The organism is Streptomyces sp. NPDC002602, from assembly GCF_042889445.1.
Classification (GTDB): Bacteria; Actinomycetota; Actinomycetes; order Streptomycetales; family Streptomycetaceae; genus Streptomyces.
The window spans coordinates 55,536-111,553 of sequence record NZ_JBIAQX010000008.1 but is presented as its reverse complement, the minus strand read 5'-3'; the positions used below and the strand labels follow the sequence as shown (position 1 = coordinate 111,553).

General features: G+C 72.5%; 57 protein-coding genes and 1 pseudogene (2 of these 58 cut by a window edge). 39 read left to right on the top strand and 19 right to left on the bottom strand.

What is annotated here, in order from left to right:
* Positions 1-212, bottom strand: partial view of a GMC oxidoreductase gene (locus tag ACFYW3_RS22375; protein ID WP_351758485.1) — the 5' end (the start) only. The gene continues 1,354 nt to the left of window position 1, outside the view; only the first 212 of its 1,566 coding nucleotides appear in the window; the start codon lies at positions 210-212; its stop codon lies off the left edge, out of view.
* A gap of 14 nt (positions 213-226) precedes the next feature.
* A complete protein-coding gene (locus tag ACFYW3_RS22370; protein ID WP_351758482.1) occupies positions 227-1,711 on the bottom strand; it encodes an aldehyde dehydrogenase family protein in 1,485 nt (494 codons plus the stop codon).
* Positions 1,712-1,928: 217 nt separating this feature from the next.
* Between ACFYW3_RS22370 and ACFYW3_RS22365 the strand changes: the two genes are divergently transcribed.
* Together ACFYW3_RS22365 and ACFYW3_RS22360 are read left to right on the top strand one after the other, a co-directional pair.
* A complete protein-coding gene (locus ACFYW3_RS22365) occupies positions 1,929-3,419 on the top strand; it encodes a glutamate synthase subunit beta (RefSeq protein ID WP_351758480.1) in 1,491 nt (496 codons plus the stop codon).
* Between the two features lie 112 nt (positions 3,420-3,531).
* Positions 3,532-3,888, top strand: a complete 357-nt coding sequence (locus tag ACFYW3_RS22360; RefSeq protein WP_351758477.1) for a hypothetical protein — start codon at positions 3,532-3,534, stop codon at positions 3,886-3,888.
* Between the two features lie 29 nt (positions 3,889-3,917).
* On the opposite strand, the gene ACFYW3_RS22355 is transcribed toward ACFYW3_RS22360, so the two are convergent.
* Positions 3,918-4,061 carry a hypothetical protein gene (locus ACFYW3_RS22355; RefSeq protein ID WP_266952998.1) on the bottom strand — a complete coding sequence of 48 codons (144 nt, stop codon included), beginning with the start codon at positions 4,059-4,061 and terminating at the stop codon, positions 3,918-3,920.
* 262 nt (positions 4,062-4,323) lie between these two features.
* Between ACFYW3_RS22355 and ACFYW3_RS22350 the strand changes: the two genes are divergently transcribed.
* The 17 genes from ACFYW3_RS22350 (at position 4,324) to ACFYW3_RS22270 (ending at position 20,639) form a co-directional block, all read left to right on the top strand.
* On the top strand, positions 4,324-6,096 hold the full coding sequence (locus tag ACFYW3_RS22350) for an enoyl-CoA hydratase-related protein (RefSeq protein ID WP_389387072.1): 1,773 nt from the start codon (positions 4,324-4,326) through the stop codon (positions 6,094-6,096).
* Positions 6,097-6,161: 65 nt separating this feature from the next.
* Positions 6,162-7,217: a hydrogenase expression protein HypE gene (locus ACFYW3_RS22345; protein WP_266953002.1), complete on the top strand. Its 1,056-nt coding sequence runs from the start codon at positions 6,162-6,164 to the stop codon at positions 7,215-7,217.
* 110 nt (positions 7,218-7,327) lie between these two features.
* A complete protein-coding gene (locus ACFYW3_RS22340) occupies positions 7,328-9,112 on the top strand; it encodes a nickel-dependent hydrogenase large subunit (RefSeq protein ID WP_351758472.1) in 1,785 nt (594 codons plus the stop codon).
* The gene (locus ACFYW3_RS22335; protein ID WP_389387071.1) at positions 9,109-9,630 is read left to right on the top strand and encodes a hypothetical protein; all 522 of its coding nucleotides are present in this window, start codon (positions 9,109-9,111) and stop codon (positions 9,628-9,630) included. Before ACFYW3_RS22340 ends, ACFYW3_RS22335 begins: the two co-directional genes overlap by 4 nt.
* Complete coding sequence (locus tag ACFYW3_RS22330; RefSeq protein ID WP_351758466.1) at positions 9,627-10,295, top strand: DUF5947 family protein; 669 nt, start codon at positions 9,627-9,629, stop codon at positions 10,293-10,295. The genes ACFYW3_RS22335 and ACFYW3_RS22330 overlap by 4 nt, the downstream gene beginning before the upstream one ends.
* Entirely contained in the window at positions 10,292-11,014 is a 723-nt protein-coding gene (locus tag ACFYW3_RS22325; RefSeq protein WP_351758463.1) for a DUF6084 family protein, read from the top strand. The genes ACFYW3_RS22330 and ACFYW3_RS22325 overlap by 4 nt, the downstream gene beginning before the upstream one ends.
* Positions 11,011-12,510, top strand: coding sequence for a hypothetical protein (locus ACFYW3_RS22320; RefSeq protein WP_389387070.1), 1,500 nt, complete (start codon positions 11,011-11,013; stop codon positions 12,508-12,510). The genes ACFYW3_RS22325 and ACFYW3_RS22320 overlap by 4 nt, the downstream gene beginning before the upstream one ends.
* A complete protein-coding gene (locus ACFYW3_RS22315; RefSeq protein WP_389387069.1) occupies positions 12,507-13,016 on the top strand; it encodes a hydrogenase maturation protease in 510 nt (169 codons plus the stop codon). Before ACFYW3_RS22320 ends, ACFYW3_RS22315 begins: the two co-directional genes overlap by 4 nt.
* The gene (locus ACFYW3_RS22310; protein WP_371591520.1) at positions 13,013-13,117 is read left to right on the top strand and encodes a DUF6893 family small protein; all 105 of its coding nucleotides are present in this window, start codon (positions 13,013-13,015) and stop codon (positions 13,115-13,117) included. The genes ACFYW3_RS22315 and ACFYW3_RS22310 overlap by 4 nt, the downstream gene beginning before the upstream one ends.
* 126 nt (positions 13,118-13,243) lie before the next feature.
* The gene (gene hypA / locus ACFYW3_RS22305) at positions 13,244-13,657 is read left to right on the top strand and encodes a hydrogenase maturation nickel metallochaperone HypA (RefSeq protein ID WP_389387068.1); all 414 of its coding nucleotides are present in this window, start codon (positions 13,244-13,246) and stop codon (positions 13,655-13,657) included.
* A gap of 2 nt (positions 13,658-13,659) precedes the next feature.
* Positions 13,660-14,496: a hydrogenase nickel incorporation protein HypB gene (gene hypB, locus ACFYW3_RS22300; protein WP_389387067.1), complete on the top strand. Its 837-nt coding sequence runs from the start codon at positions 13,660-13,662 to the stop codon at positions 14,494-14,496.
* Positions 14,496-16,931, top strand: a complete 2,436-nt coding sequence (gene hypF / locus ACFYW3_RS22295; protein ID WP_389387066.1) for a carbamoyltransferase HypF — start codon at positions 14,496-14,498, stop codon at positions 16,929-16,931. The genes hypB and hypF overlap by 1 nt, the downstream gene beginning before the upstream one ends.
* The gene (locus ACFYW3_RS22290; protein ID WP_351758447.1) at positions 16,900-17,277 is read left to right on the top strand and encodes a HypC/HybG/HupF family hydrogenase formation chaperone; all 378 of its coding nucleotides are present in this window, start codon (positions 16,900-16,902) and stop codon (positions 17,275-17,277) included. The genes hypF and ACFYW3_RS22290 overlap by 32 nt, the downstream gene beginning before the upstream one ends.
* On the top strand, positions 17,274-18,428 hold the full coding sequence (hypD, locus tag ACFYW3_RS22285; protein WP_351758444.1) for a hydrogenase formation protein HypD: 1,155 nt from the start codon (positions 17,274-17,276) through the stop codon (positions 18,426-18,428). The genes ACFYW3_RS22290 and hypD overlap by 4 nt, the downstream gene beginning before the upstream one ends.
* Positions 18,429-18,495: 67 nt before the next feature.
* Positions 18,496-19,485, top strand: a complete 990-nt coding sequence (gene hypE, locus ACFYW3_RS22280) for a hydrogenase expression/formation protein HypE (protein ID WP_351758504.1) — start codon at positions 18,496-18,498, stop codon at positions 19,483-19,485.
* Between the two features lie 52 nt (positions 19,486-19,537).
* Entirely contained in the window at positions 19,538-19,909 is a 372-nt protein-coding gene (locus tag ACFYW3_RS22275) for a low affinity iron permease family protein (RefSeq protein WP_351758441.1), read from the top strand.
* Between the two features lies 1 nt (position 19,910).
* On the top strand, positions 19,911-20,639 hold the full coding sequence (locus ACFYW3_RS22270; protein WP_389387065.1) for a hypothetical protein: 729 nt from the start codon (positions 19,911-19,913) through the stop codon (positions 20,637-20,639).
* A gap of 135 nt (positions 20,640-20,774) precedes the next feature.
* Here the strand turns inward: ACFYW3_RS22270 and ACFYW3_RS22265 are convergent, their stop codons facing one another.
* From ACFYW3_RS22265 to ACFYW3_RS22255, 3 genes are all read right to left on the bottom strand, one after another.
* Positions 20,775-21,203 carry a VOC family protein gene (locus ACFYW3_RS22265; RefSeq protein WP_351371092.1) on the bottom strand — a complete coding sequence of 143 codons (429 nt, stop codon included), beginning with the start codon at positions 21,201-21,203 and terminating at the stop codon, positions 20,775-20,777.
* A 54-nt stretch (positions 21,204-21,257) separates the two neighbouring features.
* Complete coding sequence (locus ACFYW3_RS22260) at positions 21,258-21,821, bottom strand: DoxX family protein (RefSeq protein WP_389387064.1); 564 nt, start codon at positions 21,819-21,821, stop codon at positions 21,258-21,260.
* 137 nt (positions 21,822-21,958) lie between these two features.
* Positions 21,959-23,095: an AI-2E family transporter gene (locus tag ACFYW3_RS22255; RefSeq protein WP_351758433.1), complete on the bottom strand. Its 1,137-nt coding sequence runs from the start codon at positions 23,093-23,095 to the stop codon at positions 21,959-21,961.
* 156 nt (positions 23,096-23,251) lie between these two features.
* On the opposite strand from ACFYW3_RS22255, the gene ACFYW3_RS22250 reads away from it, so the two are divergent.
* Both ACFYW3_RS22250 and ACFYW3_RS22245 read left to right on the top strand, forming a co-directional pair.
* Positions 23,252-24,778: an MFS transporter gene (locus ACFYW3_RS22250; RefSeq protein WP_389387063.1), complete on the top strand. Its 1,527-nt coding sequence runs from the start codon at positions 23,252-23,254 to the stop codon at positions 24,776-24,778.
* Positions 24,779-24,965: 187 nt separating this feature from the next.
* A complete protein-coding gene (locus tag ACFYW3_RS22245) occupies positions 24,966-25,157 on the top strand; it encodes an acyl-CoA carboxylase epsilon subunit (protein WP_389387062.1) in 192 nt (63 codons plus the stop codon).
* Positions 25,158-25,181: 24 nt separating this feature from the next.
* Here the strand turns inward: ACFYW3_RS22245 and ACFYW3_RS22240 are convergent, their stop codons facing one another.
* On the bottom strand, positions 25,182-26,813 hold the full coding sequence (locus ACFYW3_RS22240) for an FAD-dependent monooxygenase (RefSeq protein WP_351758502.1): 1,632 nt from the start codon (positions 26,811-26,813) through the stop codon (positions 25,182-25,184).
* 295 nt (positions 26,814-27,108) lie between these two features.
* Between ACFYW3_RS22240 and ACFYW3_RS22235 the strand changes: the two genes are divergently transcribed.
* From ACFYW3_RS22235 to ACFYW3_RS22205, 7 genes are all read left to right on the top strand, one after another.
* Positions 27,109-28,209 carry a SchA/CurD-like domain-containing protein gene (locus tag ACFYW3_RS22235; RefSeq protein WP_351758426.1) on the top strand — a complete coding sequence of 367 codons (1,101 nt, stop codon included), beginning with the start codon at positions 27,109-27,111 and terminating at the stop codon, positions 28,207-28,209.
* A 134-nt stretch (positions 28,210-28,343) separates the two neighbouring features.
* Positions 28,344-28,790, top strand: a complete 447-nt coding sequence (locus ACFYW3_RS22230; protein ID WP_266953040.1) for a cupin domain-containing protein — start codon at positions 28,344-28,346, stop codon at positions 28,788-28,790.
* Positions 28,787-30,058: a beta-ketoacyl-[acyl-carrier-protein] synthase family protein gene (locus ACFYW3_RS22225; protein WP_351758423.1), complete on the top strand. Its 1,272-nt coding sequence runs from the start codon at positions 28,787-28,789 to the stop codon at positions 30,056-30,058. The genes ACFYW3_RS22230 and ACFYW3_RS22225 overlap by 4 nt, the downstream gene beginning before the upstream one ends.
* Positions 30,055-31,305, top strand: a complete 1,251-nt coding sequence (locus tag ACFYW3_RS22220; protein ID WP_351758420.1) for a ketosynthase chain-length factor — start codon at positions 30,055-30,057, stop codon at positions 31,303-31,305. Before ACFYW3_RS22225 ends, ACFYW3_RS22220 begins: the two co-directional genes overlap by 4 nt.
* Positions 31,306-31,362: 57 nt before the next feature.
* Entirely contained in the window at positions 31,363-31,617 is a 255-nt protein-coding gene (locus ACFYW3_RS22215) for an acyl carrier protein (RefSeq protein ID WP_266953508.1), read from the top strand.
* Between the two features lies 1 nt (position 31,618).
* A complete protein-coding gene (locus ACFYW3_RS22210) occupies positions 31,619-32,101 on the top strand; it encodes an SRPBCC family protein (protein ID WP_351758417.1) in 483 nt (160 codons plus the stop codon).
* Between the two features lie 20 nt (positions 32,102-32,121).
* The gene (locus ACFYW3_RS22205; protein WP_266953504.1) at positions 32,122-32,454 is read left to right on the top strand and encodes a TcmI family type II polyketide cyclase; all 333 of its coding nucleotides are present in this window, start codon (positions 32,122-32,124) and stop codon (positions 32,452-32,454) included.
* A 97-nt stretch (positions 32,455-32,551) separates the two neighbouring features.
* Here the strand turns inward: ACFYW3_RS22205 and ACFYW3_RS22200 are convergent, their stop codons facing one another.
* On the bottom strand, positions 32,552-33,955 hold the full coding sequence (locus tag ACFYW3_RS22200; protein ID WP_389387061.1) for an amidohydrolase family protein: 1,404 nt from the start codon (positions 33,953-33,955) through the stop codon (positions 32,552-32,554).
* A gap of 232 nt (positions 33,956-34,187) precedes the next feature.
* Here ACFYW3_RS22200 and bla point away from each other — a divergent pair, with 232 nt between their 5' ends.
* Positions 34,188-35,120: a class A beta-lactamase gene (gene bla / locus ACFYW3_RS22195; protein WP_389387060.1), complete on the top strand. Its 933-nt coding sequence runs from the start codon at positions 34,188-34,190 to the stop codon at positions 35,118-35,120.
* 126 nt (positions 35,121-35,246) lie between these two features.
* On the top strand, positions 35,247-35,900 hold the full coding sequence (locus ACFYW3_RS22190) for a class I SAM-dependent methyltransferase (RefSeq protein WP_389387059.1): 654 nt from the start codon (positions 35,247-35,249) through the stop codon (positions 35,898-35,900).
* Between the two features lie 50 nt (positions 35,901-35,950).
* Here ACFYW3_RS22190 and ACFYW3_RS22185 read toward each other — a convergent pair.
* Positions 35,951-37,203: pseudogene (locus ACFYW3_RS22185) on the bottom strand (NAD(P)/FAD-dependent oxidoreductase).
* 295 nt (positions 37,204-37,498) lie between these two features.
* Between ACFYW3_RS22185 and ACFYW3_RS22180 the strand changes: the two are divergent.
* Both ACFYW3_RS22180 and ACFYW3_RS22175 read left to right on the top strand, forming a co-directional pair.
* Entirely contained in the window at positions 37,499-38,380 is an 882-nt protein-coding gene (locus ACFYW3_RS22180) for an oxygenase MpaB family protein (protein ID WP_351758407.1), read from the top strand.
* 88 nt (positions 38,381-38,468) lie between these two features.
* Positions 38,469-38,786 (top strand): UBP-type zinc finger domain-containing protein, encoded by a 318-nt coding sequence (locus ACFYW3_RS22175; RefSeq protein WP_389387058.1) that lies wholly within the window; start codon positions 38,469-38,471, stop codon positions 38,784-38,786.
* A gap of 55 nt (positions 38,787-38,841) precedes the next feature.
* Here ACFYW3_RS22175 and ACFYW3_RS22170 read toward each other — a convergent pair whose 3' ends face one another.
* Positions 38,842-40,314, bottom strand: coding sequence for an Ig-like domain-containing protein (locus ACFYW3_RS22170; protein ID WP_389387057.1), 1,473 nt, complete (start codon positions 40,312-40,314; stop codon positions 38,842-38,844).
* A gap of 412 nt (positions 40,315-40,726) precedes the next feature.
* Between ACFYW3_RS22170 and ACFYW3_RS22165 the strand changes: the two genes are divergently transcribed.
* Positions 40,727-41,971, top strand: a complete 1,245-nt coding sequence (locus tag ACFYW3_RS22165) for a serine hydrolase domain-containing protein (RefSeq protein ID WP_389387182.1) — start codon at positions 40,727-40,729, stop codon at positions 41,969-41,971.
* Positions 41,972-42,095: 124 nt separating this feature from the next.
* Here the strand turns inward: ACFYW3_RS22165 and ACFYW3_RS22160 are convergent, their stop codons facing one another.
* Positions 42,096-42,824, bottom strand: coding sequence for a GAF domain-containing protein (locus ACFYW3_RS22160; protein WP_389387056.1), 729 nt, complete (start codon positions 42,822-42,824; stop codon positions 42,096-42,098).
* A 424-nt stretch (positions 42,825-43,248) separates the two neighbouring features.
* Between ACFYW3_RS22160 and ACFYW3_RS22155 the strand changes: the two genes are divergently transcribed.
* The 3 genes from ACFYW3_RS22155 to ACFYW3_RS22145 all read left to right on the top strand — a co-directional run bounded on the left by ACFYW3_RS22155 (position 43,249) and on the right by ACFYW3_RS22145 (position 44,435).
* A complete protein-coding gene (locus ACFYW3_RS22155; protein WP_266953442.1) occupies positions 43,249-43,548 on the top strand; it encodes a DUF6247 family protein in 300 nt (99 codons plus the stop codon).
* Positions 43,545-43,805, top strand: a complete 261-nt coding sequence (locus ACFYW3_RS22150; RefSeq protein ID WP_266953444.1) for a hypothetical protein — start codon at positions 43,545-43,547, stop codon at positions 43,803-43,805. The genes ACFYW3_RS22155 and ACFYW3_RS22150 overlap by 4 nt, the downstream gene beginning before the upstream one ends.
* Positions 43,806-44,153: 348 nt before the next feature.
* The gene (locus ACFYW3_RS22145; protein WP_351758396.1) at positions 44,154-44,435 is read left to right on the top strand and encodes a hypothetical protein; all 282 of its coding nucleotides are present in this window, start codon (positions 44,154-44,156) and stop codon (positions 44,433-44,435) included.
* Between the two features lie 223 nt (positions 44,436-44,658).
* Here the strand turns inward: ACFYW3_RS22145 and ACFYW3_RS22140 are convergent, their stop codons facing one another.
* Positions 44,659-44,820, bottom strand: coding sequence for a hypothetical protein (locus tag ACFYW3_RS22140; RefSeq protein ID WP_389387055.1), 162 nt, complete (start codon positions 44,818-44,820; stop codon positions 44,659-44,661).
* Entirely contained in the window at positions 44,817-45,281 is a 465-nt protein-coding gene (locus ACFYW3_RS22135; protein WP_389387054.1) for an STAS domain-containing protein, read from the bottom strand. The genes ACFYW3_RS22140 and ACFYW3_RS22135 overlap by 4 nt, the downstream gene beginning before the upstream one ends.
* A gap of 338 nt (positions 45,282-45,619) precedes the next feature.
* Between ACFYW3_RS22135 and ACFYW3_RS22130 the strand changes: the two genes are divergently transcribed.
* Complete coding sequence (locus tag ACFYW3_RS22130; protein WP_351758494.1) at positions 45,620-46,267, top strand: lysophospholipid acyltransferase family protein; 648 nt, start codon at positions 45,620-45,622, stop codon at positions 46,265-46,267.
* 241 nt (positions 46,268-46,508) lie between these two features.
* Here the strand turns inward: ACFYW3_RS22130 and ACFYW3_RS22125 are convergent, their stop codons facing one another.
* The 3 genes from ACFYW3_RS22125 to ACFYW3_RS22115 all read right to left on the bottom strand — a co-directional run bounded on the left by ACFYW3_RS22125 (position 46,509) and on the right by ACFYW3_RS22115 (position 48,793).
* A complete protein-coding gene (locus tag ACFYW3_RS22125; RefSeq protein ID WP_351758389.1) occupies positions 46,509-46,994 on the bottom strand; it encodes a peroxiredoxin in 486 nt (161 codons plus the stop codon).
* A 408-nt stretch (positions 46,995-47,402) separates the two neighbouring features.
* Entirely contained in the window at positions 47,403-48,170 is a 768-nt protein-coding gene (locus tag ACFYW3_RS22120) for an LmeA family phospholipid-binding protein (RefSeq protein ID WP_389387053.1), read from the bottom strand.
* Positions 48,167-48,793 (bottom strand): helix-turn-helix domain-containing protein, encoded by a 627-nt coding sequence (locus ACFYW3_RS22115; protein WP_351758383.1) that lies wholly within the window; start codon positions 48,791-48,793, stop codon positions 48,167-48,169. The genes ACFYW3_RS22120 and ACFYW3_RS22115 overlap by 4 nt, the downstream gene beginning before the upstream one ends.
* A 102-nt stretch (positions 48,794-48,895) precedes the next feature.
* Here ACFYW3_RS22115 and ACFYW3_RS22110 point away from each other — a divergent pair, with 102 nt between their 5' ends.
* On the top strand, positions 48,896-51,130 hold the full coding sequence (locus tag ACFYW3_RS22110; protein ID WP_389387052.1) for an MMPL family transporter: 2,235 nt from the start codon (positions 48,896-48,898) through the stop codon (positions 51,128-51,130).
* Between the two features lie 117 nt (positions 51,131-51,247).
* Here ACFYW3_RS22110 and ACFYW3_RS22105 read toward each other — a convergent pair whose 3' ends face one another.
* From ACFYW3_RS22105 to ACFYW3_RS22095, 3 genes are all read right to left on the bottom strand, one after another.
* On the bottom strand, positions 51,248-52,576 hold the full coding sequence (locus ACFYW3_RS22105) for a chloride channel protein (protein ID WP_351759290.1): 1,329 nt from the start codon (positions 52,574-52,576) through the stop codon (positions 51,248-51,250).
* Positions 52,577-52,738: 162 nt separating this feature from the next.
* Positions 52,739-54,082 carry a hypothetical protein gene (locus ACFYW3_RS22100; RefSeq protein ID WP_389387051.1) on the bottom strand — a complete coding sequence of 448 codons (1,344 nt, stop codon included), beginning with the start codon at positions 54,080-54,082 and terminating at the stop codon, positions 52,739-52,741.
* The gene (locus ACFYW3_RS22095; RefSeq protein ID WP_351759284.1) at positions 54,079-54,918 is read right to left on the bottom strand and encodes a YhjD/YihY/BrkB family envelope integrity protein; all 840 of its coding nucleotides are present in this window, start codon (positions 54,916-54,918) and stop codon (positions 54,079-54,081) included. Before ACFYW3_RS22095 ends, ACFYW3_RS22100 begins: the two co-directional genes overlap by 4 nt.
* A gap of 295 nt (positions 54,919-55,213) precedes the next feature.
* On the opposite strand from ACFYW3_RS22095, the gene ACFYW3_RS22090 reads away from it, so the two are divergent.
* Positions 55,214-56,018 carry the 5' portion of an amidohydrolase family protein gene (locus ACFYW3_RS22090; protein WP_389387050.1) on the top strand. The gene runs 683 nt beyond the window's last position, so 805 of the gene's 1,488 nt are visible here — the first part of the coding sequence; its start codon is at positions 55,214-55,216; the stop codon falls past the right edge of the window.

The following is a 56,018-nucleotide window of genomic DNA, read 5'->3' as shown; positions in this document are numbered from 1 at the left end:
CCGAGCAGGCCCATCCAGCGGCGCAGGGTGAGGACGTCCGGACGGTCGACGTCGCTCGGCCCGCCCTCGATGACGGCGACCGTGACGTTCGGGTCCTGCGTCAGCCGGGCGGCGATCACCGAGCCGGCGGTGCCGCCGCCGACGATGACGTAGTCGTACTCCTGAATGGTTTCCTCGGCGACGTTCTGGCCGAGGTCCGTGTGCGTCGTCATGAAGATGCTCCCTTTCAGCCCGCGAACCAGCGCACGGGGCGCGGCGCCAGGTTCTGGTAGACGTGCTTCGTCTCGCGGTACTCGGCGAGACCCGACGGTCCGAGCTCGCGCCCGACACCGGACTTCCCGAAACCGCCCCACTCCGCCTGCGGGAGGTAGGGGTGGAAGTCGTTGATCCATACGGTGCCGTGGCGCAGTCGGCCCGCCACCCGGCGGGCGCGGCCCTGGTCGGAGGTCCACACGGCGCCCGCGAGCCCGTACTCGGTGTCGTTGGCCAGGGCCACGGCCTCGTCCTCGGTGCGGAACGTCTCCACGGTCAGGACCGGACCGAAGACCTCCTCGCGCACGACGCGCATCCCGCGGTCGCAGTGGTCCAGCACGGTCGGACGGTAGAAGTTGCCCGGACCCTCGGGGCGTTCGCCGCCGGCGCGCAGCACGGCGCCCTCGGCGAGGGCGGAGGCGACGAACGACTCGGTCCGTTCCCGCTGCGCGGCGGAGACCATCGGGCCGCACTCGACGCCCGCGTCGGTGCCGCGACCGAGGCGGATCTTCTCGGCGCGACGGGCGAGTTCGGCGACGAAGCGGTCCCGCACCGACTCCTCGATGATCAGCCGCGATCCGGCCGAACAGACCTGGCCACTGTGGATGAAGGCGGCGTTCAGGGCCTGGTCGACGGCGGTGTCGAAGCCGTCGGTGGTGGCGCAGGCGTCCGCGAAGACGACGTTGGGGTTCTTGCCACCGAGTTCGAGGGCGACCTTCTTGACGGTGTCGGCCGCGGCGTGCGCGACCTTCGTGCCGCTGGCGAGTCCGCCGGTGAACGACACGAGGTCGACGTCGGGGTGGGCCGAGAGGCGGGCGCCGACGGGGTCCCCGGCGCCGGTCACCAGGTTGGCGACGCCTGCCGGCAGCCCGGCCTCGACCAGCAGTTCGACGAGGACGACGGTGCTCAGCGGGGTGAGCTCGCTGGGCTTGATCACGAAGGTGTTGCCCGCGGCCAGCGCCGGGGCCACCTTCCAGCTCGCCTGGAGCAGCGGATAGTTCCACGGCGTGATCAGGGCGCACACCCCGACCGGCTCGTGCACGACCACGCTGTGGATGTCGGCGGAGCCGGCGTCCACGACCCGGCCGCCGCCCTCTCCGATGACGAGGTCGGCGAAGTAGCGGAAGGCGGCGCTGACGCAGTCCACGTCCACGCGACCCTCTTCCAGGGTCTTGCCGGCGTCCAGGCTCTCCAGGAGCGCGATCCGCTCCCGGTCGCGCTGGAGGAGGTCGGCGGTGCGGCGCAGCACCTCGGCGCGCTCGGCCACCGGGGTCTGCGGCCACTCGCCGCCGTCGAAGGCGGCGCGGGCGGCGCTGACGGCCGCGTCGGCGTCGGCGGCGCTGCCCTCGGCGACCACCGCGAGCACGGTGCCGTCGGCGGGATCCAGGATCTCCCTCGTGGCGCCCGTCGACGCGGACCGCCACTTTCCGGCTGTGTGAATGCTCAGTTGCTCCGACACGACGCGCTGTACCTCCGATTTCCGCACCGCGGCGGACCCGCGGTGATGGTGCAGTGGGGCCCGCCTTCCCCCGGGAGGCGAGGTCATGTCCCCTGCGTCACGGGAAGTGACCGGTGTCACGTCGGGAGCACCCGTTTCCGGCTCCCGGGAAACACCGACAAAGGCGGCGTAACCTGGTCGAACCGCCGTATCCGCGCGTGAATCCTGGAGGCGGCGCATGACCGATCCGTTCGGCTTCCTCAGGACGCCCCGCAGCCCCGTCCCGGCGCGCCCCGCGGACGAACGGCTCGGCGACTGGCGCGAGGTCCACTCCGGGCAGGCGCTGCTGCCCCTGGTGTCCGAGCAGGCGAACCGGTGCATGGACTGCGGGATCCCGTTCTGCCACGCCGGCTGCCCGCTCGGGAACCTGATCCCCGAGTGGAACGCGTACGCCGCCCACGGCGCCTGGAGGGCCGCCTCCGACCGGTTGCACGCGACGAACAACTTCCCCGAGTTCACCGGCCGGCTCTGCCCGGCCCCCTGCGAGGACGCCTGCGTCCTGACGATCAACGCCGACGCGGTGACCATCAAGAACGTCGAGCAGACCATCGCCGACCAGGCGTGGGCGCACGCCTACACCGTCCCGGCGCCGCCCGGCCGGCTCAGCGGCAAGACCGTCGCGGTCATAGGGTCCGGCCCCGCCGGCCTCGCCGCCGCCCAGCAGCTCACCCGCGCCGGACACACCGTCGTCGTCCACGAGCGGGCCGACCGGATCGGCGGACTCCTCCGCTACGGCATCCCGGCGTTCAAGATGGAGAAATCGCACCTGGACCGCCGCGTCGAACAGATGCGGGCCGAGGGCACCGTCTTCCGTACGGACAGCGACATCGGCGGTCGGGTCGACGGGGCCGACCTCCGCAGGCGGTACGACGCCGTCGTCGTCGCGGTCGGCGCCATGGAGCGCAGGGAGCTGACCGTACCGGGTCGGGAGCTGCGCGGCATCCACCAGGCCATGGACTACCTGACCGGCGCGAACAGGGTCGTCGAGGGCGACATCGCGGAACCCGAGGTCACCGCCGCGGGACGGCACGTGGTGATCGTCGGGGGCGGGGACACCGGCTCCGACTGCCTCGGCACGGCCCTGCGCCAGCGCGCCCTGTCGGTGGTCCAGCTCGACATCAACCCCGAGCCCGGCCCCACCCGGCCCGACACCCAGCCCTGGCCCGTGTACCCGAAGGTCTACCGGATCTCCCACGCCCACGAGGAGGCACGCGGACGCCACGGCGCCGATCCCCGGGCCTTCTCCTGCGCCACCCTGCACTTCGAAGGCGACGCGACCGGCCGGGTACGGGCCCTGCGCCTGACCGGGGTGGAACCCGCGCGACGCGGCGCCCTGCCCGGCACCGAGCGGGTGATCGAGGCCGGGCTGGTGCTGCTGGCGCTCGGCTTCTCGGGGCCCGAGAAGGCCTGTGGTCTGGGCGAGCAGCTCGGTCTCCTCCGGGACGAGCGGGGAAACTTCGCGCGGGACGACGACTTCGCGGCGCTCGGCGGCCCCTCCCGGCCGACGGACGGGGTGTTCGTGGCGGGCGACGCCGGGCGCGGGCAGTCCCTCGTGGTGTGGGCGATCGCGGAGGGCCGCTCGGTCGCCGCCGCGGTCGACCGCTACCTGACGGGCGGCACCGCCCTCCAGGCCCCGGTCCGCGCGCGGGACCGGCCGCTGCTGACATGAGCCGGGGCGCGCCGCGCACGCGTGTGGCGCGCCGCGCACGCATGGGGTGTGCACGCATGTGTGCTGTGCACGCATGCACATCAATGCCCGTCCGACGGACAGACATAGTGGTATGACCACGCAGCGAACAGATCAGTTCGATTCGGACCGTATCGGGACCCGACCCCGCGCCGAGGTCGAGGAGCGCCACGACGCGCTGGAGGCCGACAGCCTCGGACCGCACGGGGCGACCCAGCTCTCCAAGGGCGCCCTGACCGGCTACCAGTGGGCCCTGGGCCGGGGCGACGGCGCCCCGGTCACGGGCGCCGTGGCCGAGAGCACGCCCGACATGGACCTGCTGACGGCCGAGGTGGACGCCGCCACGGTGCAACTGGAGGCGGGCCCGCTGAGGACCCTCCCGCTCGACTACACCCAGGGGGTGCACGACGCCCTGGCGTGGGTGTGCGGCCACACCGAGGTCTCTCCCTGACGGACCGGACCGGTTGAAGACCGACACGATCAGTGCTCCGAGGCCCCGAACTCGGCGTGCTGCGTCCTGAGCGCGAAGTCCGGTTCCCCGGTCGGTTCGGCAGGCGGCAGACACACCCGCCGCGCCTCCGCGCGCGCCTCGATCAGGAGTTCCTCGAACGCCTCGTCCGTCATGGTCCTCACCGTCCCGGTCCGGCCTCCGGCCTCGTGGTCGGTACGCCGTACCCACTGATGATTCGTCGCCGGTCGCGGCCGGGTTTGGCGCCGCGCGGAACGACGCGCTGTGGGCCGGCCACCAGGTGGCGGCGCGCTCCGCCCGCTTTCGAGTGACGTCGGCGCTTCGTGCCGCGTCATCGGCTCCGGCGTGCCCGACGATCGCAGGCGGCCGGGATGCCCGGCCACGGTCCGCCGAGGCGGCTGGTCGCGGGGAGACGGTGTGCACATCCTGCTGGTGGCGAGCGCGTTCAACAGCCTGACCCAGCGCGTCCACGCGGAGCTGCGGGACCACGGTCACCGTGTCGCCGTCGAGCTGGCCGCGCCCGGCGTCCCCCTCGCCGACGCGGTGCGCCGCCACCGACCCGACCTGATCGTCGCGCCGATGCTGACGACGGCCCTGCCCCGGGAGGTCTGGGCGGCCCACACCTGCCTGATCGTGCACCCGGGACCCGTCGGGGACCGGGGCCCCTCCTCGCTGGACCGGGCGATCCTCGACCGGGCCGACCGGTGGGGCGTCACCGTCCTCCAGGCCACCGGCGAGATGGACGCCGGCGACGTCTGGGCGTTCGCCGACTGCCCCCTGCCCGAGGTGGCCAAGAGCGACCTCTACCGGGGCGAGATCGCGGACGCCGCCCTGCGGGCGGTGCTGACCGCGGTGGAACGCTTCGCCTCCGGTACGTACGCCCCGCGGCCCCAGACCACCCACCACACCCGGCCCTACCTGGGCCAGGAGGACCGCCGGATCGACTGGGAGACGGATCCGACCGAGCGGGTCCTGCGCACGCTCCGCGCGGCCGACTCCCGGCCCGGCGTACTCGACGACCTGCTCGGCGGCGCCTGGTACCTGCACGGCGGCCGCCCCGAGCACGAGCTGCGCGGCCGACCCGGCGAACTGCTGGCCACCCGTGACGGTGCCGTCTGCCGGGCGACGACCGACGGCGCCGTCTGGATCCCCGAACTCCGGGCCCGACGCCGGCCCGGGCAGCCCGCTCCGGTCAAACTGCCCGCCACCCTGGCCCTCGCCGACCGACTGCCGCCCCTGCCCGAACTGCCCGCCGCACCCGCGTCCGACCTGCCGGACGGATCGCACGGCGCCGGCGCCCCGGGCGGCATCGGATACCGCGAGGAGGGCCGGGTCGGCTTCCTGTCGTTCTCCTTCCCCGGCGGCGCCATGGCCACCGACCACTGCCGCCGCCTGCTGCACGCCTACCGCGCCGCGTGCTCGCGCCCCACGTCCGTGCTGGTGCTCGGCGGCGGACGGGACTTCTTCTCCAACGGGATCCACCTCGGCGTCATCGAGGCGGCCGACGACCCCGCCGCCGAGTCCTGGGCGAACATCCAGGCCATGGACGACCTCGTGGAGGCCGTCCTGACCACCACCGACCGCCTCGTCGTGGCCGCACTCGGCGGGAACGCCGCCGCCGGAGGGGCCATGCTGGCCCTCGCCGCCGACGAGGTCTGGTGCCGCACCGGAGTCGTGCTGAACCCGCACTACCGGCTGATGGGCCTGTACGGATCCGAGTACTGGACGTACACCCTGCCCCGCCGTGTGGGCGCCGCCGTCGCGCAGCGGCTCACCACCGACGCCCTGCCGCTGAGCGCAGCCGCCGCCGAGGGCCTCGGCCTGATCGACCGCACGGTGCCCTGCGCCCCCGACGCGTTCGCCGCCGAGACGGCCCGCCTCGCGGGACTGTTGGCGGACTCGCCCGCCACCTCGTCCCGGATCGCGGAGAAGAAGGCGGCCCGCGACCGCGACGAGGCCGTCAGACCGCTCGCCGCCCACCGGGAGGCGGAACTGACCCGGATGCGGGCCACGTTCCTCGACCCGGACGCCCCCCACCACGCACTGCGCAGGGCCTTCGTACGCAAGGAACCCGCGATCGGGACCCCGCCGCACCTCGCCCACCCGGCGTCAAGCCGGCGCGGCGACGTCACCGCAATGGCCGCGCATGACAGCCCACCCGCATCGGAGCCCTGTTACCAAGAAGGGTGAGGGCGTCGGCCCACCCGCGGACGCCACCCCCACCTCCCCGCATACCTCCCCAAGGAGGCATCCTCATGGATGCAGCAACGCCGACCACGGTAGAGGACCCCCCGATCCACATCCTCTGGATCAACGCGGGGCTGAGCTGCGACGGCGACTCGGTGTCCCTGACGGCAGCGATGCAGCCCAGCATCGAAGAGATCGTGATGGGCGTGCTGCCCGGTCTGCCGAAGATCGCCGTGCACTGGCCCCTCATCGACTTCGAGTGCGGACCCGTCGGCGGCGCCGACACCTTCATCGAGTGGTTCTTCAAGGGCGAGCGCGGTGAGATCGACCCCTTCGTGCTGGTCGTCGAGGGGTCCATCCCGAACGAGAAGATCAAGCCCGAGGGCTACTGGTGCGGCTTCGGCGACGATCCGCTGACCGGCCAGCCCATCACCACCAGCGAGTGGCTGGACCGGCTGGCCCCCAAGGCCCTCGCCGTGGTGGCCATCGGCACGTGCGCCACGTACGGCGGCATCCACGCGATGGAGGGCAACCCGACCGGCGCCATGGGCGTGCCCGACTACCTCGGCTGGGACTGGAAGTCCAAGGCGGGGATCCCCATCGTGTGCGTCCCGGGCTGCCCCATCCAGCCGGACAACTTCTCCGAGACCCTCACCTACCTGCTGTACCAGGCGGCCGGCTCGGCCCCGATGATCCCGCTCGACGACAAGCTACGCCCCACCTGGCTGTTCGGCGCCACCGTCCACGAGGGCTGCGACCGGGCCGGCTACTACGAGCAGGGCCAGTTCGCGGAGACCTACGACTCCCCGAAGTGCCTGGTCAAGCTGGGGTGTTGGGGTCCCGTGGTCAAGTGCAACGTGCCCAAGCGCGGCTGGATGAACGGCATCGGCGGCTGCCCCAACGTCGGTGGCATCTGCATCGCCTGCACCATGCCGGGCTTCCCGGACAAGTTCATGCCCTTCATGGACGAGCCCCCCGGCGGCAAGGTGTCCGCCACCGCCAGCGGGATCTACGGCGCGGTGATCCGAAAGCTCCGCGCGGTGACGGCGCACACCGTCGACCAGGAACCGAAGTGGCGCAACCCGGGGGAGCGGCTGACCACCGGCTACCGGCCGCCGTGGTGACCCCTCCCCGCGCACTCCACCCGTAAGCCGCGGGTCCGAACCCCGCGAGAGCACTCGGCATCCGCGAGAACCTTCAACACCCCCACCGAAGAAGGGTCACGGCAGACACGATGGCACCGAAGACGAAGGCGGCCGGAGACGGCAGCGGCCTGGTGGAGATGTCCTGGGATCCGATCACCCGGATCGTGGGCAGTCTCGGCATCCACACGAAGATCGACTTCAAGCAGAAGCGCGTGGCGGAGTGCTACAGCACCTCGTCGGTCTTCCGCGGCTACAGCGTCTTCATGCGCGGCAAGGACCCCCGCGACGCGCACTTCATCACCAGCCGCATCTGCGGGATCTGCGGCGACAACCACGCCACGTGTTCGGTGTACGCGCAGAACATGGCCTACGGGGTGAAGCCGCCCCACCTCGCCGAGTGGATCATCAACCTGGGCGAGGCCGCGGAGTACATGTTCGACCACAACATCTTCCAGGAGAACCTGGTCGGGGTCGACTACTGCGAGAAGATGGTCCGCGAGACCAACCCCGGCGTCCTGGAGCTGGCCGAGCGCACGCCCGCCCCGCACGCCGGAGAACACGGCTTCAAGACCATCGCCGACATCATGCGCTCCCTCAACCCCCTGGAGGGCGAGTTCTACCGCGAGGCCCTCCAGGTCAGCCGGTACACGCGTGAGATGTTCTGCCTGATGGAAGGGCGCCACGTGCATCCCTCCACCCTCTACCCGGGTGGCGTCGGCACCATCGCCTCCGTCCAGCTCTTCACGGACTACATGAGCCGCCTCATGCGGTACTGCGAGTTCATGAAGCGCGTCGTCCCGCTCCACGACGACCTGTTCGACTTCTTCTACGAGGCGCTGCCCGGCTACGAGGAAGTAGGCCGCCGACGCGTGCTGTTGGGCTGCTGGGGCGCGCTCAACGACCCGGAGTACTGTGACTTCACGTACGCCAACATGACCGACTGGGGACGGAAGATGTTCGTCACCCCGGGCGTCGTCGTCGACGGCAAGCTGGTCACCAACGACCTCACCGAGATCAATCTCGGCATCCGGATCCTGCTCGGCAGCTCGTACTACGACGACTGGCAGGGCCAGGAGAAGTTCGTCACCCACGACCCGCTCGGGAACCCGGTCGACGCCCGCCACCCCTGGAACCAGCACACCATCCCCGCGCCGCAGAAGCGCGACTTCGACGACAAGTACAGCTGGGTGATGTCCCCCCGCTGGTTCGACGGCAAGGACCACCTCCCCCTCGACACCGGCGGCGGCCCCCTGGCCCGCCTGTGGTCCACGGCCCTGTCCGGCCTGGTGAACACCGACTACGTCCAGGCCACCGGCCACAGCGTGGTCATCACCCTGCCGCGCACGATGACCAAGCCCGAGACCCGCTTCGAGTGGAAGATCCCGAAGTGGAGCAACGCGCTGGAGCGCAACCGCGCCCGCACGTACTTCCAGGCTTACGCGGCGGCCATCGCGCTGCACTGCGCCGAGAAGGGCCTCGCCGAGGTACGCGCCGGACGCACCCAGACCTGGGAGAAGTTCGAGGTTCCCGACGAGGGCCTGGGGGTCGGTTTCACCGAGGCGGTGCGCGGCGTCCTCTCGCACCACATGGTGATCCGCGACGGCAAGATCGCCAACTACCACCCCTACCCGCCGACCCCGTGGAACGCCAGCACCCGCGACACCTACGGCACCCCCGGACCGTACGAGGACGCCGTGCAGAACACGCCCATCTTCGAGGAGAACACCCCGGAGAACTTCAAGGGCATCGACATCATGCGCGCCGTGCGCAGCTTCGACCCCTGTCTGCCGTGCGGAGTCCACATGTACGTCGGCGGCGGCAAGACGATCAAGCAGATGCACGTTCCCACCGGACTGAGCGGACTGGGCGGATGAGCGCCCCCACCGACGCCCGCCGGGCGGGCCTGCGGGTCGAGGAGGTCCTGGACCGGCTGGCGGCCACCGGCGACCGCGAGGTGTGCGCGGCGGCCGAGGAACTGGTGCGCGTGCTCATGGACCTCTACGGCGCCGGGCTGGCGAGCATCACCACCCGCCTCGACGACCAGGCCCTCGCCACGCTCCTCGACGACGAGCTGGTCTCCGGGCTGCTGGCCCTGCACGACCTGCACCCCGAGGACGCCCACACCCGGATCGCGCGCGCCCTGGCGGCCGTACGGGAACCCGTGGAACTGGTCGGCTTCGACGAGGGCACGGGCGTGCTGCGCCTGCGCTCCGCCCCGAGTTCCGGCTGCGGCTGCGGAGGTGGCGACGACGGCGGCCGGCAGGCCGTCGAGGACGCGTTGGCGTCCTTCGCACCCGAGGTGACCGAGGTCCGGATGGAAGAGGCCGCACCGCAGCAGCCGCTGCTGCAGATCGGCGTCCGCCCGAACACCAGCCCGGCGCGGGTTTCGTGAGCGCGTCACAGGGCTGGGCACCGCCCGCCGCACGGACCGGCGGACCGCGCGGCCTGCGCCGGTTCGCCGGGCCGCGCGCCCCCCGCCCCGAGACCTGTGAACTGTGCGGGGTCGCGGTCGCCGAGGACGGGCACCGCCACCTGGTCGAGATCGAGAAGCGCGCCCTGGTGTGCGCCTGCACGGCCTGCGCCCTGCTGTTCGACCGACCCGGCGCGGCGACCGGACGCTACCGCGCCGTCCCGAACCGGTACCTCACCGACCCCGACCACCCGCTCGACGACGGGGTGTGGGAACAACTCCAGATCCCGGTCAGCGTCGCGTTCTTCTTCCGCAACGCCGCACTCGACCGACTCGTCGCGCTGTACCCCAGCCCCGCCGGCGCCACCGAGAGCGAACTCGACCCCGCCACCTGGCAGACCGCGCTCGGCGGCAACCCGCTGTCCGCGCTGCTCGAACCGGACGTCGAGGCGCTCCTGCTGCGGCGCGCCGAGGGGCGGACCGACTGCCACCTGGTACCCATCGACATCTGCTACGAACTCGTCGGCCGCATGCGCCTGTTGTGGCATGGCTTCGACGGCGGGTCCGAGGCGCGCGCCGCCCTCGCGGCCTTCTTCGAACAGGTCGAGCGCCGCGCCAAGACCCCGGTGAAGGAGGCGCGGCCGTGACGGAGTTCGGCTTCACCTGCACCGGCGTACGGGCCGACCCGTACGCCGCCGGCCCCACCCTCGTCTTCCGGCTGGCCATCACCGCCACCGAGCAGACCCGGATCCACGCCCTCGCCCTGCGCTGCCAGATCCGCATCGAACCGGCCCGACGCGGCTACGGACCGACCGAGGCCGAGGGCCTCGCCGACCTGTTCGGGGAACGCTCCCGGTGGGGCAACACCCTCCTGCCCGTCCAGTTCGCGCAGGTCACCCTCATGGTGCCCAGCTTCACCGGGTCCACCGAGATCGACCTGGTGGTGCCCTGCACCTACGACATGGACATCGCGGCGAGCCGCTACCTCGGCGCCCTGGAGGACGGCGAGGCACCCCTGCTCATGCTGTTCTCCGGCACCGCGTTCACCGGCGCCGGCGGCTTCCACGTCGAGCCCGTCCCCTGGGACCGCGAAGCCTCGTACCGCATGCCGGTCGCGGTCTGGCAGGAGATGATCGAGCAGCACTTCCCCGGCTGCGGATGGCTCAGACTGCCCCGCGACACCATGGACGAACTGCTCGCCTACCGTTCCCGACACGCCCTGGCGTCCTGGGAGGCCACCGTACGGGCCCTCCTGGACGCGGCGGCGGTTTCGGCCGTCGTCCCGGACGCGAAACCCTCACCGCAGGAACGCTTCCGGGCGGGCGCCCTGCCGCCGCGCCCCGCCGAGAGGACGGCCGCGCCGTGACGACGACCACCGGAACGACCGTCACCACCACGACGGCCGGCGCGGCGGGAACGTCCGCCCTCGAAGCCCGCTTCGCGATCGCCCGGCAGGTGGCCGACGCCGTGCTCTTCGAGGGGTACGTGCTCTACCCCTACCGGGCCTCGGCGGCCAAGAACCGCCTGCGGTGGCAGTTCGGCGTCCTCGTACCGCCCGCCTGGGCTCCCGCGCACGAGGAGCACTGCCTCCAACAGACCGAGATCCTGATGGAGCCGAAGGGCAACGCGACGCTCGCCGTCGAACTCCGCTTCCTGCACGCCCAACGGCGGACCGTCCAACAGGCCCGACCGGACGGATCGTTCACCGACGTGACGGAGCTGCACCTCGAGGACCGGGTCCTCGTCCCCTGGGACGAGGGAACCGAGGAACGCGTGGAGATGACCGTGGACGTGGCCGACCTCGCCGGGGAGGGCGTACTGGTCCCCGTCACCCGGCCCGCACGCGAGGAGACCGAGGACGTCCACGACGCGGACGGCCGGACCGTCGGCCGGCTGCTGCGCCGCACCGAGAACATCGAAGCGGTCGTCCGACTGCGCGCGAGCGAACTCGACTGCGCCTACCGCGCCTGGAAGCTGACCGCGGTGGTGGAGAACACCAGCGCGTGGACACCGGACGAGAACGGCGCCGATCGCGACGCCGCGCTGCCCCGCTCACTCGTCGCCGCGCACCTCCTGCTCGGCCTCGACAAGGGCTCCTTCCTGTCGATGACCGACCCGCCCGAATGGGCCAAGGGCGCCGTCGCCGCCTGCGTCAACCGACAGACCTGGCCCGTGCTCGCCGGCGAGCCCGGCCGCGCCGACGTGGTGCTCTCCTCCCCGATCATCCTGGAGGACCACCCCGGAATCGCCCCCGAGAGCATCGGCGCCATGTACGACGCCACCGAGATCGACGAGATCCTCGCGCTGCGCACCGCCGCCCTGACGGACCGGGAGAAGCGCGAGGCACGCGGCACCGACCCGAGGGCCGCAGCCGTGATCGACCTCGCCGAATCCATGCCGCCCGAGGTCCTCGAACGGCTGCACGGCGCGGTGCGGGGCCTGCGGGAGATCACCGACCCCGACATCCCGGTGGACACCCCGACCGGCCTCGAACCCTTCGAGGACCAGGCCGTGTTCCGCCCCGACACCCCCTGGTGGGACCCCGCCCACGCGGACCCCGTCGACCACGCCCGGGAGCCCGTCCTCGTGGACGGCGTACCGGTGGACGTCGGCAGCCGCGTGCTGCTGCGGCCGGGCCTGCGGCGCACCGACGCGCAGGACGTGTTCCTCCACGGCCGCCGCGCCCGCGTCGAGGCCGTGCTGCACGACGTGGACGGGGGAGTGCACCTCGCCGTCACGGTGGAGGACGATCCCGGCGCCGACATCAGGCGCGAGCAGGGCCGCTTCCTCTACTTCCAACCCGACGAGGTGACCGCCCCGGAGGGGCCCTCGGGCGACGTGAGCCCCCTGGAGGACACGTGAGCGGCGCGACCCTGATCGCGGGGATCGGAAACGTCTTCCTCGGCGACGACGGATTCGGTGTCGAGGTGGTGCGCGCCCTGTCCGCGCACCACCTGCCGGAGCATGTGGAGGTGGTGGACTTCGGTGTGCGCGGAGTACACCTCGCCTACCAACTGCTCGACGGCTACGACACCCTCGTGCTGGTGGACGCCACCGCGCGCGGCGGCGAGCCCGGCACGCTGTACCTCATCGAGGTCGACGAGCACGCCGGCGCCCCGATCGGCGGCGCCGTGCTCGACGGCCACCACATGTCGCCCGACGCGGTCCTCGCACTGCTGGGCACCCTCTGCGAGGGAACGGGCGGCACCCCGCCCCGACGCACGCTGGTGCTCGGCTGCGAACCCGCCTCCGTGGAGGAGGGCATGGGCCTCAGCGGCCCCGTGGCCGCCGCGGTCCCGGAGGCCGTGCGGACGCTCGTGGGACTGGCCCGGGAAGACCTGGTGACAACGGAGGAGAGAACCAAATGAAGAAGGAAGTCCTCTGCGGCGTGGCCCTGGCCGCCCTGTTCACGGTGGCCGTACTGGTCGCCCCCGACATCAAGCGTTACCTGCGGATGCGCAGGATGTGACGCCTCCCGCACCCCCTCGCACGCCCCGGCGCCCGAATGGCGTACGGGGCGTGCGGCGCGTCGGCGTGCCCGCCCGTACCGTCCCCCGCCTGCCGGTCTAATGAGCCCCGGCAGGACGGAGCCCCGATGCACGAGATGTCGATCGCCATGGCCGTGGTGAGCCAGGTGGAAGAAGCAGCCCAGGCCGGCGGGGCGCGCGTGGTGACCTCGGTCCGCCTCGAAGTCGGCGAGCTGGCCGGCGTGGTACCCGACGCACTCGCCTTCTGTTTCGAACTGGCCTGTGCCGGAACGGTTCTGGAGGGCGCCGCACTCGTCACCGAGCCCGTGGCGGCCCGCGCGCGCTGCCACTCCTGTACGGACGACTGGGCGGTCGGCATGCCGCCCGAACTCTGTTGCCCCGGATGCGGCAAGGCCACCGACGTGGAACTCACCGCCGGCCGTGAGCTGCGGATCCTCTCCGTGAACTGGGAGGACTGCCCCGCCCCCGACCCCGACCCCGCCCCCGCGCGCCACCGCCAACCGATCCCCGAGGAGCGCTGAACATGTGCCGAGTCGTCGACCTCAAGCAGGCGGTGCTGGCCAAGAACGACGAAGCCGCCCGGACCCTGCGCGCCGAACTCGCCGCCCGCGGCACCACGGTCGTCAACCTGCTCTCCAGCCCGGGCAGCGGCAAGACGGCGTTGCTGGAGCGCGAGCTGCTGCTCGCCCGTGAGCGGGGAGTGGCCGTCGCCGCCCTCACCGCCGACCTCGCCACCGAGAACGACGCGGTACGGCTGGCCCGTTCCGGCGTTCCCGTCAAGCAGGTGCTCACCGACGGGCTGTGCCACCTGGAAGCCGGGATGCTGAGCCGGCACCTGGACGGCTGGATGCCCGACGACACCCGGCTGCTCTTCGTGGAGAACGTCGGCAATCTGGTCTGCCCTGCCTCCTACGACCTCGGGGAGTCCCTGAGGGTCGTCCTCGCCTCCGTGACCGAGGGCGAGGACAAGCCGCTCAAGTACCCCACCGCCTTCGGGCTCGCCCACCTCGTGATCGTCACCAAGACCGACATCGCCAAGGCCGTCGAGTTCGACGAGGACGCCTTCCGCGCCCACGTACAGCAGGTCAACCCGGGCGTCGAGGTGGTCCTCACGTCCGCCCGCGCGGACGAGGGCGTCGGCCTCCTGCTGGACCGCGCCTTGGCCGTCGGGGCGGGCGCGACGGTCCACGCACCGGTCATGGCGGGGCGGGTCGACGGACACCTCGACCACCACCACGGGGCGCACGACCACGGTCACGACCACGACCACGACCACGGGGCCGATCACAGCCACGACCACGACCACGGTCACGTGCGTCCGCATCGGCGTGCCGACGCGGCAGCGACGCAGACCCGCTGATGGAGGCGGTGCAACGGCGCCGGGTCACCGTCCGGGGCGTGGTCCAGGGCGTCGGATTCCGCCCGTACGTCTACACCCGGGCCATCGCCCTCGGCCTGGCCGGGCACGTCACCAACACCCCCGAAGGCGTCGTCGCCGAGGTCGAGGGCGCCTCGGCGGCGGTCTCGGAGTTCTGTGAGCGGCTCGCCGCCTGCGCCCCGCCGTTGGCCGTCGTGGACGCCGTCGACCACTGCGAGGTACCCGTCGCGGGCGGCACCGGCTTCACCATCGTCGCCTCCAGGGGCGGCGGTCCCGCCCGCACGCTGGTCTCGCCCGACGTGGCGACCTGCGCGGACTGCCTCGCGGAGCTGGTCGATCCGGCCGACCGACGACACCGCCACCCCTTCATCACCTGCACGCACTGCGGGCCCCGGTTCACCATCGTCACCGGCCTGCCGTACGACCGTGCCCACACCACGATGGCCCGCTTCCCGATGTGCCCGGACTGCGCCCGGGAGTACACCGACCCCGCCGACCGCCGCTTCCACGCCCAGCCGGTCGCCTGCCCGGCCTGCGGCCCCCGGTTGAGGCTCCTCGTCGGCTCACCGCCCCGGGAGCAGGCGGCAGGCGAACCCGCGGCCGGGGATCCGGTGGCCGCGGCGCGCCGGCTCCTGGCCGGCGGGGCGATCCTCGCGGTCAAGGGCCTCGGCGGATACCACCTCGCCTGCGACGCGGCGCGACCCGCGGCGGTGGCGGAACTGCGCCGCCGCAAGGGCCGGGGCGACAAGCCCTTCGCCCTGATGGCCCGCGACCTCGCCGACGTCGAACCCCACGTCCACATCGGTCCACGGGAACGGAGCCTGCTCACCGGGGCCGTACGCCCCATCGTGTTGCTGCGCCGTCGCGCCGCCGCCGCCGAACTGGTGGGGGTCGCCCCGGGCAATCCGGACCTCGGCGTGATGCTCCCGTACACACCGCTGCACCACCTTCTGCTCGGGCTGCCCGGCGACCCTCCCGGGCCCCGCCTGCTCGTCATGACCAGCGGCAACCTGGCCGGCGAACCGATCGTGACCGACGACGCCGAGGCCCTGGAACGGCTCGGCCGGTTGGCCGACGCCTGGCTCACGCACGACCGTCCCATCCACGTCCCCTGCGACGACTCGGTGATCCGGGTCCTGGACGGGGAGCCGCTGATCGTGCGGCGCTCGCGCGGCCACGCACCCCTGCCCCTGGACCTCCCGTTCCCGGTGCCCGCGACGCTGGCCGTCGGGGGAGACCTGAAGAACACCTTCTGCCTCGGCGAGGGCCGGCGGGCCTGGCTGTCCGCCCACATCGGCGACATGGACGACCTCGCCACGCAGAACGCCTTCGCCGGCGCGGTGCGCCAACTGGAAGGCATCACCGGCGTCGCCCCCGCCCTGCTCGCGGCCGACCGGCACCCCGGCTACCGCTCGGCGCTCTGGGCCGTCCGCAACGCCGCGGACCGGCCCGTGATCGGCGTCCAGCACCACCACGCGCACGTCGCCGCCGCCATGGCCGAGCACGGTCTGGGCGCGGACCGCCGGGTGATCGGCGTCGCGTTCGACGGTACGGGCCACGGCGACGACGGGGCCGTGTGGGGCGGGGAGTTCCTCCTCGCCGGCTACGCGGGTCACACCCGGTTCGCGCACCTCGCGTACGTCCCGCTGCCCGGTGGTGACGCCGCCGTGCGACGCCCGTACCGCATGGCGCTGTCCCATCTTCGGGCGGCGGGACTCGACAGGTCGCCGGACCTGCCGTGCGTGGCGGTCTGCCCTCCGGATGAACTGCGCGTACTGGAAGCCCAGTTGCGTGCCGACCTCAACTGCGTGCCGACCTCTTCCATGGGTCGGCTCTTCGACGCCGTCTCCTCGCTGGCGGGCATCTGCCACCACGCGGGCTACGAGGCCCAGGCGGCGATCGAGCTGGAGGCCGCGGCGCGCACGGCCCGGGAAGCCGGCGGCGCACCCGGAAAGGCGCACGAGGGGTACTCCTTCGTCCTGCGGCCCGCCGTGGCCGGGACCGGGACCGTTCCCGATGCCGCCGTCCACCCCGATCCTCCGATGACCGTCGACCCGGGGCCCGTGCTCGCGGCCGTGGTGGCCGACGTGCGTGCGGGGACGTCGGCGTCGCTGATCGGCGCGCGCTTCCACCGCGCCGTCACGGACCTGGTGACCGAGGTCTGCGTCGCCGCCCGGGAGCGGCACGGCCTGGACACCGTCGCCCTCACGGGCGGGGTGTTCGCCAACACCCTCCTCTCCTCGGCCTGCGCCGAGGCCCTGAGGGGGCGCGGCTTCACGGTACTGCGTCACCACCGAGTGCCCCCGAACGACGGGGGACTGGCGCTCGGGCAACTCATGGTGGCGGCGGCCCGCACCACCGAACACCCACAGCGAGGAGAAGCCCATGTGCCTGGCGGTACCCGGCAGAGTGGTTGAGATCGCGGAGGAGAACGGCACCCGCATGGCCACCGTCGACTTCGGCGGAGTGGTCAAGGAAGTGTGCCTGGAGTACCTGCCGGACCTCCAGGTGGGCGAGTACGCCATCGTCCACGTCGGCTTCGCGCTCCAGCGCCTGGACGAGGAGTCGGCCAGGCAGACCCTGGAACTCTTCGCCCAACTCGGCATGCTGCAAGAGGAGTTCGGGGACCCCTGGGAGCAGGCGGCGGAGGCGGGCGGAGCGCCCTGGCCGTTCGAGGACGACGAGTCGGACGCCGTCGCCGACCCGGCGGTCGTGGGACCGGTCGACGGCGGGCACGTATCACAGGAGGCGCGGCAGCAGTGAAGTACATCGAGGAGTTCCAGGACCCCGAGCTCGCCCGCCGGCTCCTGGACGACATCCACGCCACCGTCACCCGCCCCTGGGCGCTGATGGAGGTGTGCGGAGGGCAGACCCACACCATCATCAGGCATGGCATCGATCAACTCCTCCCCGAACAGGTCGAGTTGATCCACGGCCCCGGCTGTCCGGTGTGCGTCACCCCACTGGAGGTCATCGACAAGGCCCTGGAGATCGCCTCCCGGCCCGACGTGATCTTCTGCTCGTTCGGGGACATGCTCCGCGTCCCCGGGACCGGCCGCGACCTCTTCCAGGTCCGCAGCGAGGGCGGCGACGTACGCGTCGTCTACTCCCCGCTCGACGCCCTGAAGATCGCCCGGCAGAACCCGGCCAAGGAGGTCGTCTTCTTCGGGATCGGCTTCGAGACCACCGCCCCGCCCAACGCCATGACGGTCCACCAGGCCCGGAAGCTCGGCATCCGCAACTTCAGCCTGCTCGTCTCCCACGTGCGCGTCCCCCCGGCCATCGAGGCGATCATGCAGTCGCCGAGCTGCCGCGTCCAGGCCTTCCTGGCCGCCGGGCACGTGTGCAGCGTCATGGGCATGGGGGAGTACCCGGAGCTGGCCGCCCGGCACCGGGTCCCGATCGTGGTGACGGGCTTCGAGCCGCTGGACATCCTCGAAGGCGTACGGCGTGCCGTGCGCCAGCTCGAACGCGGCGAGCACACCGTGGACAACGCCTACGCGCGCGCCGTCCGCCCCGAGGGCAACCCGGCGGCCATCGCCATGCTGGAGGACGTCTTCGAGGTCACCGACCGCGCCTGGCGCGGCATCGGCGTCATCCCCGACAGCGGCTGGCGGCTCTCCGAACGCTACCGGGACCACGACGCCGAACACCGCTTCTCCGTCACCGGCATCACCACCCGCGAGCCCGCGGAATGCCGCAGCGGCGAGGTCCTCCAAGGCCTCATCAAGCCGAACCAGTGCGAGGCCTTCGGCACCACCTGTACGCCGCGCAACCCCCTCGGCGCCACCATGGTGTCCAGCGAGGGCGCCTGCGCCGCGTACTACCTCTACCGCAGGCTCGACCTCACCCCGGTCCGCGCCGCCGACCCCATCGCACGGACCACACCGCTGGAGGCGAGCCCCGTTGCCTGAGACCACCACCCTCGACGTCACCGGCTGGACCTGCCCGGCCCCCCTGCGGGACCGCCCCCGCGTGGTGATGGGCCACGGCGGAGGCGGCGCGCTCTCCGCCGAACTGGTGCGACACCTCTTCGCCCCGGCGTTCGGCGGCGAGGTGCTGGCCCAGATGGGCGACGCCGCCGCGGTCACCCTCGGCGGCGCCCGACTGGCCTTCTCCACCGACTCGTACGTGGTCCGGCCGCTGTTCTTCCCCGGCGGCGACATCGGCGACCTCGCCGTCAACGGCACCGTCAACGACCTGGCGATGGCCGGTGCCCGCGCCGCGTACCTGTCCTGCGGGTTCATCCTCGAAGAAGGCGTCGAGATGTCCGTGGTGGCCCGGGTGGCGCGCTCCATGGGCGTGGCCGCCCGCGCCGCCGGCGTGGAGATCGCGACGGGTGACACCAAGGTCGTCGAGTCGGGCCGCGGCGACGGCGTCTACGTGAACACGGCCGGCATCGGCCTCGTCCCGGACGGCGTGGACCTGCGCGCACAGCGCGTCGTGCCCGGCGACGTGGTCATCGTCAGCGGTGAGATCGGACTGCACGGCGTGGCCGTCATGAGCGTGCGCGAGGGCCTGGAATTCGGGGTGGACATCGAGAGCGACTGCGCGGCGCTCGGCGGCCTCGTCGAGGCCATGCTCGCGGTCACCCCCGACCTGCACGTGCTCCGCGACCCCACCCGGGGCGGGGTCGCGGCCGCCCTCAACGAGATCGCGGCAGCCTCCGGGACCGGTGTGGTCATCCAGGAGGGCAAGGTCCCGATCCCGGACCCCGTCGCGAACGCCTGCGCGATCCTCGGCCTCGACCCCCTGTACGTGGCGAACGAGGGGAAGCTGGTGGCGTTCGTACCGCGCGAGCACGCCGACGCGGTCCTCGACGCGATGCGCGCCCACCCGCTGGGACGCCACGCCGCGGTGATCGGGGAGGCGGTGGAGGCCCACCCCGGTCTCGTCGTCGCCCGCACGGGTCTGGGCGGGACGCGCGTGGTGGACCTGCCGCTCGGGGAGCAACTGCCACGGATCTGCTGATCCGCGGGGCGCCCGGTCTCCCGTAGCGCCGGAAGAAGGGATGATGTTCGACATGACTTTCGAACATCCCGCCGAGAAGAACGAGGACGGCCACGTCGGTCCTTTCGAGAAGCTGGCCGAGCTTGCCTCCAACTTCACGAGCTCGGCGGCCTTCTTCGTGGTGTGCGTGGCCCTGGTGGTCAACGTCGTGGTCGTGCACGCCCTCCACCTGTCCACGAGCTGGCAGCACCTCGCGGGCGACGCCGTGGCCTCCGTCGCCCTGCTCCTGCTGGCCCTGCTGAAGAACTCCGAACGGCGGGCCGAGCACGCCATCCAGCGCAAGCTCGACGCCATCGCCGCCGCGCTGCTGGAACAGCACTCGGGCAAGGCCGGCTCGGCGCACGAGGAGCTGGAGAAGGCGATCGGGATCGAGGAGCGTCAGTGACATGTCGGCGGACATACCCGTGCGGGAACTGTGGGACAGGACCCATCTGGCGCTGTTGCCCTGGACCCGCGTACCGGTGGGTGACCTGCACGCACGGTGCGGGGAGGCGGTGACCTCGGCGCTCGCAGCGCCGTGGGACGGCTGCGACGACGAACTCCTCGACGCGCCGGCCACCGACGGGCAGATCCACGCGATCGTCGCCGCCCGCAGGACGTACGGGCTCGGATGGCGTGACGCGGTCCTCGGCGATGTCGCGGCAGACGCCCGGGCCGCGGGGCTGGGCAACGGCCCCGGCGGCCTGTGGACACCCGCCGAGCACTGGAACCACGGCCGAGGACGAGCGTTCCGGCCCACGCTTCGCCAGAACCTGGAGTTCTTCTCGACACATCCGTGGGCCGCGGAGTTGGAACACCTGCGGACCGTGCGGCACGCCGTCGAGGCCTCCTCGGCGCAGCCGCGCGCCACGCTCGCACTGCTCTTCCGCACGGCCTGGACGAACAACGCCACCGAACGCCGGGGATGGGATGACGCCGAGTGGTGGCAGTACCTGGAGATCGAAGCCCTGACGTCCTGGGCGGTGGTCGCCCTGGGCCTGCCCCACGATCCGGCGGGCGCGGGAACGGCTGTGGAGGAAGCCGCCGAGGCGGTGAGCCCACCCGGCTGGACCTGGTCCGGGGCGGGTCTGCCGGACGGATTCCTGGACACGGCCTTCGCCGCACTGGGCCTGTGACACCCGGCGGGCCCGGCGGTGCGCCCCGGCGGCGGTGAGGCGCATCCGCCGGCCGGGAGGAGTCCGGAGCCGAAGCCGCCGTCGAAGACACCACGATCGTCCCCGACGGCGGCCACCCCCAGACTCGGGGAACGCTCAGTCGATACAGAACTCGTTGTCCTCGATGTCCAGCATCGGGATGCACGAATCAGTGCCGTCGTACAGCGTCCGCACGTGTACCGCGCCGAGCGGGACCAATCGTGCGCGCTCGGCTTCGAGCGCGGCGAGGCGCTCTTCACCCACCAGTCCGGTACCGACCCGTACATCGAGGTGCAGCCGGTTCTTGGCGGCCTTCCCTTCGGGTACCCGCTGGAAGTACAACCGCGGGCCCACGCCCGAGGGATCAACGCAGGCGAACCACGCGTCCCGCTGCTCGGGCGGCTGCGAGCCCTTGTACTCGTCCCAGGTGGCGAACCCCTCCGGGGGCGCCGGGATGACGTACCCCAGTACCTCGCACCAGAAGCGAGCGAGGCGCTCTGGTTCCGCACAGTCGAAGGTGACTTGGAACTTCTTGATCGCTGACATCGGCGCACCGTAGCAGGGGCCACTCTCGACCCCGAGATCGGTTGCGGCAGAGCCTCAGGCGTCGACGCCCGAGAGGGGATCACCGCCCGAGGTGGAGTCGGGGGCCGCCGCCGCTGCCAGGGCGGCGTTGCGGCGACCGACGACGACGGTCGCCGCGGCCGCGCTGAGCGCGAACGCCACGACCAGCACGGCGGGTCGGTCCAGCCGGTGCCGGGTGAAGTGGTCGACGGAGTAGCGGCCCGGCCCGGCGAGTCCCAGTCCGGCCGCCACGTAGCCGAGGAAGGCCGGGTACTCGAAGCCCCCGCCCTGCGCGAAGAACCCCGCCGGCGCGTGCACCGACACGGCGCCCGCCATCGCGCCCGCCGCGGCGGCGCCCGCCGCCGGGGTCGCGAGCCCGAGCGCCAACAGGGCCCCACCGCCCGCCTCGCCGAGTCCCGCCGCGAGCGCGCTCGGCCGGCCGGGGGCGAAGCCCATGTGCTCCATCGCCTTCGCGGTGCCGTCGAGGCCGCCACCGCCGAACCAGCCGAAGAGCTTCTGCGTGCCGTGTGCCATCAGCACGCCGCCCGCCCCCAGTCTCAGGGCGAGCAGTCCGAGGTCCTTGCGCCGGTGGATGTCCATGAGGCCGGGCCCTTTCCGTGGGCGTGACGGTGAGCGGGGGAGCGTTCGGGGGTCGGTCGTGCCGGGTCCCAGCTTGACGGGGGCGCGCGGCCCGCGCATCCGATGCGTACGCCGGAAGGGGCCCCCGGCCCCGCGCGTCACACGGGGGCGGATGGACGCAGCGACTGCCTGACGGCCCAGGCCACCGACACCAGCGGCACCGCGACCACGGCGCCGACGACGCCCGCGGCGATGGCGCCGGCCACCACCGACAGGGCCACGACCACAGGATGCAGCCGCACCGCCCAACTCATCACGAGCGGATGCAGCAGATGGCCCTCGATCTGCCCGATGACCACGATCAGCACGACCACCAGGCACGCCACCAGCGGCCCCTTCGCGGCCAGGGCGATGACGGCGGCCACCGCGAGGGCGACGGGGGATCCGATCAGCGGGATGAACGCGGCGAAGAACTCCAACAACGCGAGCGGTACGGCGAGCGGCACCCCCAACGCGAACAGCGCGACACCGACGAGGATCGCGTTCGTCCCGGCGACGAGCAGGATGCCGTGCGTGTATCCGGTGAACGTCCGCCACGCCGCCCGGCCGGCGGTCGCCACCCGGTCCGCGGCGGTCGGCGGGAGCTGGGTGCAGAACCAGGCCCACTGCCGATCGCCCGAGTGGATGAAGAAGACCGAGCAGAACAGCGCCAGGGCGATCACGGTGAAGATCTCCACGAGCCGGCCGGCGCCACTGACCGCGGTACTGAGCAGGGTCGACCGGTGGCTCGACAGGTAGGAGGTGATGCGTGCCTGCAAGTCGTCCAGCGCGTGGGGGTCCAGCCGCAGCGGCGGCTGCTCCAGCCAACGCTGGATCCGACCCAGGCCGTCCTTGAACTCCGCGAGCAGGTTGGTCCACTCGGAGGCGATCGTCTCGCCGACGAACGCGAAAGCGCCGAGCAGCAGCAGGATGCTGCCGATCAGGGCGCACGCGACGGCGAGCGGGCGGGGCATCCACCGGGCCAGGAGACCCGTCAGGGGACGGAGGACCGCGGTGACCACGAGCCCGAGGAAGACGGCCACGCCGACCTCGTGGAACCGGCCCAGGACCACGAACACCGCGTACGTCACGGCCCCCACGGCCAGCAGCCGCCAGGAGTACGCGGCGACCGTGCGCAGCAGCGGGGAGACGTGGGGCGTGCCCGCCGTGAGCGGAGGTCGCGGACGGCGGGGGCGGCCGGTCGCGCGCGGGCGGGCCGGCCGGGGTGCCGACCGCGCCGCGGATCGCCTGGTCATGGCAGTGCCCCACCTCCGGAAGTGTTCCTCGACTCGTTCCACGGCACGCCGCGGCCCCCGCGGGCTCGCCGCCACATTCGCCCGAACGAACCGCCGGATACCCCCGTTTCACCCGCCCGCGTTTGTCCGGGAGGGAGGTCGGGCAGACGGTGCGTCATGGCTGAGCTCACGGGTGGGAACCAGGGGACGATCACGACGAGCGTCCCCGCGCGATTGGACCGGCTGCCGTGGTCGCGGTGGCACTGGATGATCGTGATCGGGCTGGGAACCGTGTGGATCCTCGACGGCCTGGAAGTCACGATCGTCGGCAACATCGCCGGTCGGCTCTCCGAGGACGGCAGCGGGCTCAGCATCACGGACGCCCAGGTCACCGGTGTCGCGGCGGCCCTGTACGTGGCCGGGGCCTGTGCCGGGGCGCTGTTCTTCGGACGCCTCACCGACCTGTTCGGCCGCAAGAAGCTCTTCCTGATCACCCTCGGCGTCTACCTGGCGGCGACCGCGCTCACCGCCGTGTCCTTCTCGCCCTGGTGGTTCTTCGTCTTCCGGTTCCTCACCGGTTTCGGCATCGGAGGCGAGTACGCGGCCATCAACTCCGCGATCGACGAGCTGATCCCCAGCAAGTACCGCGGCCGCGTCGACCTCATCATCAACGGCAGCTTCTGGCTCGGCGCGGTCGCCGGCGCACTGCTGTCCGTCCTCGCGCTCGACACCGACGTCTTCCCGGCCTGGCTCGGCTGGCGGCTCACGTTCGCGCTCGGCGTCGTCCTCGGCCTGGTGATCCTGCTCGTCCGCCGGCACGTGCCCGAAAGCCCCCGGTGGATGTTCATCCACGGTCAGGGCGAGGAGGCGGAGAAACTCGTCGCCGACGTCGAACGCCGGGTGGAGCGAGAGAAGGGCGCCCCGCTCCCCGAACCGGGGGAGGCCATCACGATCGAGCAGCGCGGCAGCATCGGATTCGGGGAGATCGCGAGGACCGTCTTCCGGTCCTACCCGCGGCGGGCCGTGCTCGGCCTGTCCCTCTTCGTCGGGCAGGCGTTCCTCTACAACGCGATCACGTTCGGCTTCGGCACCATCCTGGCCCGGTTCTTCGACGTCTCCACCTCGGTCACCGGCTACTACTTCGCCGTCATCGCCTTCGGCAACTTCCTCGGACCGCTGTTCCTGGGCCGGTTCTTCGACACGATCGGCCGCCGGCCGATGATCGCGGGCACCTACGTCCTGTCCGGCCTGTTGCTCTTCGGCACCGCCTGGCTCTTCGGGGCCGGCATGCTCACGGCCTTCACGATGACCGCCTGCTGGTGCGTGGTGCTGTTCTTCGCCTCCGCCGGGGCGAGTTCGGCGTACCTGACCGTCAGCGAGATCTTCCCGATGGAGACGCGGGCGATGGCGATCGCCTTCTTCTACGCGGTGGGCACCGCCGCCGGAGGGATCTCCGGTCCGCTGGTCTTCGCGGACCTCACCTCCAGCGGCGTGGTCGCCGACGCCGTGCTCGCGTTCTGCATCGGGGCCTCGCTGATGGTGGCGGCCGGCCTGGTCGCGGTCTTCTTCGCGGTGGCGGCCGAGGGCAAGTCCCTCGAATCGATCGCCACCCCCCTGTCCGCCCGTACCACCGGGGCACAGGACGCCGCCGACGGCGGGCCGCGGGCGACGGACCGTGCGGAGAGCCGCACCCCGCTCGGGTGACGCCGTCCCCGGCCGGGAGCCCACGCCCCGGCGCACGGCCCGGGCGTGACCCGGACGGCTGTGGACAAGTCCTTCGAACACGACAGGTCCGCGCCGTGCTCGTAGCGTCGTCGGCATCAGGGGGCCTGGTGCCCCGAAGGGCGAACTCTCCTGACGGGAGGGCATGCCGATGCCGGAAGAAACTTCCGTGTCCAGTCTGCTGCGCGTCCACCGAGGCTCCGCCGAACCCGAGGAACTGGCCGCGATAGCCGTCGTGGTCGCCTGCCTCGCCGGGCGCCTGTCCCTGGCGACGAACCGCCCCCAGGAGAACAGACGCCACCGCCCGCATCCGCGCCCCGCAGGCCATGGATGCTGGGCGGGGTGCTGGGCCTGCCGGTGACGAACCCGGCAGGCCGCACGAACCTCAGTCCCGCCTGAGGACGGCCATCATGGCCGCCAGGAGGGCCTCCTGGGGGTCGGTCACCGCGTCCTCGCAGCGCCAGGCCACGAACCCGTCCGGCCGCACGAGCACCGCGCCCCCGGCGCCGATCTCGTGGACCTCCGTCCAGTCGGCGTCACCCGGCTGGACCAGGTCGGCGTCGGACGCGGAGCCGATCGTGAACCCGTCCAGACGCGCCGACAACTGCTCGGCCACCTGCGCCGCCGCCGCCCGCCACGGGGTTCCCGCCGCGCTCAGCAGCACGAAGGACCGCTCGTACAGGTCGAGCAGCGAGATGCGCTCCCCGGACCTGGTCACCCACATGTGCGGCGCCCTGGTGCCCACATCACCCTTCAGGCGCAATGCCTCGGGGATGATCGGCCGGTCCGGGTCACCGCCGACGACCGCGCCCTGCGGGTAGCAGTACCCCATGGCCGTGGTGAGGACCCCGCTGCCGGGACCCCCGCCCATGGTCGGCGGCGGGGTGTACCCCGGGTGACTGTGCTCCGCGGAACGCGCCGAGGCCCGCAGGCTCGTGGCCCGGGCCACGGGCAGCCGCTCGGCCTCGTACGTGTCGAGCAGCTCCTGGCCGGCCGCCCCCTGGAGCACCGCCGCGATCTTCCAGGCGAGGTTGTGCGCGTCCTGGATGCCGGTGTTCGAACCGAACGCCCCGGTCGGGGACATCTCGTGGGCCGCGTCGCCGACCAGGAAGGCCCGGCCCGACGAGTACCACTCCGCCACCCGTTCGGCCGCGTGCCAGGGCGCCCGGCCGCCGATCTCCACGTCCAGGTCGGGCACGCCGACCGCCGCGCGGATCTGCCGCGCGCAGCGCTCGTCCGTGAAGTCCTCCAGCGTCTCCCCGTTCTCGGGGTGCCAGGGGGCGTGGAAGACCCACTGGGTCTCGTTGTCGACCGGCAGCAGCGCCCCGTCAGCGCCCGGGCGCATCAGGTAGCAGACGATGAACCGGACGTCCCCGAGGACCTCGACGAGCTGCTCGGAACGGAACGTGATGCTCACGTTGTGGAACAGTTCACCGCTGCCCGTCTGGGGGATGCGCAGCGCCTCCCGAACGGGACTGCGCGGGCCGTCCGCCGCGATGAGGAAGTCGGCGCGCACCGTGAGGTGCTCGCCCGTCTCCCGGTCCTTCACCACGGCGGTGACGCCTTCCTCGTCCTGGTCGAAGCTCATCAGCTCGGTGGAGAACCGCACGTCCGCGCCCTGTGCGCGGCTCTGCTTGGCCAGCTCCGGCTCGATGTTGTTCTGGCTGCACAGGCACCAGCCGGTGGGGCTGAGCCGGGCGAGCGCCTTGGACGGGTCCACGCCCTTGATCAGCCAGTTGAACTCGCCCCCGACCAGGGACTGGGCTTGCAGGATTCCGTGATTCTCCTCCAGCGCGGCCGCCGCGCTGCGGATCGCCGGCTCGGCCCGCGCCGTTCGGAACAGCTCCATGGTGCGTGCGTTGATGCCACGGCCGCGCGGATGGACGGACGTACCGGCGTGCTTCTCGACCACCATGTGCCTGACGCCGTGACGGCTCAGGAACAGGGAGGTGGACAGGCCCACGAGTGAGCCGCCCACCACAAGGACCGGTACACGGACGTCGACTTTGTCTTCGATCAACTGAGGGCTCCTGTTTCTGTGCGGGGCGGTGCACTTTCTTATGCCCCGATCAGCCGGCGGACCCGGGCGATTCATCACTTCTCACCCGGACGATCCCGAGATCTGGCGTTCTGCCCCCTGCTGGATGACGATGAGCGACAGCGGATCCACGCATATGCCCTCTTTTGTCCACCCTGGCAAAGAGGGAAGCGGCCCGGACCGTTCCGACCGCCGCAGCGGACGCGGCGCCCCCGGGAACACGTTCCCGGCGACCACGTCCCACGACCGAGACCCCTCACGAAGGAGTGAGCAGATGACAACCGCCCTGTCCGAGAGGGTGTCCCAATCGGCTTTCGACGGATCCATGCTCCGGGTCGTCCTGCTGATGGACCTGCACGAAGGCGTCCAGCAGCAGTTCTTCGACGCCTACGAGCAGCTCCGCCACGACATCGCCTCGGTTCCGGGGCACCTCGGCGACCAGCTGTGCCAGTCGTTCGAGAACCCCTCCCAATGGCTCATCACCAGTGAGTGGGAGAGCGCGCCCCAGTACCTCGCCTGGGTCAACAGCGAGCACCACGCCGAACAGGTCAAGCCGCTCGGCGCCTGCGCCCGGAGCATGCGACCGCTGAAGTTCACCGTGCTGCGGGAGACCGGCAAGCGCTACGACCGGCCCGAGCTGACGCCCTCCGTACGGCTCCAGCCCGCGCCCCGCCTCGGCGCCGGGATCGTCCGCCACGCCCTGACCTTCACGGTCAAGCCGGGCAGCGAGAAGGCCGTCGCCGACCTGCTGTCCTCCTACGACTCCCCGGCGGCCGAGGTCGACGCGCACACCCGCCTGTGCCGCACCTCCCTGTTCATGCACGGCAACCGGGTGGTCCGGGCCGTCGAGGTCGAAGGCGACCTCACGGCGGCCCTGCGCCACGTGTCCGAGCAGCCGGAGGTCCGCGCCGTCGAACAGGCCATCAACCCGTACCTCGAACAGGACCGCGACCTGGCCGACCCCGAGTCCGCCCGCCTGTTCTTCATGAAGGCGGCGCTCCCGGCCGTCCACCACGTGGCCGACCACGGCGCCGAAGACGCCCCCGTGACCCGGCACGCGCTGTTCTACCCGGCACGCGAAGGCCGCGGCGCGGAACTCGCCGAGTTCCTGTCCCAGCAGGACGAGCGGGCCGCGGCGCGGCCCGACGGCCCGGTCCGCAGCAGCAGCATCTTCCAGCGCGACGACATCGTCGTGCGCCTCCTCGACGTGTCCCTCCCCGCGGGCGCCGACCTCGCCGCCGCCTTCGAGATCGAAGGACCGCGCGCCGAGGCGACCCTCGAACGGCTGCTCGCGGCGCCGTCCGGGGCCGGCGGCCCGGCAGCACCCCACCCCATGACCCCGGTCACCGACCGCCGGGCACCCGAACGGCCCTGAGGACCCGAACGGTCCTGAGGACCCGAACCGTCCTGAGGACCCGCCCGGTACCCGCGGCCCGCCCGGGCCACAGCCACCACCACCCCGCCCCGCGCCCCTGTCGAGGCAACCCGCACGCCTGGAGGAAGTCAGTCATGAGCACACATCGCCCACGCATCGTCGACCTCAGCGAGACCCAGCCCAACCGCAGGCGCGGAGGCGACCTGAGAGCGGTGCTCACCCCGACCTCGGTCGGCTCGACCAGCGGGTTCATGGGGCTCGCCGTGATGGCCCCGGGCGAGTCGATCGCCGAGCACTACCACCCGTACTCCGAGGAGTTCGTGTACGTGGTCGCCGGCGCCCTGGAGGTCGACCTCGACGGGGAGGCCCACCCGCTGCGCGTCGACCAGGGGCTGCTGGTACCGCTGAACGTGCGCCACCGTTTCCGCAACGTCGGCGACACCGAGGCCCGCATGGTCTTCCACCTGGGCCCGCTCGCCCCCCGGCCGGAACTCGGCCACGTCGACACCGAAGAGGCCCCGCACCCGCACGAGTCCGCGTGGGACCAGCGGCCACCCGAGCACTCGGAGGTCGTCGCATGACCCGCCGACGGGTGGCCGTGACCGGGGTCGGCGTCGTCGCCCCCGGTGGCATCGGCACCCGTGCCTTCTGGGACCTGCTCTCCAACGGGCGGACCGCGACACGGGGCATCACCCTCTTCGACCCGACCGGGTTCCGCTCCCGGATAGCCGCCGAGGTCGACTTCGACCCCGCCGACCACGGGTTCGCCCCCGGAGAGGCGGAGCGACACGACCGGTACATCCAGTTCGCCCTGGTCGCGGCGCGCGAGGCGGTGGCCGACGCGGGCCTCCACCTCGACTCCGACGAGGCCTGGCGCACGGGGGTCTCCCTGGGCACCGCCGTCGGCGGAACCACCCGCCTGGAGCACGACTACGTCGACGTCAGCGACAAGGGTGCCTGGTGGGACGTCGACCACCGGCTCTCCTCGCCCTTCCTGCACCGGGCGTTCACCCCCGCGACGCTGGCTTCCGCCGTCGCCGAACAGACGGGCGCCCGCGGACCCGTACAGACCGTCTCGACGGGCTGCACCTCGGGGCTCGACGCGATCGGATACGCGGTCCACGCGATCCAGGAGGGTCGGATGGACGTGTGCGTCGCCGGCGCCTCGGACTCTCCCGTCTCCCCGATCACCGTGGCGTGCTTCGACGCCATCAAGGCGACCTCGCCGAACAACGACGACCCCGCCCACGCGTCCAGGCCGTTCGACGCCGACCGCGACGGGTTCGTCCTCGGCGAGGGCGGCGCCGTCCTCGTCCTGGAGGAGCTGGAGCACGCCCGCGCCCGCGGCGCGACCGTCTACTGCGAGATCGGCGGGTACGCCACCTTCGGCAACGCCCACCACATGACCGGCCTCACCACCGAGGGGCTGGAGATGGCCCGGTCCATAGAGACCGCCCTCGGGCAGGCCCGGATCAACGCCACGGAGATCGACTACGTCAACGCGCACGGCTCCGGGACCAAGCAGAACGACCGGCACGAGACCGCCGCCGTCAAGCGGGTGCTCGGCGACCACGCCTACCGGACGCCGATGACCTCCATCAAGTCGATGGTCGGTCACTCGCTCGGCGCCATCGGCGCCATCGAACTCGCCGCCTGCGTCCTCGCGATGACCCATCACGTGGTGCCGCCGACGGCGAACTACGAGACCCCCGACCCGGAGTGCGACCTGGACTACGTGCCGAAGACGGCCCGCAGCCACACCCTGCGCAGCGTGCTCTCCGTCGGCAGCGGATTCGGCGGATTCCAGTCCGCCGTCGTCATGACCCAGCCGAAGGAGGTGCGCGCGTGAACAGTCGCTCCGAGGGAGCCTCGGTCATCACCGGCATCGGGGTGGTCGCGCCCAACGGGATCGGGATCGAAGCCTTCTGGAAGGCGACCCAGGCCGGCGACAGCGTCCTGGACCGCGTCAGCCGGCAGGGCTGCGAGCACCTCCCGCTGCGCATCGCGGGGGAGGTACGGGGCTTCGACCCGGGCACCCTGGTCGAGGACCGCTTCCTCGTACAGACCGACCGGTTCAGCCACTACGCGCTCGGCGCCGCCGACCTCGCCCTGGAGGACGCGCGGCTCGCCCAGGCCGACTACGCCGACGACGCCTTCTCGGTCGGGGTCGTCACGGCGGCCGGTTCGGGCGGCGGCGAGTTCGGGCAGCGAGAACTGCAACGGCTGTGGGGGCAGGGCCCCCGCTACGTCGGCCCGTACCAGTCGATCGCCTGGTTCTACGCCGCCAGCACCGGACAGATCTCCATCCGACGCGGGCTCAAGGGCCCGTGCGGCGTGGTCTGCGGGGACGAGGCCGGCGGCCTGGACGCCTTCGCCCATGCCGCCCGGGCCATCCGGCAGGGCAGCCGGGCGATGCTGGTCGGTGCGACGGAGGCACCGCTCGCCCCCTACTCGGTCGTCTGCCAGTTGGGCTACGAGGGTCTGAGCACCGACGACGACCCCGAGCGGGCCTACCGCCCCTTCACCGCGAAGGCGTCGGGCTTCGTGCCCGCCGAAGGCGGCGCGATGTTCGTCGTCGAGGACGCCGAGTCCGCGCGGCGGCGCGGTGCGACCGTCCGCGCCGTCGTGGCGGGCCACTGCGCGACCTTCACCGGGCCGCACCGCTGGGAGGAGTCGGGCGAGGGCCTGTCCCGCGCCATCCGCGGCGCCCTCCGCGAGGCGGACTGTGCCCCCGAGGAGATCGACGTGGTCTTCGCCGACGCCCTCGGGATCCCCGCGGCCGACACGGCCGAGGCGTGGGCCATCACCGATGCCCTGGGCGGTCGTGCGAGCCGGGTGCCCGTCACGGCGCCCAAGACCGGGATCGGGCGGGCCTACTGCGCCGCCGGCACCCTCGACGTGGCCGCGGCCGTGATGGCACTGGAACACGGCGTCGTCCCCCCGACGCCGAACGTCTTCGAGGTCTGCCACGACCTCGATGTGGTCACCGGTGGCGCGCGCACCGCACGGTTGCGGACCGCGCTCGTGCTCAGCCGGGGCCAGATGGGCTCGAACTCGGCCCTCGTCCTGCGCAGAGGACCGGAATCCGCCATGTAGGGCGTGCCACGCCGGCTCCGCCGGCCCACCCGCCCTCGTAGGAAGAGAGAAGGCACCATGTCCGACCGCCTCACGATGGAAGAGCTGGCGTCCCTGATGAAGAACGCCGGCATCACCGTCGATCCCGTCGAGCTGACGAGTCGCCCGGAGTCCCGGTTCGACGAGTACGGCCTCGACTCGCTGGGCCTGCTCGGCATCGTCGGTGAGCTGGAGAACCGGCGCGGCCGGGCACTGCCCACCGACGCCGACCGCTGCGCGAGCCCGCGCGAGTTCCTCGACCTCGTCAACAACAGCCTGATGACAGGAGCCTGACATGCTTGGCCACACCGACAACGAGATCACCGTCAACGCGCCCGTCGACGTGGTGTGGGAGGTGACCAACGACCTCCAGAACTGGCCGCAGCTCTTCAGCGAGTACGCCTCGATCGAGATCCTCGAACGCGTCGGGGACACCACGAAGTTCCGACTGGCCATGCACCCCGACGAGAACGGTGTGGTGTGGAGCTGGGTGTCGGAGCGGACCGTCGACCGCGAGGGCCTCACGGTCAAGGCGCGGCGCGTCGAGACCGGCCCGTTCGCCCACATGAACATCCACTGGGAGTACCACCCGGTCTCCGGCGGTGGCACCCGGATGCGCTGGGTCCAGGACTTCGCGATGAAACCCGACGCGCCGGTCGACGACGCCTGGATGACCGACAACATCAACCGCAACTCCCGCACCCAGATGGCTCTCATCCGGGACAAGATCGAACAGTTGGAGCGGGAGAGCCGCGAGCCCGTGACCAGTCAGCGCTGACGGACGAAAGGCACAGCACCATGCACCAGGCTCTCATCGTGGCCCGCATGGCCCCCGGTTCCGCGCCCGACATCGCCGGCCTGTTCGCCGCGTCGGACGCGGGCGAACTGCCGCACCTGGTCGGGGTCAAGAGCCGCAGTCTCTTCCAGTTCGGGGACGTGTACCTCCACCTGATCGAGTCCGACAAGCCGCCGGCCCCGGCGATCGCCCAGGTGACCGACCACCCGGAGTTCCGGGACCTCAGTGACCGGCTCTCCGTGTTCATCAGCCCCCACGACCCGCAGACCTGGCGGAGCCCCAAGGACGCCATGGCCCAGCAGTTCTACCGCTGGGAACGCTCGGGCGGTCGGTAGCCGACCCGGCGTCCACGCCACGGACACCAGCCACACCGCGACGGCTCTGCCCCGTTCCCAGGGGGCAGAGCCGTCGGTGCGCCCAGCCGCCGGCCGATCAGCCGAGGCCCGCCCGGCCCGCGGCGGCCACGACGTGGTCGCGCGAGGCCCGGGCCTCCTCCCGGAGAGCGGACAGGTCGACGTCGAGGAGCCGGCCGTCCCACTTGCGGACCTGTCCCGCCACGAACACGGTGTCCACGTTGCGCGCGTCCGAACCCGACACCACGGTCCCCACGGCGTCGTTGAGCGGCATGTTGTTGACGTCCTCGGCGCGGATGACCAACACGTCCGCCTGCTTGCCCACCGTCAACGAACCGGTCACGTCCGCGAGCCCGTTGGTCCGCGCGCCCTGCAGGGTCGCGAAGTCCAGCACGTCGAGCGTTCCGATCCGGGACGGCTCCCGGTCCGTGCCGTACACCGCGGCCACGGCACGCATGCGTTGGATCGCGTGCAGGGTCCGCATCTGCGTGAACATGTCGCCGGCCAGCGCCACCTCCACGTCGATGCTCAGGCCCGGCCGGACACCGGCCCCGAGCGCCTCGTCGATCGCGGGGACGGCGCTCTCCAGGCCGATCTGCGCCTCCGAGGTCGGGGCCAGCGACACCGTCGTCCCGCTCGCGCCGATGGCCCGCCAGGCATCGGGGGTCAGACCCGTCGCGTGGATCAGCGTGACGTCCGGCCCCAGCAGTCCCGCGCGTTCCCACTGAGACACGGCCCGCGAGGAGGCGGCGCCGAACACCGCGTCCACGCTCACCCCCATGCCCAAGTCGCGTGCGACGGAAGCCAGTTCCGACCCGTAGGCAAGCCGGGGGCCGGCGATCTCGTCCGTTGCCAGGGCGGCGAGCCGGAAGGTCAGCAGGTCGCTTCCGTACGTGTCGCGGAGCCGACCGAGGTCGGCCGGCCACTGCTCGTCCCAGTCGCCGAAGTGCGGACCCATCGCCGCGTGCACCCCGCGGATGCCCGTGTCGACCAACGCCCGCACGGCGCTGTCCGAGTGCTCCGCGCTGCGCGAGTTGTGCGAGAAGTCGAGCATCGTCGTGATCCCGCAGTCCAGCGCGGACAGCGCGGCCAGCCTGGTGCCGACGTACATGTCGTGCGGCCGGTAGACCGGCGCGTAGCCCGCCAGCGTGGTCCGTACGTAGGCCCCCAGGTCGTCCACGTCGGGCATCACCCGGCGCAACTGGCCCTGCCAGGCGTGCCGGTGGGTGTCGACGAAACCGGGAGTCAGCACACAACCGGTCGCGTCGACGACCACGGCGTCGACGGCCGCGCCCCGAGCGGCGAGGTCCCGACCGACCGCCGCGATGACCTCCCCCTCGATCAGGAGGTCGCCCACGGGCAGGATGCCGGTACGGGGGTCCATGGTCACCACGGTCGCACCGGTGAGCAGGACACGACGCCGGGCGTCGGGAGCGCGCAACCGGTCGAGCAGGGCCGCGCGGATGGTGTCGTTCAGGTACATCGGGGGGCGATCCGATCGGGGGAGGGCGAGGCGGTCTCGGGTCGAGCCGGCCCACTCATCGTGTGACCGCCCCCGCGTCCGAACCAGGCCCCGCCTACCCCGGGTGCGCCACACCCCGGACCCGCACCACCGTGTGCCGCACTGTCATGCACTCCCGTCACAGGGGAACCATTCGCCCCTATGGTGCGTGAATGGAGGAAAAGCACCCTGACACCACGGGAAAGGCAGACCCTTGAACACCACATCGACGGCACAGGGCTCGCGTCGACGCGCGATCCTCGCGCTCGGGGCCGGGGCGGCGTTGACCGCGGCCCTCCCCATGGGCGGGACCGCGTACGCCTCGGACACGGAAGGCGACCTCGTGGCACGCCGGTTCGGGGAACTGGAGCGACGGCACTCGGCCCGCGTCGGCGTGTTCGCCCTCGACACGGCCACCGGCCGGACCGTGAGCCACCGGGCCGACGAACTCTTCCCGATGTGCTCGCTCTTCAAGACGCTCGCCGCGGGAGCCGTCCTGCGCGACCTCGACCGCGGCGGGGAGTTCCTCGCCAAGCGCGTCCACTACACCGAGAAGGACGTCAAGGACGCCGGCCACACGCCGATCACCTCCAAGCCCGAGAACCTCGCCAACGGCATGACCGTCGAGGAACTGTGTTCGGCGACCATCTCCTTCAGCGACAACGCCGCCGGCAACCTCCTGTTGCGCGAACTCGGCGGACCGACCGCCATCACCCGGTTCTGCCGCTCCCTCGGGGACAAGGCGACCCGCCTCGACCGCTGGGAGCCCGAACTCAACTCGGCCGAGCCCGATCGGATAACCGACACCACCACCCCCCGTGCCATCGCGCACACCTACGCGCGCCTCACCCTCGGCGGAGCGCTCACCACCCCCGACCGGGAACGGCTCACCGGCTGGATGCTGGCCAACACCACCAGCTCCAAGCGGTTCCGCGCCGGCCTTCCTCCGGAGTGGACGATCGCGGACAAGACGGGAGGCGGCCGGTACGCCACCAACAACGACGCGGGCATCGCCTGGCCGCCCGGCCGTCCCCCGATCGTCCTGGCGGTGCTGACGACCAAACACGACCCCGATGCCCCCGCCGACGACCCGCTCGTCGCCGACTCGGCCGCACTGGTGGCGTCCGCACTCGGCCACCGGAGGTAGACCCGGTCCCACCCGCGCCCCGCACCGCCGACCGGCCGACCCCCCAGGGCGAGACGGTCGGCGGAGCGGGCACCGGACGAAGAGGATCCCCCCTGCTTCCGGCAGGCCGGGACTAACATCGCGCACATGAACGAGCCGTCCCATCTGACCGCCGTCAGGGAGTCGTACGACACCATCGCGGCCGACTACGTCGAACGGGTTCCCTCCCCGGACCGGCTCGACCCGCTGTCCCGCGCGATGCTCACGGCGTTCACCGACCTGGTGCGGGCGGCCGGTTCGCTTCCGGTCGCGGACCTGGGTTGTGGCCCCGGCCGGCTGACGGCCCATCTGGCCGCGCGGGGGGTGACCGCCTTCGGCGTCGACCTGTCACCCCGGATGATCGAACTCGCCCGGGCCGCCCATCCCGACGTGCGCTTCGTGGAGGGGTCGATGCACGCGATGGACCTCGCGGACGCCCGACTCGGGGGCATTCTGGCCTGGTACTCCACCCACCACACGCCCCCCGCGTCGCTGCCGGACCTGTTCGCCGAGTTCCACCGTGTACTCGAGCCCGGCGGCCACCTGCTGTGGGGGGACTACATCGGTGCGGAACTGCTGAATCCTGCCCGGGCCTACGGCCATCCGGTGAGCTACATGTCGTACCTCCTCCCCTTGGACCGCGTGGCCGACCTGCTCGGTCGGGCCGGACTCACCGTGACGGCAAGACTGGTGCAGGAGCCCGGAGAAGGGGTCAACAGGCCGCACGCCTGCCTCCTCGCGCGCAGACCCGAACACCCCTGACGGGCCGCCGCGCGCTGACGGGCCGCCGCGCCCACGGCCGGCCCGGCGGGTCAGGAGCGGGCCGCGAGATCGGCCAGGAGTTCGCGGGCGGCGCGCGTCCCCGAGGCCATGGCCCCCTGCACGGAACCCGTCGCGCGGTGGTCACCGCACACGTACACCCCGTCCTCGACCCTCGTGGTCCGGCTGAGGGGCCAGGGCGGCGGCATCGCCGGCAGCGCGCCGGGCACCGTGACGGCGGCCACGGCCTGCCACCCGGTCGCGTCCGTCCCGTACACCTCGGACAGCACGGACACCAACGCCGATCGGCCCGCGGGGGTGTCGCCGCCGAGCACCGAGGTGGACACCAGGGCACGGCCGTCGACGGCGTAGCCGGGAGCCACCTCCGTCAGCACGCACGTGTTGAGGAACCGTCGCCGGCTGTCGACCAGCAGGGTCGGTTCGCGCAGCGGAGAGGTGGGGGTCGCGTGGTAGTAGGTGGTGACCGTGCGCGTCGGGCCGGGCTCACCCAGTGCCGGTACGAGCGCGGACGCGCACGCCGTGTCCGTGGCGACACGACGCGGGTGGCCTCGTGGGCACTGCCGTCCGCGAGGACCACTCCGGCGCCGGACACGGCGGACACGCGCGCCCCGAGCCTCAGGGCGCCCTCGGGCAGGCCGGCCGCCAACTGCTCGGGCACCGCCCCGATCCCGTTCGAGGGCAGGGTGAGGGTTCCCCGGATCATGCTGCGCCAGGTGAGGTGGAACATTCGGCTCGACGTCTCCAGATCGTCCTCCAGGAAGACGCCTGCCAGGAACGGGCGCATGAAGGCGTCGACGAGGGCGTCGCCCACCCCCCCACGCGCCAGTTCCCGCCGGGTCGTACGCTCCGGAAGCCGCCGCAGCGCCCGAACGGGAGCCGCGGTGGCCACGGCGGTCAGCGCGCCGAGTCCGGCGAGCCCGCGGAGCGGGACGCGTCGACCGGTCAGCAGCGCGGCCGCGTCGCCCGGGCGCCTCGTCGGGTCCCCGAACCGCACCCGACCGCCGTCCGGCATGTGGGCCAGTGCTCCCGGCGTGAAGGGGCGCAGCCGGAGGTCGCGCAGGTTCACCCGGCGCTTGACCTGCGGGTACGCGGTGTTGAACACCTGGAACCCGCGATCCAGCACGAACCCGTCCCGAAGGTCGCTGCGCATCCTTCCGCCGACCCCGTCGGACGCCTCCAGCACGCGCACCCGTACCCCCGCCCGTGCCAGGTCGAGCGCGCAGGTGAGACCGGCGAGCCCGGCCCCCACGACGATCACATTGCCCTGCCGGTCACGACTGTTCACGGGTTACCTCCTGGTGGCGGCTTCACCCTGTCCTTCGCCGGGCGGGTCCGGAACGGATGCGATCGATCGTTCCCCACCTCGACCACGGAAATCGGGTGATCATCCAGTCCGGGCCGTCACGGGTGTCCGCGCTGTTCGTCGGTCCGGCGCACCCGTCACCTCGGGGACCACCGCGCCCGCCCGCCCCCGGAGCGAGCCGCCGGCAGCGGGGCCGGCGGAGCGCTGCGGACGCCGTCGGGGAGCGGCTGCGGCCCCGCACCTGGTGGGGCGGGCCATCAGGGAGGAGGATGGCGTCATGAACCTGCCCGCGTCGTCGGGTCGCGGTCCACGCGAGCGACTCGGCGCCGGCCTCTTCGCCCGTGTGGCCGGACCCGAGGGCCGGGCGAACCGCGCCCGCATCCACGGTGCCCCGGGACCCCGCTGGTTCGGGCCCGAGCGTCCCATCCGCACCGTGCACGGGGACGCCTCGATGTTCGTCGGCGGTCTCAGCGCCCTCCTGCTCCAGTCGCTGCACCCGTTGGCGATGGCCGCCGTCGCGGCGCACTCCGGATTCCGCGGCGACCCGTGGGGGCGGCTCCAACGCACCAGCACCTTCCTCGCGGTGACCACGTACGGCACCGCCGAGGACGCGCGGCGAGCCGTCGACCGGGTACGGGCCGTACACGAGCGGGTCCGCGGCCGGACGTCCGACGGCCAGGCCTACCACGCGGCCGACCCGCACCTGCTGGGCTGGGTCCACGCGGCCGAGGTCGACAGCTTCCTCCGCGCCCATCAGCGCTTCGGCGCACACCCCCTCGACGCCGCCGGTTGCGACGCGTACCTCACGGACACCGCCCGGGTGGCCCTCGCGCTCGGGGTGCCGGACCCGCCCCGGAACCGGGCGGAGCTGGCCCGACTGCTCGCCGAGTACCGACCGGAACTGCGTGCCACGCCCCAGGCCCGGGAGGCGGCGCTCTTCATCCTGCGCCATCCGCCGCTGCCCGGGGCGGCCCGCGGACCCTATGCCGTGCTCGCCGCGAACGCGGTCGCCCTGCTGCCCTCGTGGGCTCCGGGACTGCTGGGGCTGTCGGGGGCGCGCGGCGGCCTGAGCGGCGGCCTCGTACGACTCTCCGGACACGCCCTGACCGGCTCCATCAGGTGGGCGATGGCCCCACCGCCGCCCGGACCACCGGGGTGATCGCGACCCACCGCACCCCGCCCCCCGGATCCGCCGCACCCCGGCACCCCAGCACCGCACCCCAGAACCGCACACCGGAGGAGCACCGATGACCGGATGGATCGTCGCCCCCGACGCCGGACGCGTCGAGGAGGTGAGCTGCGGACACCTCGACCAGGCGCCCGACGAGGAGCCGCCCTCGGCCGTCCGGGGCTGCGAGGAGTGCCTGGCGGCCGGCGGTACGTGGGTGCACCTGCGGAAGTGCCTGATCTGCGGCCATGTCGGCTGCTGCGACAGCTCCCCGGGTCGGCACGCCTGGGGGCACGCCGACACCACCGACCACGCGCTGGCGCGCTCGTTCGAGCAGGGCGAGGCCTGGGCCTGGTGCTACCAGGACTCGCTGTTCCTGCTGCCCGAACCGGCCTGAGCACCAAGGCGGGACGCGAGGACGCGAGGACGCGGGGCACGCCGGCCTGCCCGCCTCAGGTGAGGGGGCGCAACCGCGACGGGGTGTGCGCCACCGCCGAAGCACGCGGCACGGCCGGCCCCAGCGAGGGTTCGGTCGTGGCGGCCAGCGCGCTGCCGGCCTGCCAGGCCGACCAGTCGAGGTTCCAGTCGCCGAAGCCGTTGTCGAACGGCGTCATCCGCTCGCCGCCGCTGTTCACCACCTCCACGATGTCCCCCTCCCGCACCAGGTCGAAGAACCAGGCGGCATCGGCCGTGCTCATCCCCGTGCAGCCGTGGCTGACGTTCTCCTCGCCCTGCGCCTCCACCGACCAGGGGGCGGCGTGCACGTACTCGCCGCTCCAGGTCACCCGGGTCGCGTAGAGCACCGGCAGGTCGTAGAACTCGGTCGTACCGCGCTTGATGCCGACGGTGTCCCCACGCATCCGCACCTTGGCCTCCTTGCCCAACACCACCTTGACGCCACCGCGAGTCAGGAATCCGGCCTTCCCGGTGGTGACCGGGATCGTGCGCAAGACCCGGCCGTTGCGACGGACCGTCATCCGGTGGGCGGCGGAGTCGGTCACCGCCTCGACGCGTTCCCCGATGGTGAGGTGCGAGGGCTCCGACGGGCCGCCGTGCAGGTCGCCGATCTCGACCCCGTCGAGACCGCTGTGTACGCGCACCTCGGTGTGGGCGGGCCAGTAACCGCGCGGCCGGAAGTGCAGCGTCGAGTCGTCGACCCAGTGCCAGGAGCCCTCGACGGCGGGCTCCGAGGTCACCTGGAGCGCCCCTTCGAGGCGGGCCCTGGCCGTGCGGTCCGCGGCCGGGACGGGATGGCTCAGTGAGGCCGTCACGATCTGGCCCGCCCCGTACGTCCCCGGTCGCGGGCCGAACTCGACCGTCAAACGGTCGTGTTCACGGGGCGGCGCGGTGCGGAACGCCAGCGTGACCCCGACCGGGGTGCCTGCCGCGTCCTGCGCGGCGACGCGCACGGTGTAGTGCTCACCGGCCCGCAGCGGCTCGGTGTTGGTCCAGCGGTGGTCCACCGCGCCGAGCGCGCCCCCGACATGACGGCCGTGCCCGTCCCGGACGGTCACGTGCGTCAACCGGCCCGGTTCGGCGAGGGCGATCTCCAGCGGGCCGCCCGCGTCCGTGGGCAGCGCGACCGCCTTCGCCCCGGCGTCCGAACCCGAGGCCGTCGAGTCGCGTACGACCGATCCGGCCCCGTGCGCCGTGGCCAGCACCCGTTCGCGCTGCAACTCGCCGCACAGTCCCGCCCGGAACGACTCGCTCCCGCAGGGTTCGGCCCCGTCCTCGTCGCCCTCGCCGGTGTCGAGGATCCGGCCCACCAGCAGCGCGAGGGAGGCGTCCGGGCCGTCGGCTGCGTGACGCGCGGGAGCGGGAGCGGCGGCGGCCACGAGCGCGGTTCCGACCACCGCGCCGCCCACCAGGCTCCACACCTTGTTCCGGCGTCGTCCTCGCGCACGGTGTGTCGATGACGTCGTCATGCAACCCTCCCATTTCACCCACGGCCGGATGGCAGCATCAGAACGATTTCAAGGCAGGATGATGATCATGACTCGGGCGTTTGGGGCCGAACGGGGTGATAAGTGAACCCGTACGGAGCAGGTCGACTGGCACCCGTCGCCCCCTGCCCGTAGGGGGTTCCGTCGCCCGTGAGCGGTCCGAAGCGGAAGGTCGACCGAGGAAGGACCGGTGGAGGGTGACGCCCACACATGGCCGGAAATCGCCGCCCGGTCCCGGGGTCGTGGACCTTCTCGTGGCTGTCTCCCGCCAAGATCTTTCGTAGGCTCAGAGCCGTTGCCGGTCAAGGAGGTTGACCCCCTCCCACGGCACGTCCGTCTTCGCATGCCCGCATGCCCGCTTTCCCATCACGAACGAGTCGAGGAACCCGTGCGCCTGCCCCTTGAACGACGCCTGACCATCAGTGCCGCCCTGCTTGCCGTCGTGGCGGGCCTGGCGCCCGCGGCCACCGCCCACGCGGCCCCGTCTGCACCGGCTGTCCCGGCGACGCGCCCCGCCGCACAGCCGCCGGCGCCCGACCTGGCGGGCCTGGAGCAGGTGTTGCGCAACACCCTGGCCGCCGGGGCACCCGGCGCGATGGCCCGGTTCACCGGGCCGGCCGGCGTGGTGAACCGGGTGGCGGGCGTCCAGGACCGGACCACCGGGGCGGCCATGGACCCCGCGGCCCGCTTCCGGATCGGCAGCGTCACGAAGACGTTCTCCACCGTCGTGCTCCTCCAACTGGTGAACGAGGGCCGGATCGGCCTGGACGACCCGGTCAACCGCCACCTGCCGGGGCTGCTCCCCGACGACCGGATCACGGTGCGTCACCTGCTCACCCACCGCAGCGGGTTGTCGGACTACACGAACGTCATGTTCGCGAACACCGTGCCGGGCTTCGAGTCCGTCCGGAACAAGGTGTTCGGGTACAAGGAACTGGTCGCCCTCTCCCTCGCCGAGCCCAGGACGACCGAACCCGGCGTCTCGTACAAGTACTCCAACACGAACTTCGTCGTGGTCGGGATGCTCATCGAGAAGGCCACCGGACAGCCGGTCGCCAAGGAGTACGAGCGCCGCATCATCAAGCCACTGGGGCTCCGCAACACCTCGTACGTCCACCCCTCCACGGTGATCAAGGGCGCCCACGCACACGGCTACCTCCACCCGGACCAGGAGGGTGCCCCGCTGGTCGACTCCACCGAGCAGACGGTGTCCTGGGCGCAGACCGCCGGCGCGATGATCTCGAACCAGGCCGACCTGAGCACCTTCATGTCCGCCCTGCTGCGCGGCAAGCTGGTGCCGGCGCCCCTGCTGGACACCATGATCACCATGACGCCGACCGACACCACCAACACCCGCTTCTACGGGCTGGGCCTGCGCCGCTACGACCTGTCGTGCGGGACGTCCGTGTACGGCCACACCGGCACCGTGCAGGGCTTCTACACCTACGCCTTCACCACCCGGGACGGCGGTCGCAGCCTCTCCGCGATGGCGAACACGTCGAACAGGGGCGCCGCCAACACCGCGCTGGGCGGCACGCTCGAAGCCGCGTTCTGCGGAAAGCCCGCCACAGCCCCCGCCGCCAAGGCGCGCGGTCTCGCGATGACCCCGGCCGAGGCGGACCTGCCCGAGCGCCGCTGACCCCGACCGGGGCGGCACCGCGGAGCACCCCGTTCTCCGCGGTGGCGCCCCGAAGTCCCCGGCCGGGCCGTCTCTTTCGGATCCGGCCGGGGCCACGGCCTCGGCCGGATCCGAAAGAGATGATTCAGGCGTCGGCGACGACGGCGTGCGGGTCCAGATCGCGCAGGATCAGCGCGTGCGCCACCCGCCCGGCGCGCTGGCCCCGGCGAACGCTGTAGGTGTGCAGCGCCTGGCGCGCCTCGTGCGGGGCGAGGGAGCCGGCGGCGGCGAGCAGCACGGCCGCGGTGTCGACGGCGGCCTTCGTGGCGAGGGCTGCCTGCGTGTTGGCGACCACGTCGGCCGGACGCGGCGGATTGGCCCGCCAGGTGGCCACCGCCTTGATCGTGACATCCGCCATGGCCTGGAGCAGCGCGACGTCCGATTCGGTCAGCGCGGTGGTGTCGCGCGTCAGCAGGTGCAACGCGCCGACCTTGTGGCCCCGGACGCGCAACGGCAGTCCGTGGGCTCCCCGATAGCCGGCCATCCGGGCCAGCGCAGCCACGTCCGGCCAGGCCTCGGCGTCGGCGTCGAGGTCGGGCGCGTGCACGGCCGCTCCCAGGCGGAAGCTGTCGGCGCAGGGCCCCTGGGCCGGATGGAAGTGGAAGAGCTCGGTCGCCTCGGCCCCGTCATCGGTGACGGCCGCCGCGCGCAACCGCCCGCGTACGTTGGCGAGTATCACGGCAGCGGCGTCGACCGGGGTCAGGGCCACGCAGTTCCGGACGAGCCGGTCCAGCAGGGTCAGCGGGTCGACGTCGTCGGCGAGGGTGTCGCCCAGGCCGACGAAGGCCTCGGCGAGCTGCTGGTCGCGGGTCATGCCGATGTCACCGTTCCCTCGTACGGCCCGTCGCCGGGCCTGGCCATGAGACCTGATGCGTCCCGCCATGGCCTCGCGGGCCCCGACGATCATCCTTGCCTACGATCACGCCGCAGGCCGGGTGCCACTCGCGGACCGCGGCGACGGGGTGTGCGTGTCGTCGCCCCGGCGCGCCGCCGCTCGCCGGATCCGGGACCCGGCGCGAGGCTTCGAGACGGTGGGGGAGCACGGTACGAGGCGCACACCCCCGCGCGAGCGTCCCGGCGGGACCGCGTCGGCGCTCACGACCAACACCGACGTGTCGAAGCGCGGCCGTGCGTCATCGCCGGATTGCCCACACCGCTCCCGGGCGGCGGATCCCCGGATGCCCACTTCCTTTGACCGGTCGGCCGCGTACCGTGGCGAAGAGACCGCTGGAGGAACCGTGAGCGCACAGCCCGAGTACGTGTCCGTCCCCCCGCCCCCGCCGGCCGCGGCCGCCCAACTCCTCGCCCGGATCCGCGCCGACCGCCGGGCGCAGCGGTGGGAGCCGGCCTTCGAACGGGATTGGGCCAAGGCGCTGGAGGACTCCCGCCACAGCTACACCCTCACCCCGCTGCACGATGTCGTGCGTGCCTGGCGGAGCCGGCTCGACTCGGCCCCGGCCGTCGACGCCTTCGTCGCGTCCGGCATGGACGACTCCGACCACGTCGCGCTCGAGGACGTCATCGGAGTCCGACCGTGATCGGTGCGCCATGGCCGGCCCGGCTCTCCCCGCAGGCCGCGAAGGTGCTGGCAGGGCTGCCCGCCCACGCCCGCGAGATGGCACGCGACGTCTTGGACATCGCCGCCCGAACCCCTTGGGGATGGCCGCAGTGGGACGCGGGCGATCCCGCGGGGGAGGACGTCAGGTCCGCTTCCATCGGCCGGTTGAGCGTCATCTACCGGGTCAACCGGGAGGCCGGACGCCTGTCGGTCCTGGACCTCGTCTGGTTCGGATAGACCGTCCGCAGCGTGCCCGGGTTCGTCCCCGGTGACCACGCCACCCGCGTTGCGGATGACCTGCGCCTCCCCCTCGTTGAGCCCGAGGATGCTGTGGACGTCGAGTCGGGCGTCCATGCGGGCGACGACGGTCACGTGCTTGGCCGGGGCAGCGGCAGCGGGCCGGTGAAGTTCTCGGCGTGGACGGCGTTGTCGGCGAGCAGTCGATCGGTGACGGACATGTTCGGATCCTTGTCGGGCCGATGGGGGGCCCACCCGGGCCACCGCGTGAAACGGGTGCGCGGGCGGCGCGTTGCTCCGTGCGAGGGAGGGGGTGTCACGGGGCGGGTGGCCGTTCGTTGCCCATGCATGACAGATCTCATGGTGAAGATTCCGGCCGACTGGCTGGCCCGGGTGTTCCTCTCGCTCCGCCGCGGCTCCTCGCCGGACGCGCAGACTCTCGCTTCCGAACTGGCGCCGTTCACGGAGAAGCCCGGACAGCGGATCCCGATCCCGCGCGCGACCGTCCTGCGGACCGAGCAGGCGTTGAGGGGAGAACTCGAACGCGCCGCGACGGACGAGCGGCGGGCGCGGCTGGCGGAGGAGGCCGACTACCTGATCGGCGTCCGGGACGGCGGGCGGATCCCCTAAGCCCTGTCACCCGATACCGAACCCGATACCGAACCGGGATCGGGACCCGAACCGAACTCGAACCCGAACCGGGACCCGAACCCGAAGCCGAACCGGGACCCGAAGCCGAACCGGACCCGAACCGGGACGACACCGAACCCCGGGCCCCGGCCCCCTGACCCGGGTCCTTCGACGGGTCCGCCCGTCCCGTGTTCTCGCGGGGCGGGCGGGTCGGCTCGTGGGGTCAGGTCAGGGCGGGTCGGTGCTGCCTCCTCTGCCCGGTCGTACGGTCGAGGTGCGGTGCGAGGGCGGCGGTACGACGTCGACGCCGCTGCCGACCGGGTTGCCCTCGCAGCAGGAGGACGGCGAGGAGCATCGGGGAGACGGTCAGGACTATGAACGTCACCGCGATGACGCTTCCTCCGAGGGGCCTGGTCGGTGCGGCGGGCCGGGTGGCGCCGCGCGTTCCGCGCCGTCCCCGGCATTGCGACGGAGGCCGCCGTACGGGGAGGGCGCGGCCGGTCCCGTCGCCGCCGCCGCGGCCAGGAGACGTTGCACGGCCCTGGACTGGTTCACCATCCTCAGGCGGCGCCCGTGCCGACACCAGTCGTCCAGGACGCGCAGGAGACCGGAGTCGGCGAAGGTGACGCGGGAGGTGTCCAGGACGAGCCCGGTGTAGCCGTGGGCGGCGGCCAGGGCGAGCGTCACGCGCAGGGGGCGCGCGGTGTGGTGATCGATCTCGCCCGCCGGGGCGATGGTCAGGACGTTGCCCCGGGAGTGGACCGTTATGGCGCAGGGCGCGCTGTCGGCGCCCGTGTCGTGTGGGGTCGTGTGGGCCAGTATCGGGCTGCTCGTCGCTGTACTCACGAACGGGACAACGGTCCGGCCCCCCGGGGAGGGAACGCGATCGGAGGCGGCTTCACCCCTCGTCGGGGTCAAGATCCCCGGTGTGGGCGAAAAACGGTCCCCCGTTCGGGGCAGACCCGCGCACGGCCGGTCGGATGGGCGGATGGTCATCCGACCGGGAGGTTCGGGAGATCCCCTCCCGACCGCGAACGGCGGGAGTCGGACCGGGGCTCCGGCCGACGGCGCCCTCCCGGGGGCGGTGGTGCTCAGACGGGGGATGAGTACCCGCGCTCAGGACGCGGGCCCCGCCGCGCCCGACCATGGGAGCACCGCAAGAAGCCCTCGTGAAAGGCACCAGCGTGCTCAGTCGCCTCGCCTCCGCCGTCGTGCCCGTGTTCGGACGCCTGACCGTCACGGCCGACGCAGCGTCGCTGCCCGCCGGGGGCGCGGTGATCGTCGCCAACCACACCAGCCTGGCCGACCCCGCCGTCGTCATGGCGGCCCTGCGCCGCCTGGGTACCGAACCGGTGGTGCTCGCCACGGCGGGCCTGTGGCGGATCCCGCTGCTCGGCTGGTCGCTGACCCGCGAGGGACACGTACCCGTACGCCGGGGCACGGCACGCGCCTCGGAGGCGCTGGAGACAGCGGTCGCGGCACTGCGCGCCGGCCGGCACGTCCTCGTCTACGGGGAAGGCCGCCTGCCGCTGCGCCCGGACTCGGGGGAGGAGCCGCCGGAGGACTTCCGCAGCGGTCCGGCCCGCCTGGCGCGAGCCGCCGGGGTACCGCTCGTCCCGCTCGGCCAGGCCGGTGCCCGGCGGATCACCTCGGGCAGCACCGGCAAACAACTGGCCGGCCTGTTGACCGCGCCGGTCCGCCGACCCCGCCTGCACGTCCACGTCGGCACCCCACGAAGCCTTCCCGCCGACACCGGCGAGGCCACCGCCCACGCCCGACACGCCGTCACGGCCGCCTGGGAAGTGGCGACCCGCGCCCTCAGCGAGGTCTGACCGGGGGCGGGCGGGGGTCCGCCCTCGGACGGAACCGCCCGCGAGCAGCGTCCGCCCCGACGGGGTCAGCGTGTGGCGGACACCGCTCCCGTCCCGCCCGGTGGTGGAGCAGGCCCGCCGCCCACTGCCGGCGCGGCACGACCACGTGGGGATCGAAGTGGATCCGCGACACCGTCGCTCCTCCAGAAGCCGGTACCTCGTACCGGCGGACACCGCCCGGACCAGGTCCTGCCCCGGACCGTCAGCTCGCCCCGAGGCGGGCGAGTTGTTCGGTGATGGTGTCCGCCGGAGGGAAGGTGGCGCCGACGGCGGTGACGTGCTTCCAGTGCAGGGTGCCGTCGGGGGCGATGATGAAGACGGCTCGACGCAGCCCGATGAGGGGTGCGGTGATCCCGAAGGCCCGGGCGACGGCCCGGTCGGTGTCGGCGAGCAGGGGAAGGCGCAGTCCGCGGGAGCGGGCGAAGTCCTCGTGGCTGTCGACGCTTTGGGGGCTGATGCCCCAGACCCTGGCCCCGCCGGCTCCCAGGGATTCCAGTCCGTCGGAGTAGGAGCACAACTGGGTCGTGCACACGGGGGTGTTGTCGCCGGGATAGAAGGCCAGGACGACCGGGCTCCCTCGATGGCCGCCCAGGGAATACTCGGTGCGCACAAAGCCGTCCCCGGTCAGTTCACCTCCCGGAAGTCGGAAGTCGTCCACCACTTGGCCCACGGCTGGGGATCGGCCCACGATCGCTGTCCTCTCGGTTGCTGAAGGTGCGACTGACGGCACCCGAAACCCGGAGCGCGGCCCCGTGCCCGGTGGCCGCCGCCGGATCCGCATGGTACGTGGCGTCGCCCCGTCCGGTCTCGGTGGCCCGGTACCGGGCGCGCGGGAGCGGGTCCGCGCTGCCGGACGCGAGGGTGAACGCGGCCGCTCGTCGTACCCGCCGCCGCACGGGTGGCCGGACCCCGACCGAGCACCGGACCCGACCACCCCGTGAAGGTCCCGCAGGCGCGCCGGCCGCCGTGAACTCCATCCCGCCCCCGGCCGGTCGCGCGGTGGTGTCACCCGACCCCGGCGCCGGTGGGCGGGCAGGACACAGTCCCGCTTACCGCCGACCGTCGGCGTCCGCGCGGCGAACTCCGCGCGGCACGGCTACTTCTCCGGGCAGCGGTCGGCGCCCGTGGAACCCGCCTGGTCGGCGCCCCCGGAGTTCACCCGGATCGACTCCGAGGACAGCGAGAAGCTCAGCTCCAGCCCCGAGGCGGTCGGCCGGGCGGCGGTGAGTCGGGCTCCCGCCGGCAGGTCGTCGATGTCGATGGTCCGGGGGGCGAGCCGATCGGCGATGCGGTCCACGAGGCCCCCCGCGACGGGCAGCGAGCCCAGGGAGTCGACGGGCAGGTCGCGCCCCAGGACGCTGACCGTGGTCGGCGTCAGGGTCAGGCTGGTCGCCGTGGTGCCGAGCCGCGTGTGCACGGTGACCGGGAGCCCGAGGCCCCCCACGCTGCCGGTGAGGGTGAGCCCGTCCGCATCGCCGCCCACCTTCATGCCCGCCTCCGTGGACGTGAGGCGCTTCTGGAGGGTCCCGTACGAGATGCTCGCCGTTGCTCGGCCGCCCCCGACGGCTCCGTCGGTCGTGACGTCGTAGAGGTCGGCCTCGACGTCCATCTCGGTGTCGGCGCGGTGCACGCCCCGGGCCGAGATGTGGACCGCCCCCACGTCGCCGGTCAGTGACCGCAGGCCCGCGAACGAGTCCGTCAGCTCCGCGCTGACGGCCCCGTCGGCCTGGAGCCGGCACGCGGCCTTCTCCTCGATGCGCTGCTGCGCGGAGTGCTTCACGACGGCGTTGGCCGTGCCGGTCGCGGCGGCGAGGAGCACGGTGAGTCCGACGGCGACGAGGGCTGAGGTGCGGCGGAGCTTCATGAAGCGGCGGTTCCGATCTGTTTCAGCATCCCGAAGGCCTGGAGCAGGAGATGGGAGGGAGGGGTCTGGGCGACGGTGTCGCTCTGGCGCCGCCTGCGTTGGGTGCGCAGGACGGCGCGCACGGTGGACATGGCCGCGCCGGCGATCACGGCGGCGCGCAGGTCGGCGTCCGGCGTGCCGTCGGGGAGGCGTCGGAGCACGAGGAGCGTGAGCCGGTCCTCGAACTCGGTGAACGCCTGCACGAGCCGGGCGGCCACCAGCACCTCGGCGCCCTCGATGGAGTGGGTCAGGGCCGTGAGGCTGGAGGCCGCGAACGGAGCCACCGCGGAGAGGAGCGCGTGGAACACCGCGTCCAGCGGCTCCTCGTCCGCGCCGCGTGCGGCCAGTTCCGACTCGACGTGGCGGAACAGGTCGGCGCTGTCGGGCAGGAGCAGGGCCTCTTTGCTGTCGAAGTACCGGAAGAACGTCCGCTCGGAGACGTTCGCGTGGGCGGCGATGTCCGCGACGGTGGTCCCGGCGAAGCCGTGGGCGGCGAACAGCGTGGCGGCGCCCTCGCGCAACAGTCGGCGGGTCTGTTCCTTCTTGCGTTCGCGCAGTCCGGACTCGTCGGGGTCTTGAGGCATGCACGAAGCCTAGCAATGACGGCACCTCTGTCAATTGTCAGCTCTGCCACTTTGTGCGAGGTTGGTTCGTGTCAGTCCTGCCACTTTTCATTTGGAGTCGATGTGCAGTTCCCCCGGCGCCTCCGGCGTCCCCGGCCGCGAGCCCGCTCCTCCCGCCCGGGCGCGCTCGGCGCCTTCTGCGCCCGTCACCCGGTGTGGGTGATCGCGGCCTGGCTCGTGCTGTTGGTCGGAGCCTTCCTCGGCCGCCAGGCCGTCGACCCCCTCTACAGCGACGAGATCAGCCTGCCGAGCACCCGGTCGCGCACCGGCGCCGACCTCCTGGCCGCCCACGCGCCGGGGGTCGGGGACCCCAATGGCCGCGTGGTGTTCCACGTGGACTCGGGCACCGTCGCCGATCACCGCAAGGCCGTGGACGAGAGCCTCGCCGCGCTCGCGGAACTGCCCCACGTCACCGCCGCCTCCAAGCCGGTGACCGGCGCCGACGGCCGTACCTCCTACACGACCCTCTCGTTCGACCGGCAGGTCAAGACACTCGGGCACGCGTACACCGGCTCCCTCGACGCGGCCACGGCCCCGGCCCGCGCCGCCGGCGTGGCCGTCGCGTACGGAGGGGACCTCGACGAGGTCGTCAGGGAGCCCGCCAACGACAGGGGGAGCGAGATCGTCGGTGTCGTGGCGGCGCTGGTGATCCTCGTCCTCGCCTTCGGCAGTGTCGCCGCGGCCCTGCTGCCCCTGGTCACCGCGCTGATCAGCGTCGGAGTGGGCCTCGGCGTGGTGGGCATCGTGGCCGGGGTCGTCACCTTCGCGACCGCCGCCCCCACCCTGGCCACCATGATCGGCCTCGGCGTGGGCATCGACTACGCCCTGTTCCTGACGACCCGGTTCCGGCAGGACCTCATGGACGGCCACGACCCCGTCGACGCCGCCGCGCGCACCACCGCCACCAGCGGCCGCGCCGTCGTCGTCGCCGCCGTCACGGTCGCCGTCGCGATGCTGAGCCTCTACGCCTGCGGCATCGGCTTCATCGGCAGACTGGGCCTGGCCGCCACCCTCGCCGTCACGGTCACCGCCGCCGGAGCGCTGACCCTCGTACCGGCCGCCCTGGGGCTGGTGGGACTCCGCATCGACCGCCTCGCCCTGCGCCGCCCCGTCGCCGAGACCACCGGCAGCGACGACGGCTGGCACCGCTACGCCGCCCTGGTGGCACGCCACCCCTGGAAGTTCCTCACCGCGGGCACGCTCCTGCTCGCGGTGTGCGCGGTACCGATGTTGTCCATGCGCCTCGGTCACGTGGACGACGGCGCCGACAAGGCGGGCACCACCACCCGCCAGGCCCACGACTGGATCGCCGACGGCCGGGGGCCGGGCTTCGGCCCCGGCGCGAACGGTCCGTTCGTCCTCGTCACCGACCTGGAAGGGTCGACCGCCCCCGCCGACCGGATCGCGGGCGACCTCACCACGGCTCTGCGGGGCACGGAGGGCATCGCCCGGTTCACACCCGTCACCCCGAGTCCCGACGGCAAGGTCCTGATCTCCACGATCACCCCCTCCAGCGGCCCCCAGTCCGCGGCCACCGGGGACCTGTTCGCCACCCTGAACGCCACCACCGTGCCCGAGGCGCTGGAGGGCGGTGGCGCGCACGGGTACCTCACCGGCAGCACCGCGGGCCGGCTGGACTTCCGCGACACCGTCACCCACCGGCTCCCCGTCATCATCGGCATCGTCCTGGCGGCCGCGCTCCTGTTGCTCACCGCCGTGTTCCGGAGCGTGGTGATCCCGCTCAAGGCGGTGGTCATGAACCTGTTCACGACGGGGGCCTCGTACGGCATCCTCGTCGCGGTCTTCCAGTGGGGCTGGGGGAGCGGCCTGCTCGGGCTGTCGGAACCCGTGCCCATCGAGTCGTACGTGCCGATGATGATGTTCGCGATCGTGTTCGGCCTGTCGATGGACTACGAGATCTTCCTTCTCTCCTCCATCGCCGACACGTGGCGGCGCACCAAGGACAACACCCTCGCGGTCGGCACCGGCCTGGCCGCCACCGGCAGGGTCATCTCCAGCGCCGCGCTGATCATGACCGCCGTCTTCCTCTCCTTCGCCGCGTCTCCCACCGTCGTCGTCAAGATGCTGGCGGTGGGGCTGGCCGTCAGCGTCATCCTCGACGCGACGGTGGTGCGGCTCGTGCTCGTGCCGAGCGCGATGTTCCTGATGGGCGGTGCCAATTGGTGGCTGCCCCGGGTACTGGACCGGGTCCTGCCCCGGCCCCGTGCGCACGCGGACGTCCCACCGGATCCGCGGGCGGCGCCGGTCCCCGCGTCGTCTTCGGCGCCCGCGGGCTGACATCGGCCGACCGCCGACCGCCGACCGCCGACCGCCGACCGCTGCCCGCTGCCCGCCGACCGCCGACCGCCGCCCGCCGCACGGCGGTCCGTGGTCGGCGGGGCGGCCGGCGGATCCTCATCCGGTCTTCGCGTCACCCACGTCGATCTCCACGCCGGACGCTCGCGGGCGGTCCAGCAGGACCTCGATGAGCAAGGCCGTGACCGAGCTGATCACCATCAGCGGCATCAGGGTGCTCGCGTCCTTGCCGAGCAGGGCGGCGGCCAGCACGACGCCGGTGACCGGCAGGCGGGTGGCCGCGACTCCCGCTGCGCAGATGCCGGCGGCCAGGGCGGGGGCCATGCCGAAGCCCGGAAGGCTGCCACAGGCGATGCCGACCGCGGCACCGATGGTGATGGCCGGGAAGATGGGACCACCACGGAGGCTGCCCAGCGCGATGCCCCATCCGATCAGCTTGAAGACGGCCAGGGCCACCAGCGTTCCCACCGCCCAGGCCCCCGGGTCGGCAGCCAGCGCGCCGATCACGATCTGGCCGGACAGCGCCACCTCGCCCGGGGAGCGCCCGGTCGCCAGGGCGTAGGCGGTGATGGAGATGCCGACGGCCAGGGCGCACAGGACGATCCGGACCGCGGAGACACCCACCCAGCGGTGGGTCCGCAGGCCCAGGAGCTTCCCGGCGGCGACGAGCGCCCCGATCAGGGCCGCCATGGGGATGCCCCACAGGAAGTCGGCGGCGTCGAGCAGTTCCGCGGGCGGCTTCTGCGGGAGGGCCAGCGAACCGATGCCGAGACCGGTCCAGTGGCCGAATCCGGTGAACACCAGGGCGCCGACGCCGCTGGCGACCAGGGCGGGCAGGATCAGTACGACCAGCCGCACGCCACCGAGCCCGGCGGCTTCCAGCACCATCACGGCCGGAATCAGCGGGCTGCCGAAGATGGTGCTGATGGCGGCGGTGGAACCGGCCATGCCGAGTACCGCCGTCAACTGGGGCTGGGCGGCGCGCTGAGTGGCACGGACACAGATCAGCGCGATGCCGCTGCCCAGCGCCATGAGGGGCGCCTCGGGTCCCAGGATCACACCGAGGGGGAGGCAGACCAGCGCGGCCAGGGCGACGCTCGGCAGCTCGCGAGGCGTGGTCGTCGCCCCGCCGATTCCGAAGACGGGTACGTGACCGCCCGCGCCGGCCATCCGGGTGATCACGGGCGCGGCCAGCAGTCCGGCGAGGGCCAGCGTGGGCAGACCCCACCACCACGGTGACACGGAATAGCCGAGCGCCTCGGGCGCGGACTCCCACACCCAGTGCTGGAGTTTGTGCTCGAAACCGATGAAGAGGAAGGCGATGAGCGAGACCGGGATGCCGACGAGCGCGGACGCCAGGAGAAGCCGCAGCGTCCCCGGCGCGGTGAGGGCCTGACGGAGGGTCGGTTGTCGCTGCGGCTCTGTCAAGACTGCCGAGCCCCCTCCGTGTAGCCACTGCCGGTGACGGTCCCCACCAGGTTCGGTCCACCCGACGGCATCCGCAGGGCAGGAGGGCCGGACGGGTGAGGCTCACGGAAGCCCCCCTCGCGCCGCCTCCGTCGGCGCGAGGGGGGACCTCCGTACGCTTCCCTACGCTCCCGGTGCTCCCGGTGCTCCCGGTGTCCCCGTCGGTCCTGTCGGTCCTGTCGGCCGCGCTGGCCCCGCCGGCCCCGCCGCCTCGCGATCCGCGGGGCCGACCGGCCTCGCGTCGAGGAACTCGATCACCGTGACGGCGAACAGGACCGCCAGGACGATGCCGACGACGACCCACCCGGTGGGATAGGACCACAGTGCGAGCGTCAGGGCCCCCACCGCCAGGACCGCCTGGAGCAGCCGGCGCTTCCAGCGGTGCACGAAGGGCCCCACCGGGCCCAACCGCATTCCCATCTGCTCGGCGGCTCCCCGGGTGGCGTCGATCCCCGCCGACCACAGGTGGCGCACCTGGCCGGCGCGGCGACCGGGGCCGCTGAGCCAGGCCCCCAGGGCGACCGCCACACCGAGCACGGCGACCGACCGGACGGCGGTCCGCAGGAAGCGCACCAGTTGGTCGAACACGGCGGCCGCCGCGTCGGAGGAGACCCCCGCGGGCAGGGCGTCCAGGTACAGGGCCCGGGCGATCACCAGCCCCAGCCCCAACAGCAGGGCGCCGGCGGCGATCAGCAGGGCGACCGTCGTCAGTGCGCGCCGGCGGCGCCGGGCCAGCCACACGGCCGCCGCGGCCAGCAGCACCACGACCACGGCCAGCCAGGTACCGAGGATCTGGAGCAGCCGGAAGCCGGTCTGGGCCTTCTTCACGTCCTTCGACTGGACGACGGTGAAATCGGTGTGGATCTCCGGGACCTTCGCCGCGACGCCGAGACCGGCGTCGACGAGTCGCTGCTTCAGCTGGTCGATCACGGGGGCGAGGTCGATGGTCACCGCGTCGTCGGTCAACTTCACGGCGCCGCCGCCCTGTCCCGTGAGCGCCTTGACCATGGCGGCGTGGATGCGCCGGTTGGCGTCCGTCCAGAAGGTCTGGAACCAGGAGCTGGCGACGACGTTCGTGGCCTCCTTGCCGACGAAACTCGCCACGGCGCCCTCGATCGGCGACCCCAGTTTGCCCAGGGCCTTGGACAGCATCGGCCGGTCCTCCGGAGCCGCCTCCTGCAGCAACGCGTCCAGGTCCAGATGCTTGGTCACGGCCTGCGCCGCGCGAGCGCCCACCGCCTCCTGGACGGCCCGGTCGTCGACGAGCGGACCCATGGTGGCGACGTAGCGGTCGGTGTCGCCCAGCAGGGAGGACGTCCAGGAGGCGACGACGGCCAGGGGAGTGAGGACGAGCACGAGCACCATGAGGATGGCGGACAGGGTGGAACGCAGTGTCCGGTGCGGACGCGACAGCTCCGCCACCTGGGCCCGCAAGCGGGCGAGTTCCGCGTCCTGGGCGTGCGTCACGGAGTTCTCCGATCGGTCGTGAGAAAGCGATTCAGCGGCGGCTCCCGCGCCAGGACCGCGCCGATGGTCACGGCGAACGTGACGGCGGCGCAGATCGCGATGAGCCAGGACAGGAGGGTCAGCACCAAGCCGAGGGAGCCGTACTCGTGCAGCGCCCGATTGAGCGCGTTCGGCATGTACAGGGCGGCGCTCAGCGACAGCACGGTCGTGGCGATCGAGGAGAGGACGGCGCCGGGCAACAGGGCCATCCAGCCGATCCGGCCGGCCAGGAACAGGTGCTGGGTCCACAGCCAGACGCCGACCCCGAGGAGGAAGGACAAGGGGATCCCGACCCACAGGCCCGCCCCGAACCCCTCGCGGATCGGGCCCTCCATGAAGACCACCAGCAGCAGGGCGAGCAACCAGGCGAACCAGCGCCAGACGGCGATCCGGGTACGCGATTTCGGCAGTTGCCAGGCGCGTTCGCAGACCCTTGCCATGGCCCGGCTGAAACTGGTGGCCGAGATCAGGGCCATCAGCAGGCCGATGGTGCCCGTGGTCTCGCGCAGGCTCTTGCCGGTGGAGGAGCCCAACACCTGCTGGAGTTGCGCGTCGGCCTGGCCCGTCAGGCCGAACACGGTCCGCAACGAGTCCCGCAACTGATCGCGCACGCCCTGGGGTGCGAAGGCGGCCACCGCGAACAAGAGCGGCACGGAGGCCAGGAAGGCCTGGGAGGCGAGCCGGGTCGCCCCGTCCAGGAGGTTCGTCGACAGGAGGCGCCCCGTCAGTTCGGTGACGACGGGGAACCGCTCCTCGGTCCGGGCGCGCAGGCCTCGCAGTCGTTCCTTCCACGACATGACACCTCCCATCACGCCGCAGGACGTGCCGACCCCGACAGCCAGTCAAGCGTCGGCAGCGGGGGAAGGCGCGCGCTGCTGGGCCGATCGGGTGGCCGTCGGGCCGGCGGTGCGGAGCCGTCGCGGCCCCCTGCCGTTTTGAAACAAACTGTTGACGTCTGAAACAAACTGTTGACGCACCCCTATCGGGATCGCGTGGGCCGGCGCACCATCCGGATACCTCCCTGTTCCCCCGGCCTGCCACCCGGCCCGCAGGACAGGGACCCGCCCAGACTCCGTCGGGAGGCACAACGACATGGATCCACACGGCGCGTGTCCCGCCACCTCCTCGTCCGCCGTCCGGCCGTCCGAACCTCCCCCCTCCCGGTGGACCCGCGCAGCACCCGGCCGCCGCGGCGTGCTGACGGGCCTGGGCATGGCGGCCGCGGCTCCCCTCGTCCTCGGTGCGGCGACGCGGGTGCGGGCGAGGGATCGCCCCAGGAGCGCCGGCGGCCCGGTCGGCCGGGCCACCGTGCTCCGCAACGCGTCCCTCGTCCTGACGATGGACGCCGGCGTGGGGGACGGCCCGCTGGGCGCCGTCGAACACGCCGACGTCGTCCTGCGGGACGGCGCGGTCGCCGCCGTCGGCGCCCGTCTCCCGACGCCCCCCGGCGCACGGGTGATCGACGCCTCCGGCAAGCTGATCCTTCCGGGCTTCGTCGATGTCCACACGCACCTGTGGCAGTCCTCGATGCGGGGCGGATGCGCGGACCGCGATCTGTTCGGCTGGTTGGCGGCCTGCAATCGGCCGACGTTCCCCCGCATCACACCCGCCGACATGTACCGCTTCGTGCGGCTGGCGGCCCTCGATTCCCTGCGGTCCGGCGTGACCACGCTCGTGGACTGGGTCGACGCGATCGGCTATGACACCACCGAGCGGTACGTGCGGGCCCTGACCGACACCGGAGTGCGCTTCACCTACGCCATGTTCCAGACGGAACCGCAGGCCGCCCTCCTGCCCCGGGTGAAGAAGGAGCTGATCGACCCGGCTCCGCTGGCGTCCGCGCAGATCGCCACCCATGCGGCCCGGCCCATCGAAAGGCTGAACCGCCTCCATTGGG

Bases quoted from the DNA above. Each gene is read 5' to 3' on its own strand.
- ACFYW3_RS22200 (WP_389387061.1), bottom strand. From the start codon at position 33,955: ATGTACCTGAACGACACCATCCGCGCGGCCCTGCTCGACCGGTTGCGC.
- ACFYW3_RS22160 (WP_389387056.1), bottom strand. From the start codon at position 42,824: ATGACCCGCGACCAGCAGCTCGCCGAGGCCTTCGTCGGCCTGGGCGAC.
- ACFYW3_RS22230 (WP_266953040.1), top strand. From the start codon at position 28,344: ATGAGCACACATCGCCCACGCATCGTCGACCTCAGCGAGACCCAGCCC.
- ACFYW3_RS22345 (WP_266953002.1), top strand. From the start codon at position 6,162: ATGGATGCAGCAACGCCGACCACGGTAGAGGACCCCCCGATCCACATC.
- ACFYW3_RS22250 (WP_389387063.1), top strand. From the start codon at position 23,252: ATGGCTGAGCTCACGGGTGGGAACCAGGGGACGATCACGACGAGCGTC.
- ACFYW3_RS22340 (WP_351758472.1), top strand. From the start codon at position 7,328: ATGGCACCGAAGACGAAGGCGGCCGGAGACGGCAGCGGCCTGGTGGAG.
- ACFYW3_RS22290 (WP_351758447.1), top strand. From the start codon at position 16,900: ATGTGCCTGGCGGTACCCGGCAGAGTGGTTGAGATCGCGGAGGAGAAC.
- ACFYW3_RS22175 (WP_389387058.1), top strand. From the start codon at position 38,469: ATGACCGGATGGATCGTCGCCCCCGACGCCGGACGCGTCGAGGAGGTG.
- ACFYW3_RS22180 (WP_351758407.1), top strand. From the start codon at position 37,499: ATGAACCTGCCCGCGTCGTCGGGTCGCGGTCCACGCGAGCGACTCGGC.
- hypE (WP_351758504.1), top strand. From the start codon at position 18,496: ATGGGCCACGGCGGAGGCGGCGCGCTCTCCGCCGAACTGGTGCGACAC.
- ACFYW3_RS22265 (WP_351371092.1), bottom strand. From the start codon at position 21,203: ATGTCAGCGATCAAGAAGTTCCAAGTCACCTTCGACTGTGCGGAACCA.
- ACFYW3_RS22270 (WP_389387065.1), top strand. From the start codon at position 19,911: ATGTCGGCGGACATACCCGTGCGGGAACTGTGGGACAGGACCCATCTG.
- ACFYW3_RS22355 (WP_266952998.1), bottom strand. From the start codon at position 4,061: ATGACGGACGAGGCGTTCGAGGAACTCCTGATCGAGGCGCGCGCGGAG.
- ACFYW3_RS22170 (WP_389387057.1), bottom strand. From the start codon at position 40,314: ATGACGACGTCATCGACACACCGTGCGCGAGGACGACGCCGGAACAAG.
- hypF (WP_389387066.1), top strand. From the start codon at position 14,496: ATGGAGGCGGTGCAACGGCGCCGGGTCACCGTCCGGGGCGTGGTCCAG.
- ACFYW3_RS22360 (WP_351758477.1), top strand. From the start codon at position 3,532: ATGACCACGCAGCGAACAGATCAGTTCGATTCGGACCGTATCGGGACC.
- ACFYW3_RS22365 (WP_351758480.1), top strand. From the start codon at position 1,929: ATGACCGATCCGTTCGGCTTCCTCAGGACGCCCCGCAGCCCCGTCCCG.
- ACFYW3_RS22210 (WP_351758417.1), top strand. From the start codon at position 31,619: ATGCTTGGCCACACCGACAACGAGATCACCGTCAACGCGCCCGTCGAC.
- ACFYW3_RS22310 (WP_371591520.1), top strand. From the start codon at position 13,013: ATGAAGAAGGAAGTCCTCTGCGGCGTGGCCCTGGCCGCCCTGTTCACG.
- ACFYW3_RS22260 (WP_389387064.1), bottom strand. From the start codon at position 21,821: ATGGACATCCACCGGCGCAAGGACCTCGGACTGCTCGCCCTGAGACTG.
- ACFYW3_RS22275 (WP_351758441.1), top strand. From the start codon at position 19,538: ATGACTTTCGAACATCCCGCCGAGAAGAACGAGGACGGCCACGTCGGT.
- ACFYW3_RS22115 (WP_351758383.1), bottom strand. From the start codon at position 48,793: ATGCCTCAAGACCCCGACGAGTCCGGACTGCGCGAACGCAAGAAGGAA.
- ACFYW3_RS22225 (WP_351758423.1), top strand. From the start codon at position 28,787: ATGACCCGCCGACGGGTGGCCGTGACCGGGGTCGGCGTCGTCGCCCCC.
- ACFYW3_RS22095 (WP_351759284.1), bottom strand. From the start codon at position 54,918: ATGTCGTGGAAGGAACGACTGCGAGGCCTGCGCGCCCGGACCGAGGAG.
- ACFYW3_RS22120 (WP_389387053.1), bottom strand. From the start codon at position 48,170: ATGAAGCTCCGCCGCACCTCAGCCCTCGTCGCCGTCGGACTCACCGTG.
- ACFYW3_RS22190 (WP_389387059.1), top strand. From the start codon at position 35,247: ATGAACGAGCCGTCCCATCTGACCGCCGTCAGGGAGTCGTACGACACC.
- ACFYW3_RS22215 (WP_266953508.1), top strand. From the start codon at position 31,363: ATGTCCGACCGCCTCACGATGGAAGAGCTGGCGTCCCTGATGAAGAAC.
- ACFYW3_RS22205 (WP_266953504.1), top strand. From the start codon at position 32,122: ATGCACCAGGCTCTCATCGTGGCCCGCATGGCCCCCGGTTCCGCGCCC.
- ACFYW3_RS22335 (WP_389387071.1), top strand. From the start codon at position 9,109: ATGAGCGCCCCCACCGACGCCCGCCGGGCGGGCCTGCGGGTCGAGGAG.
- hypB (WP_389387067.1), top strand. From the start codon at position 13,660: ATGTGCCGAGTCGTCGACCTCAAGCAGGCGGTGCTGGCCAAGAACGAC.
- hypA (WP_389387068.1), top strand. From the start codon at position 13,244: ATGCACGAGATGTCGATCGCCATGGCCGTGGTGAGCCAGGTGGAAGAA.
- ACFYW3_RS22145 (WP_351758396.1), top strand. From the start codon at position 44,154: ATGACAGATCTCATGGTGAAGATTCCGGCCGACTGGCTGGCCCGGGTG.
- ACFYW3_RS22235 (WP_351758426.1), top strand. From the start codon at position 27,109: ATGACAACCGCCCTGTCCGAGAGGGTGTCCCAATCGGCTTTCGACGGA.
- ACFYW3_RS22255 (WP_351758433.1), bottom strand. From the start codon at position 23,095: ATGACCAGGCGATCCGCGGCGCGGTCGGCACCCCGGCCGGCCCGCCCG.